A 55,848-nucleotide genomic window follows, 5' to 3' on the forward strand; every position below is an offset into this window, starting at 1 on the left:
TGGCTCCTCGCCCGGCGATCTCCTCAAGAGACTTGATGATCAGCCCGTTCATTTTCATGACTCCATGAAGGGTCTGTTCAAGGTCCTTGGGGCTGGGCGAACAGCTCATGGGGACATCCTCGGCGCGGAAGACAGTCCCTGTCTTGAACTGTTTGTTCATCTCTTCGACAGTCAATTCACCCATCAGATCACCCGGTTGATCATCTCGCAGACGCGAATGTCGATATAATTCCTCTTCGACGGGTAGACGCCCCGGTGCTCGAGTGCCTGCGCCGGGCAGATCTCATGACACGAGAGGCAGCCCATGCAGTTCTCCGGGCGGACCGGAACGCTGACCCCGTCCTTCATTTCATATACCCGCATCGGGCAGTCTTTGACACACAGACCACACCCATTGCAGGCAACAGGGTCTACAGAAATCTCTATCACTGAACATCACCAGACAGAATACAGGATATACAATTTCTCCTATTTCACGATATTAAAATGTATTGAAAATCGTTAGAGTTAAAAACAACCTGAAAAATAGGAATTGTGGATGAATATGCTTCCGCTCTGGATTGGAACGACGGCAGTCGCAATTACACTGCTCTATGCCTCATGGCTCGATCATCGGGACCGCCGGGTGCCGTTCAGGACATGGTACCCGATGCTTGCTGTTGCGGTGCCCTCGGTCTGCCTGTACTATGCAGGCATGCTGATGGAGGGAGAGACCCGGCTTGTATTCTCCTATATTGCGCTCTCACTCATATTTTCAGGCATATTCTATCTCTTCGGCAGCCTCCACCTCTTCGGCGGGGCGGATGCATGGGCCCTCATCTTTCTCTCGGTCTGCATACCGGCATTCCCGATCACACCACTCTGGGGTGTGCCGACCTTCGGGTTCTTCCCGTTTTCGGTACTGGTCAATGCCCTTGTCCTGAACCTTGCGGCACCGCCTGCCCTGTTCATATACAATCTCCTTCACGGCAACCGCGCCCCCTTCCCCTATATGTTCCTGGGCTATCCAGTAAAGGGGGCGGAGATCCAGCGCCACTACGGTTTTGTCATGGAGGAGATCGAGGAGGAGGCAGATGGAAGCCTCTCCCGACACTTCCTCAGGATGAGGGACTCGTTGCGGCGGACGGTGAGAGGCGGTGAACGGCGCATGTACACAAAGGATCTCAGGGAGCACCCGGAACGCTATACACAGGAACTGGCGCTCTACCGACGTTCAAAAACCGTCTGGATCTCATATGCGGTTCCATTCATCATCCCGATCACAGGCGGCCTCATTTCAGCACTGTTTATTGGCGATATATTCTATATGATCCTGCGGACAATCGCAGGAGTCTGAACAGAGTGGACCTGAACTATACTCACGGACTGATCCCGGTCATCGTGCAGGAGGCGGAGACGGACGAGGTTCTGATGCTGGCATGGGCAAACGATGAGGCGTTACGGCTGACCCGGGAGAGCGGATTCGCCCATTACTGGTCGAGAAGCCGGCAGAAGATCTGGAAAAAGGGAGAGGAAAGCGGCAATCTTCAGCGGGTGATCGAGATCAGGGTGGACTGCGATGCCGACACCCTCCTCTACCGGGTCGAGCAGAGGGGGGCGGCATGCCACACCGGCCATCACTCGTGTTTTTACCGGGACATCGAGGGGCGCGAGCTCACGGCCCGCCTCTTTGATCCGTCAGAAGTATATGCTAATAAGGGATAAAGACACGTAAAATATGGTGAATTTTTTATGAAAATAGTACCGGATACAAGTGTCGTCATTGACGGACGCATCACCTCAATGATCAAGGACGGCGAATACACAGGATCAACAATAATTATACCGGAAGCAGTCGTGGCCGAACTGGAATCCCAGGCGAACCAGGGTAGAGAGATCGGCTTTTCGGGACTGAATGAACTCCAGAACCTCTCCAAAATGGCGACCGAGGGAACCATCGAACTTAAATATGTCGGGGAGCGCCCGAGCCTTGATCAGGTCAAACTTGCAAGCGGCGGGGAAATTGATGCCCTTATCAGACGGGTGGCCATCGAGCATGACGCCACGTTTATCACAAGCGATGTTGTCCAGTCCGAGGTTGCAAAGGCAAAGGGGATCAGCGTCATCTACCTCAAACCGCAGATCGGAGAGTCCACCCCCCTCATCATAGACGGTTTCTTTGACGAACATACCATAGCAGTCCATCTGAAAGAGAGGGTCCCCCCAATGGCAAAAAGGGGAACAATGAGACAGAACTCGATTGAGCAACTCAGAGACACCCCGATGACCGAATACGAACTGCGGATGATCGCGCAGGAGGTGCTCGAGCGTGCAAAACGGGATCCCGATGGCTTCATCGAGATCGAAAGACAGGGGATTGCCGTTGTACAGATCGGATCGATCCGGATCTCTATCGCACGCAGGCCCTTCTCAGACGGCATGGAGATCACCGCCGTCAGGCCGATCACCGATGTTGAGCTTGAGGACTATGCGATGGCCGATCTGATCCGCGACCGACTCACCACGACGCGCCGCGGCATGCTGATCGCCGGACCTCCGGGTTCTGGAAAAAGCACCCTCGCACAGAGCATTGCCACATTCCTGTCTGATAAAGGGTGCATCGTGAAAACAATGGAGGCCCCGCGCGATCTCCAGGTACCCGACAACATCACCCAGTACACCGCCCTTGAGGGAAGCATGGAGAAGACCGCCGAGGTTCTCCTGCTTGTTCGTCCTGACTTCGTCATATTTGACGAACTCCGGAAAAATGAGGATTTCAGGGTGTTTGCAGATATGCGCCTCGCAGGTGTCGGCATGGTGGGCGTCATTCATGCGATGCAGGTCCAGGACGCCGTGCAGCGGTTCTTCGGGAGGATTGAAGCAGGCGTCTTCCCACAGATCATCAGCACAATCATCTATGTCGAGGACGGCGAGATTACCCGTGTCTTCGATCTCGACTTCTCGATAAAGGTGCCCGAGGGCATGCATTCAGAACTGCATATCCGCCCGGTGACGACAGTGCGCGATGCGCTGTCCGGCAGGATTGCCTTTGAGGTCTTTAAATACGATGGTGAGACGATCGTCATGCCGGCGATTGGACCCGCAATAGAGGAGAAAACACCCATAAATATACCAGAACCTATCCCCGAGGCAGCAACTCCTGCCCCAGAGCACATCCTGGCTGAAGAAGGAGCAGAGGAGGAATCATCGTGGGAGACGACAAAATACGAGATTCAGCGCGAACTCTCCCGCTTTACCGACGGCCCGGTCGAGGTGTTCATGAAAAGCGACACGAAAGCGGTGGCATACATTGAGGACAAGGATGTTCCGGCCTCAATCGGACGCGGTGGCAAAAATATCGCCAGCATCGTGAACAAACTCAGGATTGGAATCGACATACGCCCCAGATCTGAGCTTCCTCCCCTTGAAGAAGAAATACCTGAGGCGGAGATGGGGGAAGAGATGCCTGAGACAGAGGAGTTGAAGATCAGGATTGAGAAGAAGCACCTCACCCTTGTTGCCCTCAGATACCGCGAAGCCATTGTGGACGTCTTTGCCGGGAAAGAATACCTTTTTACGGCGACAGTAAACGAAAAGGGCGAGATTGACCTTGCCCGAAGCAGCAGCATCGCACAGGAACTGATCCGCAGATACAATGAAAAAGAGACCATCAGACTGAGACCCGTATAATTCTGATAACAACCATAGGAGTGACAGAGAGTGGCTGAATGGGATGCACAGAGGCTGGAGGAGTCGTACCGCGATCTCTGGCCGGCACATTTTGAGGCAAATCCGGACGATATCGAGAAGTTTTACCTGAATGTCGCTTTCCCCTACCCGAGCGGGGCGATGCACGTCGGACACGGGCGGACCTATATCGTCCCCGACGTTATCGCCAGATTCTGGAGGATGCAGGGAAAAAATGTCCTGTTCCCGATGGGATTCCATGTGACCGGCACACCGGTGATCGGTATTTCTAAGCGGATCGCAAAGGGCGATGAGGCGACCATCCGCCTCTACCGCGATCTCTACCGCGTTCCTCCAGACGTCCTTGATCGTTTCGACGATCCGATGACGATTGTCAGTTATTTTGCGGGAGATTACGAACGCCTGATGCGGCGGGCCGGCCTGTCGATCGACTGGCGGCGGCGTTTTATCACCGTCGACCCACAGTTCAGTAAATTTGTCGAATGGCAGTACCTACACCTGCATGAAGGCGAACATGTTGTGAAGGGCGTACACCCGGTGAAGTACTGCCCCTCCTGCGACAGTCCGGTCGGAGACCATGACCTGCTGGAGGGCGACAAGGCGGAGATCATGCGGTTCACCCTTGTCGTCTTTGAGTGGGACGGCGCAAAGATACCCTGTGCAACACTCCGCCCGGAGACGATCTATGGCGTCACCAACCTCTGGGCGAACCCGGGCGTCACCTATGTGCGGGCGAACGTGGACGGAGAGGACTGGGTGCTCTCCAGGGAGGCGGCATACAAACTCGAGATGCAGGACCACACGGTTGCGATCACCGGCGAGATCGACGGCAGTGCGATCGTCGGCACCACCGCCACCCACTCCCTCTGTGGAGAGGTGCCGGTGCTGCCTGCAGATTTCGTCGATCCAGATATGGGTTCAGGTCTCGTGATGTCGGTGCCGGCACATGCACCGTTCGATTTCATCGCCCTGCGTGACCTGCAGGAAGAGGGGCGCTACACTGACATCGCTCCGGTAGCGATCATTAAAACCGATGGTTACGGCGAATTCCCGGCACAGGACGCAATCGAACGGGGCGGCATCAGGAACCAGAACGATCCGCGGATGGAGGAGGTCACGCGCGAGGTGTATGCGGCAGAACTCCTGCGGGGCACCCTCCTGCCGGGTTGTGGGGACCAGGCAGGAAAACCCGTGAAGGAGGCACGAGACGCCGTTGCTGCCCTCATGCTCGCCGACTACGGATCAAAGGAGATGTTCGACTTCGACACCCGCACGGTGATCTGCCGGTGCGGTGGACGGGTGTATGTGAAGATCCTCCATGACCAGTGGTTCCTGAACTACTCAGATGCGGCATGGAAGGAGGAGGTGCATGCCCAGATTGAGAGGATGGCGATCGTGCCGCACGAAACGCGGGCTGAATTCAATCGGACGGTGGACTGGCTGAAGGACTGGGCCTGCACGCGCCGCCTGGGCCTGGGAACAAAACTCCCCTGGGACCCCGCCTGGATCGTGGAGCCTCTCTCCGACTCCACCCTCTATATGGCATATTACACCATCGCCAACCATATCAGGACGATCGAGCCCGAACGTCTCACGCCCGAGGTCTTTGACTACATCATCTATGGCACCGGCGACCCGACGACAGTAGCGCGGGAGACGCTTGATATGATCAGGGCCGAGTTCCTGTACTGGTACCCCTACGAGTTCCGGTTCTCTGCAAAGGATCTCATCTCAAACCACCTCACCTTCCAGCTCTTCCACCATCAGGCCGTCATGCCCGCGGACCGTCAGCCGCAGGGTATGGTCATCTTCGGGATGGGCCTCCTGAATGGGGCGAAGATGTCCTCCTCAAAGGGGAATGTGGTGCTGCTTGAGGATGCACTGAACGAGTTCGGGGCCGACACCGTCAGGATGTTTTTGATCGGGTCCGCAGAGCCCTGGCAGGATTTTGACTGGAGAAACGAGCTCGTTACCGGATCCAGAAAACAGATAGAACGGTTCTGGAATGAGATCACAGAGGGGATCGCCGTTGAGGAGAATGAGGGCAGACCGATCGACAGGTGGTTGACGTCACGGCTGCAGCACCGCATCAAAAATGCAACCGCGGCAATGGCATCCTTCCAGACCAGGCAGGCCCTTCAGGAGGCATTCTTCGGGATTGAGGCTGATCTGAAATGGTACCGGCGCCGTTTGCCGACGATTGCACCGGGATCGGCAGCGATCCGCGACCTCTGTTCAGTGTGGGTGCGGCTGCTCGCCCCGATCATTCCCTACACCGCCGAGGAACTCTGGCAGATGATGGGCAATGAAGGACCGGTGGCATTCGCCCCATGGCCCGAGGCCGACGAGGGGCAGATCGACACGGCAACAGAACTCGCCGAGGAGATCCTTTCACGGACCGTGGAGGACATCGAGTCGATCATCAGGCTGATCCAGATGGAGCCTACAGCGATCAATCTCTATGTGGCACCTGAATGGAAGCGCCGGATCTTTGGTCTGATCGCCGGCGCTGAGGACCGCACCGATGCCGTCCGGTTCGTCATGGCGGAAGAGGGCCTGAAACGGCATGGAAAGGCGGCGGTGAACGCCACACGGCAGATCACCAAATTTATCCACCGCCTCCCGCCTCACCTCGTCACCGACCTGAACGCTGGCCTCATCGAAGAAAAAGCGGTATTTGAGGCGGCACAGGAGTTTCTGGAACGCGAGTTCGGCGTGCAGGTGCAGATCCTCGATGCCGATGGGAGCGGTGAACCGAAGGCCGATGCCGCCCTTCCCTTCAAACCGGCAATTGTTATCGAATAATCTTTTTTTTTATTTTCGACAGGCAGAACACCTGCATTTGACATCTACAACGTCATTCCCGGTTATCAGAGTGTTCCAGATTGGTGCATGCTGCGAAACCAGTATCTGTCCTCATCTCGGCCATCATCCTCCCTGCCGCTCCTTTTGCATCGCCTCAGCCCTCAGGTCCTTCGGCATCAGCTCGATGGCATAGCGCAGCGCCGTCCGTGGCATCACCCTCCTGTGATGCATTACATACGCGAAGACCTCGTCGGTGTGCTTCCTGCTCGCCTCCTTAAGGAGCCAGCCGTAGCCCTTCTGCACCAGATCGTCTGTATCGAGGAGGAGGAGATCAGCGATCACAAAGACGTCATCAAGGAAACGTCCATGTTTTGCCGGGATGATCAGGGAGACAGCGGCGGCCCTCCGCATCCACCGGTTCTCCGACTGCGTCCAGCGTTTGAGCTCTTCGACACAGTCGGGGTAGCGGTCGAGGAGTGAACCCACAGCGTGATTGCAGAGGCCATCGCATTCCGCCCAGTTGGAGACATAGGTATCGATCCAGTGCCTGTAGACGATGATATCCCCGGGTTCGATGCGGTCTTCGAGGAGGCGGGCCCACGTGGCGGCGATGAATGCCTCCTCCATGTAGCCTGAGCGGCAGAGCTCCTCGCAGAGGGCGTGGATCTCGGTTTTGTCCCGATTTTTTATCTCCTTCCATCGCTTTCTGGCGATGGCGGTGACGGCTGCAGTCTTCAGTCCGTAACAGGAGATCTCTCCTTTAAAGAATCGTTGTGCCGTCTTTCGGACTTCAGAATCTCCCCGTTCCTGCAGCTCTTTGCGGATGGATGCAATGACCGGGTCCATGGTGACAGAATGGTGGCGAGACCAATAAGGGTTGTGAAGGCACGTTCATACTATTTCTGGTTTTTTTGGCGCTAAAAATGGTAAAAATATATAGCAGGCACCTTTTTGGATAAAAGGGGGAAATAATCCCCACTCAATCCTCTTTCTGCATCTTTTTTGCGCGTTCTTTGGAATTATATCCGGTGACGGCGTCGAGGTACTTTCTGAAGCGACGGTTCGTGTCCAGGATCGTCTCGTCTTCGGCGGAGAGGTCGGATTCGGTGTCGATGAGAACGGTGTTCCCCTTCGGTCCGAGCCAGACCTCAAGGCGCTTGAGGGCCCCGAACGAGATCACATGGTGACCGTCCCGCTCTTCAGGCTCCACCCCGAAAAATTCGGTAAAGGATGCGATCATCCGCTCTTCCAGTCCGGTCTTATAACCCCGTTTAATTTTGTACTCCTGCATGGTACCTCTTCATTGGAGCCCGGGGCATAAATGTGTGCATCCCGGCGATGGGAGGATGGGGGAGAGAGTGCCGGCCAGCATATAAAGGTCCGGGTGTCACCCGTTCCATGCCGCACGTGAACAATCTTTTATATGACCTTTGTCTATTGTTACCTGATGACGGCCGAATCGGACATAAAAGTCACATCCTCGCCGCTTTCAGGAGAAAACCCGATAGTAATGATGGGTTTTCCGGGGAGCGGTCTTGTGGGAAGCATCGCTCTCCAGTATCTTGTTGAACAGATGGAGTTTACCCAGATCGGGAATATAACAAGTAAATATTTTCCTCCGGTCGCCATGATGGCAAAAGGGGTGATCAATGTCCCGGTCAGAATATATGAAAAACAGAATACGGTTGCCATTGTTGCAGACATACCCATCCATCCGATGATCTGTTATGAAGTGGCAAACGGCATCATGGACTGGCTTTCCGCCTTTCCAGTCAGAGAGGTGATATCCATCGCCGGCATTGTCACCAATGAACCAGAAAAACGGGTGTTCGGAGTGGCAACCGAGGAGGCGATGCTGGAGCGGATCAGTGATCACACCGTGATCCTCCCGATGGGCAGCATCTCCGGAATTGCAGGAAGCCTGCTTACCGAATGCAAGATCAGAGACATTCCCGGTTACGGTTTCCTCGGAGAAACGGTCAATACCCCGGATCCGAGATCCTCTGCAGCCGCACTGACGGTCCTGAAGGCCCTCTATGACCTTGATCTGGACATAGAACCCCTGCTTGAACAGGCAGAGGAGATCGAGGCGGCCATGCATAAACTGGCAGAAGAAGTCCAGAGCAACGAACCGGTCCCGAAAAAAGAGAACCTACCGATGTACGGGTGACTCACCATGAAAATTACTGCATTAACAGGGATTGCTGGAGCGGTCATCAACGAGATCAAGATGGGGAAACCCAGAACCATCGAACTCCAGAGCGCCAACAATGTCATATCGGTTGCTTCGCTTGAACCCGGCCCTGACACCCATCTCTTCCTGACCAGCGTCGATCTCGAGGACATCTCCCCGGGGGATGTCGGCATCATCGTCCGGGTACTCTCGGTCAACATCAACATGAAGCGGGTGATCGACTACATCCATCCGGTCTATTATGAAGAGCGTGAACGTCTTTCGGCCAGAATTCAGGTGCGCTACTGCGGCACATCCATGGTGAAGGGCGTGGAAATCGGTTCGATCTGTCATCCTGTCGAGGTCGATGTGGTCAAGGCGTCCCATTACCGTGCTGTGTGATCCCCACACTCACAACTTTCATTACCCCTGAGCACCAATTTTATTGGTCCATGGGCCTGTGGCTTAGCCAGGACATAGCGCCGGGCTTCTAACCCGGACGCCGGGGGTTCGAATCCCTCCAGGCCCGTCCGTTTTTCATGCATAATGCAAGGCATATATGCACCTTCGACAGAATCATCTTCCGGGACCCTCCGTGAAACCATTACCCGATCATCCAGATCATGAACGAGGGTGGTTCTCATAGAATCATCGTGGCGTTTTATCCTGCTCGTGGCATTCATCAGTGCCATCGTCCTGATGGTCTTCCCGCTCCTGACGGTGTTTGAAGGGCCGACGGCGTGTACAGGGTCGCCATGGAAGGTCGATACCGTCAATATAGATGGGACACAGGTGATCAGAGTTGCATACACCTGCGATGAGGGGGGCGGGTGCCCCACGCTCAGGGCGGTCCTGATCGATCCTGAGGGGCACCCCCATGAGGTGGGAGAGGGGGTGGTGCAGGAGTGCGCCGGCAGGCAGAACACGACATGGTATATTTTCCAATATACTCGTCCAGAGGCCGGAACACCCCGGTTCTGGATCACAAACGAACCTGCAATGATCTTCTCTGATGACTACATCCCTGCCATAGAGGGTTTTGAACCGCCGGGCCTCTGGGTCGTCGACCTTTCATGGGAAGGTGAGGAGAGCGGACAGATGAGTTACGCGGTGAAGATCGGGGTATGATTTAGCATGCCGGAACAGGCATGATCTGAGCAGATCAGGCACCGGAATGAAACACGGCGGTTTTCGATCCATCTGTAGATGTTCTCCCGGTCGCAGAGAAGGCAGGTTCCTGGCACGCATCGGCCAGATAGAAAAAAAGGGGTTACCTGATACGGGTGCCGGGTGCGACGTCCCTGAGCGGCACGAGCAGGGAGGCCTCGTCACCGGCTGCAAGTATCATGCCCCGACTCTCGATCCCGAAGATCTTTGCCGGTTTGAGGTTTGCAATCATCACGACGCTCGTTCCGACGAGGTCTTCGGGGGCATAAAACAGGGAGATGCCCGAGACGACCTGCCGTTGTTCATCGCCAAGGTCCACCTGCAGTTTGAGCAGTTTCTTCGATCCCTTGACCGCCTCGGCAGAGAGCACACGCCCGACCCTGAGTTCCATCGCCGCAAAATCGTCGATCGAAATCTCCGGGACGCTCTCTTCGACCTTCTGCTCCCGTTTTCTGGCCTCAGCGACGCGGCCCTTGAGGGTCTGCTCCAGCGTCTTCAGACGGTCGTCCTCGATCCGCTCAAACAAGGGGGACGGGCGGGGGAGTGGGCCCGCCGGCAGGGGAACGAGAGCGTCACCAAACCGGCAGCTGGACATACCGTCGTCAAAGCCGAGCATCTCCCATGCTCGCACCGCCGATTCCGGCATCACCGGTTCGATAAGGAGTATCAGGGCCTTTGCAATCTGGAGGCAGTCGGCGATCACCTGCTGCGCCGCCGGTTCGTCGGTCTTGACCAGCTTCCAGGGAGCGGTGTTCTGGATGTAGGTGTTGCCATAGGCAGCAAGCGTCATTACGGCATCGACGGCATTCTTGAACTCATATTCCCTGACGGCCTTCTCGACAGTCCCCAGGGTACGCTCGATCTCGTTGCGGACGTCCTCCCCCGCCGTCGCATCCGGTACACCTCCGAAGAACTTATGGGCGAAGTGCAGGGTGCGATAGAGGAAGTTGCCCAGCGTATTGACGATCTCGGCATTGACACGCTCCTGGAAGACCTGCCAGGAGAAGTTCAACTCCTTTGTATGGCTCGTATAGCAGAGGAGATAGTAGCGGAGGTAGTCGGCGGGGAGGCCCTGATCGAGATAATCCTCATTTGTCCAGACGACATAGCCCCGGGATTTCGAAAACTTCTGGTCATCGATCTTCACCATGCCAGATGCGACCACAGCATATGGACTGCCATAGCCCGCACCATGCAGCAGGGCAGGCCAGAAGATGCAGTGGTGATAAATGATGTCGCTCCCGATGAAATGGGTGATCTCGCCGTCTCCACTCCAGTAACGGCGCCAGTCGTTCCCGGTCTTTTCAGCCCATTCCTCTGTGAAGGAGATGTAGCCGATGGGGGCGTCGACCCAGACATACACCACAAGGTCGTCCCTCCCTGGAAACTGCACCCCCCAGTCGAGCGTGCGGGTGATACACCAGTCATGGAGCTCGTCCCTCACCCAGCCGATGGCATAGTTGCGGGCATTCGATGTGCCCTGAAGGGTATCAAGATAGTCAAGCAGGTACTGGCGGAACTCGCTGAGCCTGAAGAAAAAGTGCTCCTGCTCCCGCATCTCGGCAGGTGAACCGCAGGTCTTGCAGACCGGGTTTTTAATCTCGCCGGGTTCAAGATGGCGGCCGCAGCCCCGGTCGCACTCGTCACCGCGCGCCTCGGCACCGCAATAGGGGCATATCCCTTCCACATAGCGGTCAGGCAGGAAACGGTTGCAATGGTTGCAGAAACTCTGCTGGATCCGTTCCGAGTAGACATATCCGTTCTCGATGAGGGCTCCCACCAGCGACTGTGTCCTGGCATGGTTTGTCTCGCCGTCGGTCATCCCGAAGTGATCAAAGACGACACCCATCCGCCGGAAGGTCGCATCGAAGTGGTCATGGTAGCGTTCTGCCAGTTCCCGCGGTGTCACGCCCTCGGCCTCGGCACTGATCACGATCGGCGTGCCATGGTTGTCTGAACCGCAGACAAACACCACATCTTCTCCACAGCGGCGGAGGTACCTGACATAAAAATCGGCAGGAACATAGGTCCGCAGATGCCCGATGTGACATGAGCCATTTGTATAGGGAAGCCCGCATGTCACCAGCAAGGGTTTGCCACTCATTCTTTACCTCTTGGTCGTGGTGATATACAAAGATTCTTTGGACACCCTCAACCGAGTTCAAACGTCGTCACGCCAAACACCCGCTCCAGCGGCACACCAGGGACACCGCCCCGGTACATCCGCCCGGTCTCGAATACCGTCTCCATATGCCGTTCCCGTGCAAGTGCAACGGCGGCGGGGTTGGGTTCGGGGACATCGAAGAAATATTCCTCCCCGGGAACCGTTGCAGCAAGACCATCGAGGAGGGCGGAGGCAACTGCCGGCGAATCCGCAAACACCGGACCGATCTTATGCCCCTCAAAACACTTCCTGATCACTCCGTAACCCGCGATGCCGCCCTTTCCGGGAGCGACAAGACCGACCGAATCCTCCTGTTCGGTCCATGCCCTCAAAAACCGCGGTCGCGGCACAGAGAACACCGATGCATCATAGGCACAGATATCGTCGAAGGGCACCTCGTGCACCGGGATCAGGCCCTCGGGGGCATCGCCACCGCCGCTGCCGCGGTACCGGATATTGCGGTACCGGATCTCAAACCCGAGGCGGTCGCGGTATTTTGACTGCATGGCCAGGACGCCGTCGCCGCCGATGATCCGGTCGCCCGCGTGCGCGAATGCGGCCTTCGTGATCGCGAGTCCAAAACCCCTTCCCCTGTACTCCGGTCTGACGATGAGAAGCCCCCAGAAGGCGAGTCTCTCACCGTACCGCACCATGGAGGAGCAGGCGACCGGTTCGCCGTCCGCCTCGGCAATAAAAAAACCATCTGGATCCTGTGCAAAGAAGGTGTCGGCGTCATGGATACCGGGGTTCCAGCCCTCATCCCGGGCACATTGAATCGCAAAATCAACGTCGGCACGCTCCATCCGACGGGTCAGGAGATGATCACTCATGCTGATGGGTGGTACGGGGATTTTCATCTCTTTTTCTATTCAGCATTTTGATATCTCCGGAGGGCGAAACGGTGGTGATGAAGAGGATACCTGTCAGGACGCGTTCTTTCGGCGCCGAGATCGCTCCACCGGAGCGGGAGGCGCTCGCACCCTGGGTGCGAGAGCGGCGGGGACTGGGCGGGGACCTGATCCTCTACCAGATCATGCACTCTCTTGCCCTTCAGGAGGGGATCGATTCGCCCTGCGCCGGGGGGATGTTCTATGGGGACCGCGTGGCCGCATGTCTCGCCGGTGTGACGGACAGGACGGTGACCGGAGAGATTGATCTGGAGGAAGAGGCGGCGATTGCGGATGTGATCGAATGTACCGGGGTCAGGAAGGGCGCCTGGTTCGCCCTGCCCGCCCCCTCCCTCCTGGGGCTTTCCGATGCCTATTTTCATGACCGGGAGGAGATGACCGACGAGGTTGTCCGGGCATACCGTCTTTTGATGCGGGAGATGCGGGATGCGGGGGCAGGCGGTCATGTGCTTATCGCCGACACCGCAGAGGAGATCGAACTCGAGGGGATCGGTGGAAAAAGGATCTGCTTTTTCCCGCGGCAGCAGGATGAAGGGCTACTCGCCGCCTTTCTCGAACACCAGGCACTGCTGATCGTCGGTCCGGATCAGATCAGATCTGCGGCCCGCCTGGCAGAGGAGTATGAGGTGAGGGAGGTCTCGGTGCTCCACCCCACCCATGACGACCTGACGGCTATCGCCGCATATTTCGACAGCGACGCCATCAGCGCCGGGGGTTATACCGGGGAGGGAGAGGAGGGACGATGGAAATCCCTCCGAGAAGAGGCCTATCTGATCAGATAGTCTCGGCGACCTGAACAAGGCTGTCGAAGTGGCGGTTTCGTTTGATGAGCCAGAACAGGAAACGGTCGATGAGGTTGAAGGTGAAGGTGCCGCCGGCGGCATTGGGATGACCGCCGCCGCCGAACTCGCGTGCGATCAGGTGACTGACCGGGGGGACGGACCGGATCGAGAACCGACCGTTCTTTGAGACGATCACCTCGATGTCCGTCCCGAGTGCGTCACGGATGGCATGCGCCGTCTCCGACGGATAACCATGGAGGGGGGCGAAGGCGATTTTGTATTTTTTCCCGTAGATCTGCACCTGACGGATGCTTTCTCCGATATCGGCATCCATTTCCGCCTTGATGCCGGCATAGATCTCCTCAACCCTCCGATCAGTGATACGGCCCTGGACAAGCATATTTCTCACATAGGTCAGGTTCTGACGTCGCTGAGTGACCTGACCGAGGACGTCTGAACGGGGGTCCTGTTTCTTCCAGAGATCGTAGTCGCAGACGACACGGGCGACCTCCGCGGCCGTACGGTCGCCAGGCATGAGATCGGCGGCGGCAATGGCGGTGGCGCAGACCGAGGTATCGAGATGGAGGAGCGTGCAGTGGGGGCGGAGGCGATCGATCTCCCCGTCCTTCCAGCGGTGATGATCGCGCCACTCGATCCGCCATCCATTGTGCACCGCCCTCTGCGCCGTCTCCTCAACACCGTTCTGGTAACCGAGATCCGAGATCGAAAGGATGTCGCCGTTGCCGGGCAGGTCGGCAATCAGCCCGAATATGGAGGGGAACCGACCGACAGAGGAAAATATTGTCGAAATCTTCCCGAACTTCATCCGGTGGACAGCGTCGGCACCGGCGGCATCGAGGTCATTATGGGTGAGATGGAGGATCCCCACCTTCCGCCCGGTCACGGCGGTGGAGAGGTCCTCGTCGGTGGTCTTCCTTCCGTCGATGACACTTGCCATTGCCAGTAATCTGGGGGCGGAGGAGATAAAAAGGGCGGCGGTGGAGACCGCACGGTTTATTAACCTGAAATACCAACATGTATAGGTCGCCCCTGTAGCTCAGACTGGGAGAGCGCCAGACTGAAGATCTGGTTGTCCCCGGTTCAAATCCGGGCGGGGGCACTTCAGACAATTATTATTCTTTTTTTGAGATAGCATCTCTGGTCTTTTACTGAATATCTGGAGGTATCGGCATCGCCGCTCCCGATACATACGGTAAAGAGTTCGGTGCCATGTGCCTGTGTTTGCCGTTCCGGGGTCGAAGCGGGTTTGAACAGATAGGATGGAATTCCCATTTCTCCGGTCGTCATCCAGGCAGGTACTCAAAACCACATGAAGCGAGTTATTTTCAAAACACGCACTTTAAGCCAACCCATTAGATAATATTGGAAATAATATCGCCAACAATAATAGCAAAGTATATATTATATTGCATCAATCCCAAGCACATGCCCGACACTCCCCCGATCCATCCACTGAACGCTGTTCTCTGTGTCGATGACGATCCAGCGTTTACCGATCTCACCCGCCGATTCCTGGAGCAACTGGGGGACTGCAGGGTCGATACCGCCGCTTCAGCCGAAGAGGCACTGGATAAACTCCAGAACGGATCGTTTGCGGCAATCGTCTCAGATTATCAGATGCCGGGCATGAACGGGATTGACCTCCTCAGGACAGTGCGGGGAAGCGGCAGTCAGATCCCTTTCATCCTGTTCACCGGCATGGATGGGACAGAGATTATCGCTGAGGCAATGTATTGCGGGGCTGATTCCTTTCTCCAGAAAAATGGCGGTTCTTTAAAGGAGAAAATATCCAGTCTTTCAGACTCGATCAGGGAGGCGATCGAGAGGCGGGACAATGGGGAGGACAGCGAAGACCTCTACTGGCAGATCTTCAATAACAGCAGCGACTCGATTTTTGTCCACCGTTTCAGCCCAGAGGGCACGCACGGGGCACTGGTCGAGGTGAACAATACCGCATGCCAGCGCCTCGGGTATAGCAGGAATGAACTCAGGAGCATGGGCATCTCCCAGATCCTTCAGAGCCTCGACCATCTCCCTGCAGTCAGGAAAGACCTGCAGGAGAGTGGGTATTCGACATATGAATCCGTCCACATCACAAAAGATGGGCATGCCTTTCCTAACGATATCAATGCTCACCTCTGCACCCTGAACAACGAAACAGTGGTGATATCAACCGCACGTGATATCACAGAACAGAAAGAGGTAGAAGAGCGGTTGAAACGATACGAACAGAACCTGCAGACGATCATCGATTCCGCCAATTTCGGGATTGTGATCATTGGGAGCGATGGCTTCATCAAACGGATCAACCGGTCGGCATTGCGGATGGCGGGATATGAACGACCCGAAGAGGTAGTCGGGAGCATCTGCCATAAGACCCTCTGGCCTGACGAACTGGGACGGCACCCGCCCCTTGATCCCGGGCAGGTCGTGGACCATTCAGAACACATATTATTCACGAAAAATGGAGAAGAGATCCCCATCACCCAGAGTGTCAGTCCAATTACCCTGAACGATGAAACTGTATATCTGGTACAATTCATCGACAGATCTGATATGGTAGCTGCAGAAATGGCACTGCGCGAGATCGAACAGGCATATCGCAATGCCCTGGAGAACGCCACTGACCTTATCCAGAGTGTCTCACCTGACGGGCGGTTCCTGTTCGTGAACCGTTCGTGGCTGGACACCCTCGGATATACAGAGGATGAGGTGGCAGATCTCACCCTCTCTGATATCATCGCGCCGGAAAGTCTCGACCATTGCATGAAGACATTCCAGAATATCATGCAGGGAGGGCCTATCAGCACTGTCGAAGCGGCGTTCTGTGCAAAGGATGGAAGGAAGATCCTCGTCGAAGGCAGCGTAAACTGCATACTGGAAAATGGTCATCCCGTTATCACAAGAGGATTCTTCCGTGACGTCACCGAACGAAAGCGCGCGGAGCAGAAGATCAGGCACCTCAACCATGTGTTGCATGCAATCCGGGACGTCACGGCCATAACTGCCCGCGAGAAAGATCCCTACAACCTGATCAGGGAAAGCTGCGAGACACTCGTCCAGAGGCGGGGCTATACCATGGCTGGAATCGCCCTGCTTGAGGGTGTGATCTCAGATGGTCCAACCATCGTCACATCAGGGTGCAGTGGCGAATCAATTCACATGCTGGGGGGATTTTTAGAGGGCGAAATGACTCCCTGCATCAAAACAGCCATGGAAGAGGGAGGGGTTATTGTGATCGATGAGGGGGCTGAACCATGTGCGGGGTGCCCTCATCTGGGCCAGAGTCTGCCTTACGGCTCCCTTATTACCAAACTCACACACGAAGGCAACCTGTTCGGCATCATGATCGCCTCGATGCCCCCTGAGTTCGTCTCAGAACCTGAAGAGCAGGAACTCTTCTCAGAGGTGGCCAGAGATCTCGCCTTCGCCCTCTACAGCCTTGACCTCGAGGGACGCACGCAATATCACGACGCCCTGCTGGAAGCAAATAAAAAACTCAACATCCTCTCCGGCATCACCCGTCACGACATCCTCAATCAGGTCACCGCACTCTCCGGATACCTCGAAATCCTCACCTTCAGACTCCCCGGTGACCCGGAGGTCCTGAAACTGATAGACCGACTCAAAGTGCTCACATCTACCATACAGAGGCAGATATCCTTTACAAAGGACTACCAGGACATGGGCGTGAATGATCCTCTGTGGCAGGACGTCCGTTCCGTCGTGGAGAGGGCAGCATCAGGAACCCACCGACTGAACGGCATTGACATTGATGTTGATATAGGACCACTGGAAATCCTGGCCGACGCGATGCTCGAGAAAGTATTCTTCAATCTGATCGACAATGCGATCCGTCACGGAGGCGAGGTCACAGAGATAAGGGTCCGTTTCCATGAAAAAGGGGAGAGGGGCGTGCTGGTGATCGAGGACAACGGATCTGGCATCCATCCCGAGATGAAGGCACGACTGTTCCTGAGAGGCAGCGGGAAAAACACCGGTTACGGCCTCTTCCTCAGCCGCGAGATCCTCGGGATCACCGGGATGATCATCGAGGAAACCGGCGAAGAGGGGAATGGGGCCCGGTTTGAAATCGAAATTCCGCCAGGGGTGTACAGGAGACCATCAATCATCCCACCCCAGAATCATCAGACGTCCTGTTCCAGGGAATCGATGCGTTCCGGTTCCCTCCACAGATCAGAGGGCTGATGCACAGGCATCGAGGGCGTTCGAGCAGGGAGAGGCGGGGGGCACCATGAACAATCGCCGTCAAACGGGTTTACATTTATGGATTAAATGCCTGTTTTCAGCATAATCCTTCAAAAAAACGTTCCAGAACCGCCTCCAGTTCCATGGGTGAGACCGGTTTCACCAGTACGCCGGCAAGACGACCCACATACGGTGCATACCGTTCATCAATCAGGGGACGCGCCGTGAAGAGCATCACTGGAACGGCGGAGATGTCCGGGTCCTCTGTCAGCGCCTCAAGATACTCCCACCCGTCCAGCGGTGCCATCTGAAGGTCAAGCAGCACCAGGTCTGGCAGGGTGGTGCGAGTGAGGTGCAGACCATAAGAAACGGAATCAGCGAGCAGCGTTTCATACCCGATCCTCCGCAGGAGGAGGTCCATCACGTCGAGGGTGGCCCGATCGTCGTCCACGACAAGGATCTTATGCGGCGTCGTCCCGCCCCCTGTGCAGAACGACCGTGAAGGTGCTGCCCATTCCGGGTGTGCTCTCCACCTGGATCTTCCCATTGTTCAGGCGAGCATACCGTTCGGCAATCGGCAGTCCAAGCCCCATGCGGTTGTAGCTCCGGCTCAGTTTCTCTTCATCACCGAGATAAAAAGGCTCAAAAATCGCCCCGATTTTCACAGGATCGATGCCAATACCGTTGTCTGTCACCGAGACATACTGGCAGGCGGCATCCTCCCGGTACCCGACAGTGATCAGTCGGGGATCGTCATTGTACTGGACGGCATTGAGGATCAGGCTTTCCATGATCAGGTAAAACTGGTCCCGGTTCACTCGCAGGCAGACATCTTCCCCGACATCCATGGTGATCCGGGCAGAAGAGGCGAGATCATGGGCGGCGATCACCTCCCGCACAATATCACCGAGTCCAATCTCTGCAGACGTGCAGATCACCCTGCCGGCGTCCAAAAGCGAGAGTTCGAGCATCCGGTTCACAATTGAACGTTCCCTCTGGATATTGTCCAGACAGACCTTCAGCATCCGTCCGGTCTCTTCGGAGATGCCGTAGCGTTCCCTGTCCTCGGTGAGGAGATAGAGATACCCCAGTACCGGTTGCAGGGGGGTCCGGAGTTCGTGCGCCGCCGTCTTAAAAAAGTCCATCCGACGCATTTCCTCCTCTGAAAGCCGCTTTTTCACCTCGTCCGCAGAATTCTGGGCCTGGACGAACGTCTCGAGGGACCCGAGATCGAGGGCAGAACACTGGAACTCAAGCATGCCGGGTTTGCCAGAGAGAAGAACGGGTACGCTCTTCCCGTCTCTCCCATAGAGGCATGCCTCATAGTTCGAGACCTCGACGCCGCGGCCGAGCATGCCGCAAAATGCCGTTCGACCCGGTTCATCCAACCATATCGAGGAGAGGGGGAGACCGGCGACCTCATCACGCCGCCTCCCGAGGAGGTCGCAGAACTGCGTGTCGGCATGAGTGATCAGGAGAGAACCCGGATCAAGACCGAAGAGACCGGCCAGATCAGGTCTTTTCCCGCCGGATACTGCATCTGGAGGCGTGAACAGGGTAACCCCGGCCATTCCCCAGAGGTAGAGGAGCGTGAAGAGGAACACCAGCACGGGGTCAAAGATATACCCGCCGATGGCAAGAAAGAGGGTGACGGCAGCATATCCAAGAGAGAGCGCGGCAGCCGTCCAGATGGATCGGTTGGAAAATATGGTGGCAACGACAACGAGAGGAATATAATACAGGTAGGAGAAGGCCACCCCGGCAGCAGAAAGAAGCGAATAGGCCAGTATCAGACCGAGGATAGTTGCCAGCAGCCCATATACCCCGATTTTTCTCATCCGGTACGGGTTGACAGAAAACATCCCGTATTCTCCAGCACTTCCCCATAACGCCATGAGAATGACGAGATATTTGGCAGAAGGCTATAAAAACACTTTCATTTCAACCGGACGGAAGAGCGGCGCAGAGATATAGGATCGGGCGACAACATGAGGGATATGCGTCCATATGTCTTTGTCAACTGTGCCATGAGCGCCGACGGAAAGATCTCAACAATTGAACGCAGACAGGTCAAAATTTCCGGAAAAGATGATTTTGACCGGGTTGACAGGATTAAGGCCGGAACTGATGGGATTATGGTCGGTATCGGAACGGTTCTTGCCGACAACCCCTCGCTCACCGTAAAATCTGCGGATCGGAAGGCGGAAAGGAGCGCATCCGGCAGGGATGAGAACCCGGTCAGGATCGTCGTCGACTCCATGGCCAGAACACCGGCGGACGCCGACATTCTGGTGAAGGGATCAGGGCGGCGGATCATCGCTGTATCGGCCGCAGCCCCGGCAGACAGGGTGAACACCCTCCGAAATCGTGCCGAGGTGATCGTTCTGGGTGAGAGATCGGTGGACCTCACCGCACTGATGGATGCACTCGGCGAGCGGGGGATCGGGCGCCTGATGGTGGAAGGGGGAGGTACCCTCATCTGGGGTCTCTTTGCCGCCGGTCTCGTTGATGAATTCAGGACCTATATCGGATCGGTGGTGATCGGCGGATCGGCCGCCCCCACCCCCGTAGACGGCGAAGGGTTCTTCCGGGAGTCTGATTTTCCCCGCCTCAGCCTGAAGGGAATAGAGCGTATCGACGACGGTGTGCTGCTCACATGGAGCGTGGAAAAATAGAGGTGTTGGTTTACTTTGGCGGCAGAAGCACGTCATAAACCTTGAATACGCGCTCGCCGTCCGGGCTCGGTCCGGTCGGACTGAGCGCACGGTCCATCGTGACCCATACTTCCACACGGTCCTGGGTGGCGGTGCCGGCAAACTCAAGGGTGTCTCCGGTACGGATGGTGCTGCCAGAGGGTTTCGTGATCGTCTTTTCCTCGGTCGTGCCGTCCGAACGGGTAACCTTCGCCGTCATCTGCAGCACATTCTCCTGTCCCTTGCCACCGTTGAAGGTGACGGTGATCTTCCTGTTGATGGGATCCTTCTGTGCAGTCACCGAAACTCGATAATCATCCGGCATGGCATCAGTCGGCACCGGCACCAGGGATATGGGTTCGGTAGTCTCGGCCGGAGCGGTGGTTTCTCCAGGAGGGGTCGTTGGCGCAGGCGTGGCCTCAGGGGATGAACCGGTACAGCCTGCCGAGAGAATAAGTGCGGCAATCAGCAGTGCCGCAGGGAGTGCTGCTGTCAGTTTCATGGTGCGAGTGTGAGCGGTTTCGGTATTTGAGGTTTGCGGCGAGTTGCGGGGAAAGGTATATCGATCAACGGACGTATTGTGCAGCGAGGAGGGGAAATGCAGGACTATTCTGTGCTTATCGGCGGCAGGGCAGGCGAAGGCATCAATATCGCCGGAAACGTGATCGCCCGGTTATTGTCGGCATGCGGTCTTTGCGTCCACATGTACTACGATTACCCCTCCCTGATCAAGGGGGGGCACAACTTCGCCATCATCAGGGGGGCGGACACACAACCATACTGCGTCAGGGAGGGCGTGGATCTGCTCCTCGCCCTGAACAGGGAAACACTGGAGCGCCACCGGCATCGTACAGATGACCGCACAACCGTCATCTTCGATGCCGGCAGGGTACGCGGGGCGGCGGGGAACGGCATTCCGGTCGACGAGATCGTCAGGGAGGAGGAGGCACCGCCGATCACCCGGAACTCAGCGATGATCGGTGCGTTCTGCAGGGCGTGCGCCATCCCGTGGGAGACCGTCGAGACCGTTTTTCGCCGGGCAATGCCCGCTCAGATCGATTCGAACCTCAGAGTGGCACGGCGGGGCTATGACACTCTTCCCGAAGGCAAGGGGATCCGGATGAACGGTGCCGCACCCCTGCCCGTGATCTCCGGCAATGAGGCGATCGCATTCGGTCTCGCTGCTGCAGGGCTGGAGGGTTATATCGCCTATCCGATGACGCCCTCATCCAGCATCCTCCACACCCTTGCCGCCCACGCGGAGGGGTTCGGGATCCCGGTCGTCCATCCGGAGAACGAGATCGCCGTGGCGATGATGGCGCTCGGGGCGGCATACGCCGGGCGCCGGATGGCCGTCGGCACGTCGGGCGGGGGATTCTGCCTCATGACCGAGGCCTTCTCCCTGGCGGGCATGGCTGAAATACCCCTTTTGGTCGTCCTCGCACAGCGCCCGGGCCCGAGCACCGGTGTTCCGACCTATTCGGCACAGGGGGACCTCCTCTTCGCCCTCTCTGCCGGTCAGGGCGAATTTCCCCGCCCTGTCGCCGCCCCCGGAACACCGGAGGAGGCGTGGGACTGGGCAGGATGCCTGCTGGATGCCGCATGGCGTTTTCAGACCCCTGCAATCCTGCTGACCGATAAAAACCTCGCTGAGGGACTCTACTCCTTCACACCTCCTGAAACCAATACCGGACTCGAGATCATAGAATGGGAGGGCAAGGGAGAATATGCACGATATGCGCCAGGAACCGACGGCATCTCGCCCCTCGCTTTCCCCGGCAGACAGGGGATATCGGTCAAGGCGAACAGTTATACCCATGATGAGCGCGGGATCACCACCGAAGATCCGGCATCGATCACCCGGATGGCAGAAAAACTGCAAAAAAAGCGGTACGCCATCCAGGAGAGCCTTGAATCCCGTCCTTGCGTGAAGGTGGGGGGGAGACGGGATGCCTCAGATGCGATCCTCTGCTGGGGCTCCACTGCCGGCGTCTGCGCCGAAGTGGCCAACGATCTCGGCCTCCGTCTCGTTCGCCCCGTCCTGATCTCCCCTTTTCCGGTCTCTGGATTTGCCCGCTGCCTCGAGGGAGTGGAGCACATCATCGCCGTGGAGGAGAACATCACTGGACAGCTTGCGCACCTCATCGGCTGCCATGGTTTCTCCGCCGACACCGTGATCGGGAAATATGACGGACGACCGTTTGCACCTGAAGATCTGGAGCGGCGGATCGGGGAGGTGATCGGATGAGGTCATGGATCACCGATGCACAGAACACCTGGTGTCCTGGATGCGGCAACTTCTCCATCCAGCATGCACTGAAGGCGGTCCTCGACGATCTGGCAGACGAAGGGCACCCGCCGGAAACCTTTGTGCTGGTCTCAGGGATCGGTTGCCATGCCAAGATTGCCGACTACATGAACATGAATACCTTCTACTCGATCCACGGCAGGGGGACTGCCGCAGCCGCCGGCATTAAACTCGCCCGTCCCGACCTGACCGTGATATCCTGCGCCGGCGACGGCGATGCCTATGCCGAGGGGCTTGATCACCTCATCTTCGGGGCAAAACGAAACACCGACATCACGGTGATCGTCCATGACAATCGGGTCTACGGCCTCACAACCGGACAGTATACCCCCACCTCAAAAATGGGTTTTCCCGGCAGATCGACCCCTGCAGGTGTTCGTGAGAGTCCAATCAACCCGCTGGAGGTGATGCTCGCCTCGGGCGCCACCTTTGTCGCCCGGGGGTACACCCGGCAGATGGATCACCTGAAATCGATTCTGAAGGCGGCGATCCTGCACCGGGGCTTCTCGTTCGTGGATGTCCTCCAGATATGCGCAACCTACAACAATCTCACCGACTACTACAACGAACGCATCTATCTTCTCGACGGCAATGATACCGGGGATTTCGATGCTGCATTCCGGACTGCACGGGAGTGGGACTACTCATCCGACGCCCCGATTGCCCTCGGCATCTTCTACCGGCAGGAAGCACCCTCCGATATCTGGGGTCCTCCGGGCACCGTCTCTGCAGAACAGCGCCGGGAGGAGATCGGACGCATCCTGCAGGAAAAAATCTGAAAAGACCTTTTTTCCCACTTTTTCCGGCAGCGCAGAGAGGCAGGAAAATGTTTTATAGCGAATGTTCTATAGGGGCAGTGTGATACCATGATCCGCCAGACAATGCTTGAGGCCCTGAATCGCCAGATAAACCGGGAGCTCTATTCGTCCTATCTCTACCTCTCGATGTCAGCCTGGTTTTCGACACGGAACCTTCCGGGTTTTGCGAACTGGATGCGGGTGCAGGTGCAGGAGGAGCAGTTCCATGCGATGAAGTTCTATGACTACTGCATCGCACGGGGCGGCCGCGTGACGATGCTCCCCATCGAAGCACCACCAACCGAATGGGAATCGCCGCTGGCAATTTTCGAGGCGACTTATGCCCACGAGCAGAAGGTGACGGCGATGATCAACAACCTTGTCGACCTTGCACAGAAGGAGAAGGACCACGCCACATCAAATCTTCTCCAGTGGTTTGTTGATGAACAGGTCGAGGAAGAGGCGAACGACACCGAGATTATCGAAAAATTGAAACTCATCGGAAACGAATCAAACGCCCTGTTCATGCTCGACAAGGAACTTGCAACCCGTGTCTTCACCCCTCCCGCCACCGGCGGGGGGGCGTGAACACCCCGAACATCCCTCTTTTGCACACGTCCCTTTCAGTAAATTCTGGTGGTTGAACTGACGCTCGGACGTGCGTATCAGGCAGTTCAGAAACCTTTATCCGGGGCAATACCATATGGGCGGTATACGGGGAGGGATATCATCGGGCGGTTGCATGAAATGCAAACGTCAGCGGTGCGGTCTTGCATAGGAGGGCAAAAGAAACCGGGTATACCCATCATCGGAACACATGATGGTGATCGAATTTCCGCTCCACTATCCCACACCCGGAAACAGTCGCAGCCCATGCTCAGGGCTGGAAGAGAAAAACCATCAGGTTCCTGCAGAGGGGGGAGAGGAAATGAACCAATTGTACACCAAGATTGTTGATGAGGCGATGGCGGCACAGCACGCCGACGTGGAGACAGTGAAGAAGAACCGGGGGAAAAAATATGCCGTGAAGGACGGTCAGGCCTATGTCGACGCCGTCAAGGGGATGAAGGTCGCCGAGGGGCAGAGCAAGGCGGTCATCGACCTCCATGTGGAGTCGGTGAAGGCCCATTTCAAGCATATATCTGCACTCACCGATTACGTCAGGCCAGAGGACGATCCCTTCGTCGAGCACTACCAGACACCGGTGGTGCTGGAGGTGCTCTATGGCGAGGACCCGGCGTTCAGGAAGAGCATGGATGTCTTCATCGGCGCAATAGGGAAGGCGGAAGCGCTCATCGGGCTCGAATCGGCACGCCGTTACGCCGGATTTTATGGACCGACCTGTGTCGTCGACTTCGCCCTGATACCGGGAAGCACCAGCAACGTCGTCAACCGCATCCTTCAGACGGTGGACATCCCGGTCGACCATAAACAGGCGATTCTGGCAGCAAAATCGTGGGGTATGAACACATCCTACGGCATAGGCGAGACCTTCGCACAGGCGGTGGAGGCGGGAGACACCCTGGCGGACGCCACAAAGAAGGAGGTCCAGCAGTTCCAGGCGATCTACGATCACCCGGTGAAGGCGCAGGTCGACCTGATGGAGCATGCCGGCATGACCTCCTTTGACCCGATGAAGTACATGGAGGGCTATGGAGCGGACATGACGCCCTTCGTCAAGAAGGCAATCGAGGAGGGCGTCCACTACGGCAACATCGTCACAGTGCCGGCATATTGTGTCGGCGACGTCTCGCACCACATCGCCCAGTCCACCTACAATATGTGCAAGGACGATGTCGTGATGGGGGTGATCGAGGCAGTCACCGCCGTGATGGAGCGTTCACTACGCGCCTCGCTGGATAAAGTGCGGAGCGAGTACCAGATCCTCTCACTGGCGACGGGGTCCACCGCCGCGGCAACCGAATACATCCTTGAACTCGACGGCTTCAACGCTCCCATGCTTGTGGACCTGCTCACAAAACGCTTCCACAACTTCGTGCAGCTCAAGCCGACCCGCGGTGCGGCCGCCGAACTGCACAACTGCGATTTCATGGACATGATCTGGCGCGGCTGGCGGATGCTCGACGCGGCCCGGCGGAAGCGGAATGGCTCCGGAGATCCACTTGTCCCGAGCGTTGCCGGCTTCCCGGTCGACCTCGAACCGGTCCATGAGAGCGAGGTGATCATGAACCCGCAGCGCTATGCCTATCCGGCATCGGCGATCACCGTCCGCTGTTCGGCCCTGATGAGGCTTGCCGATTACCCCTGCCTGCTGACCAGCGAACCGGTGACGGCAACGATGATGACCAATATCATCGCCCTCCACCCGAAGGAGATCGCTGCACCCGCACGGGTCTGCAAGGATTGCGCCTCGGCCTCGATGGTCGACTTCAGGCATGAGTACTGCCAGTGGAGAGAGGCGGTCTAGGAGAAGGGACCAGAATCGGGGTGAACGGAATGAAATGCTATGTCTGCGCAATTAATGGGCAGAATACCGAAGCGGCGGGCATCTGTATCGTCTGCGGCATGGGGCTCTGCACCGAGCATATGAAGCGCGAGGACGTCGATCTCTGGGAAGGGGGATATCCCTTCCCGTCACGAAAACTGAAGAAATCACTGCCGAGGATCCTCTGTCCCGAATGCTATACGGCCCTGCACGGGTGAAAAAGCCATGGCGTCACTTGGACAGAGAAGCATCGCCGAACTGATCGGGACCTTCATCCTGGTCTTCTTCGGGCCGGGTGCGGCGGCGATCACCCTGATGATCGCCAGCGGTGCAGAACCACCCAACGAGTTCAACATCGGGATCGGCGCACTCGGCGGTCTTGGCGACTGGCTTGCGATCGGGCTTGCCTTCGGAATCGCCATCGCAGCGGTGATCTATGCCCTCGGGCGGATATCAGGCGCCCATATCAATCCCGCCGTCACGATCGCCCTCTGGTCGATCGGAAAGTTTCCGGCTCGCGAGGTGGTGCCCTACATCGTGGCGCAGCTCGCCGGAGCGGCGATCGCAAGCCTCGCCTTTGCCTACTGCGCCGGGATGGATGCTGTGCTGGTTGGCGGTCTCGGCGCCACCGCTCCGTTTCCAGGGATCACCTTCGGGCAGGCGGTTCTGGCCGAGGCGATCGGCACCTTCCTGCTGATGCTCACGATCATGGGGATTGCCGTGGACCGACAGGCGCCCCCCGGCTTCGCCGGTCTGATCATCGGGCTGACGGTGGCGGGGATCATCGTCACGACCGGAAACATCGCCGGGTCCTCGCTCAACCCGGCCCGCACCTTCGGGCCGTACCTGGGGGACATGCTGCTTGGCGGGGCAAACCTCTGGGCGCATTTCCCGATCTATATCATCGGCCCGATCGCCGGTGCGGTGGCGGCGGCGTTCCTGTACCGGTGGGTTGCAGGAGAGGAGGGTGACTGAACAGGGTCGGATCCAGCGGACCTCCACCCTCTCATTTTCAGGATACCGCCGGCGGGCATGGACCGACGGAGAGTGCCAGAAGGGCCCGTTCACCACCAGGTTTTTCTGCGGTCCTGCATGAGAGAGATCAGATCCATGACAGCCAGAGTATACTTTGTGCGGGCCGCCATCGGGAGCGGGCGAAAAAATATGCTCCAGAAGATCGGCGATCTCTTCGACGCTGCAGACCTATCGGAATGTATCGGGGACGGCGACCTGACTGCAATTAAAATTCACTTCGGAGAATGGGGCAACGACACCTATATCAGTCCGGTCTGGGTTCGTGAAGTGACAGAACAGGTGCGTGCCGCCGGGGGCAGACCCTTCCTCACCGATACCAACACCCTCTACTCCGGTATGCGGCACAACGGCGTGGACCACCTCACCGTCGCCGCACGCCACGGATTCGTCCCCGAGGTTGCGGGCGCCCCGGTGGTGATTGCAGACGGGATCACATCGCAGAACTGGCGCACGGTCGGCATCGGGAAGAAGCACTTTGGAGAAGTGAAGATCGCCGGCGACATTCTGGACGCCGGGAGCATGATCGTGCTCTCCCATGTAAAGGGGCACGGCATGGCAGGATTCGGGGGTGCGATCAAGAACCTGGCGATGGGGTGCGCCCCGGCGGCAGGCAAAAAGGACCAGCACCAGGGGCTTCTCCCGGCGATCGACGGCGACATCTGCATCGGCTGCGCCGCATGCACGCGCGCCTGCCCGAACGGCGCCCTGGTCGAGGAGGAAGGCGAGGTCCACCTCACGCCATCCCGGTGCATCGGATGCGGGGAGTGCATGACTGTCTGCCCCACCGGTGCGATCGACTTTGACTGGGAGGGAGGGGTCGTCCCCTTCATGGAGATGATGACCGAATACGCCCTGGGTGCCGTCAGGGGCAAGGAGGGACGGATCGGTTATATCAACGTGCTGATGAATATCACCCCGGACTGCGACTGCTGCCCCTGGAGCGACAGCGCAATCGTCCCCGACATCGGCATTCTCGCATCCACCGATCCGGTGGCGATCGATGCCGCAAGTGTTGATCTCGTCAATGCACAGAGGGGGATCCGGGGCAGCCGCCTCCTCTGCGGGCATGAACCCGGAGAGGACAAGTTCAGGGGTGTCGCCCCCTGCACCGACGGCATGGTTCAGATCCGGTATGGCGAGGAGATCGGACTCGGGGAGGCCGCATACGAGTTGATCGAAATCGGTGAGTGATGGACGCAGATGAACTGAGACGACAGGACGAGGCCATCATAAAACGGGCAGAAGGGATCTCCACTCCGATGAAGGTCGGACGACCGGGTGATTTCGTTATCCGGGTGGACGGGAGAGTGCGCGAACCCGTGGTCCGGGAACTCTGTCTTCTCACCGGCTACCGGCAGTCGGCATCCGATGGACCATCCGTGCTCTGCCGGGACGATTACCCCTCCATCCGCATCACCACCGGTGAGCGCCGGAAGACGGCACTTGAAGCCATCGCCTTCAGGGTCGATGATATCGATGATGCCGTCCGCCACTGCAGGGACTCACCAGTCCCGGCAATAATCACCCCGGACGGCACTGCCATCCTGACAGGACCATCCGACCTCACCGGTATCGCCGTCCACTTCACAGCGGCGGATGCTGGATCCTCAGCAGACGGACAGCGCCCCTCTCTCAGTCGCCCCTTCCACGCCCGCATCGGCCCGCCCGATCACATCACCATCAGGGTGCGGGCAGAGCAGCGCCCTGATGCGGTTCTCGAACTGATCCGGCTGACAGGAGCCGTTTTTACGGGATCCGAATATGTTGTGCCCTTCAGGTCGGTCAACAGCGTCCTCATGCTCCCGGGAACCGGATTCGCTATCAACGTCGTCTCTGGAACCAGACCTTTCATACCGGAAAAAGGGATAACTGAACCGTTTCTGTCACGTTTTGGAGCAGGGGTGCACCACATCGGGTTTCTGGCCGATGGCATCCGCGAACTGGTGGCGGAGATGGAGGAGGACGGCATCCCCTTCTCCCTCCCCCTCACCGGTTCGGAGGGGGAGGGGATCCTGCAGGCCATGACCACACGCTCAGAATATACCGGTCTGATCATCGAATATCTCCAGCGCTATGGCTCGTTCAGCGGATTTTTTGCCCCCTCAATGACTGTCAGGCCGTCGGGACCGTCGTCTCCCCCTCCATCCCCCGAACCGCAAGACCCCTGATGAACAGGATCCTGGTGTGCTCCGGGCAGATGGCAAGCGCCTCATCGCAGATCTCGACCGCCTCCCGGTAGCGCCCCATGGTGTAGAGCGTGTAGGCAAGACTTTTGCGGGCGTCGAGATCCTCCGGATCGAGATCGATCGTCCGCCGGAAGGCGGCGACCGCCTCCTCATGGCGTTCGAGGATATCATAGACCACGCCGAGCATATAGCAGACGGCAGGATTCTCCGGGTCCAGCACGATTGCACGTTCGTAGGCCTCCCGGGCATCCTCATAACGCTCCTCCGATTTCAGTGCACGCCCGAGCAGGTACCATGCCTGGGTATAGGCAGGGTCTAGCCTGATGGCCCGGCGGGCACTCTCCGCCGCCTCAGGATAACGCCTGTCGGTGAAGAAGGCGACAGCGCGCTGGAACCAGACCTCAGGATAGTCGGGTTCCTCTCCCAGAATGCTGTCAAAGCACAGGACCGCCTCCTCATATCGGCCAGTTCCAGAAAGGATCAGTCCTTTCCGGTAGAGCGCATCCAGGGAACCGGGATCCAGCTCCAGCGCGTCATTGTATTTTTTCAGGGCACCACCGATGTTGCCCTCCCGCTGCAGGGCGTCCCCCTCGGCGATCAGTCGGGCACCAGCCCCCTCCTCTGGCATAGACCGGAATCACCATGTTCCCAGATAAAAGATATGGTTGCCGACGGTCCGTTTCATCAGGATGCATATCCAACTATACAGGACACATGGACATCCCTACCCTGATCGTGATCTCGATCGCTCTCGCAATGGACGCCACGGCCGTCTCGGTCGCCGCCGGGGTGACGGTCAGGGAAGGACGCCGACGGACCGCCGCCACCCTTGCCGTCCTTTTCGGTCTTTTCCAGAGCGGCATGACAATCGCCGGCGGGTATGCAGGATCAGCCCTCTACGCCTATATATCCGCTGTTGACCACTGGATCGCCTTTCTGCTCCTCGCCTTTATCGGCGGGAGAATGTTCATCAACGGTCTGGCAGGCGAGGACGGTGAGGAGATCCGGTTCGGGAGTGCAACGGTGCTGCTGACCCTCGCCATTGCCACCTCCATCGATGCCTTTGCCGTCGGACTCTCCTTTGCGGTGCTGGGATCGTCGATCCTCCTCCCGTCAATGGTCATCGGCATCGTCACCGCCATCTTTTCCCTGGGCGGATTCAGGTTCGGAACCGCCTTTGGCAGGAGATATGGCGAGCATGCCGAGGTAATCGGCGGCATCATACTCGTCCTGATCGGGCTCAGGGTGCTCACCGAACACCTCCTCACCTGATCATGCGGCCATATACCCACTGTTTTTCAAAATACCGTTGATGGTACTCTTCAGCCCGATAGAAAATCCCGGCAGGGACGATTTCGGTCACAATCTGGCGCCGCCATCGTCCTGAACGACCCGCCTCCTGTATCGACGCCCGTGCCGCCGCCTCCTGCTCAGGCGTCGTATAAAAAATGACCGAACGGTACTGGCTGCCGATGTCAGGGCCCTGCCTGTCCGCTGTCGTGGGGTCATGGATCTCCCAGAAGAGATCAAGGAGAACACGGTAGGAGACCACGACCGGATCATAGATCACTTCCACCGTCTCCGCATGCCCGGTCCTGCCGGTGCACACCTCACCGTAGGTCGGATTCTCCGTCGTGCCTCCCATATAGCCGACTGCCGTATCCACAACACCCTTCACCTTTCTGAACACCGCCTCCACGCCCCAGAAACATCCGGCGGCAAAATAGGCGCGTTCATACCCCTCCCGCTCTGCCATACCCCCGCTTATCTGGATGAAGGGATAGAGATTTCCCCATCAATCCCGGAAGGAGATGCATGGAAGGGGCAGAGATCCTGCAGAACGCCGTCCGTCTGCAGCATGATATTGCCCGGCATGTCGTCACCAGAGGCAACCCGGACCCCTCCGTTCTTGCCGGACTCGACGCCGCCTACTCCCTGGATGGATCTCAGGTCTTCGGTGCCGCCGTCCTCCTTGCTGTTCCGTCATTGCGGGTCATCGGGGCGGCAACCGTCGGCCGAAAGGCCTCATTCCCATACATTCCCGGCTATTTCGCCTTCAGGGAAGCACCGGCACTGCTGGCCGCACTCGGGAGACTGGAACGGGCCCCTGACCTCCTGATGATCGATGGCCACGGCATCGCCCATCCCCGGCGATGCGGGATCGCCTCCCATGTCGGTGTCATCACCGGCATTCCGTCCATCGGCGTGGCCAGACACCTGCTCACCGGCAGATGTGATCCCCCCGGCATGGGATGGGGGGAGACGACCCCGGTGACCGCAGACGGATCGGTGATCGGGTGTGCCCTGCGGACGGTCGCCGGCGTCCGTCCGGTGTACGTCTCTATCGGCCATCGCATCTCCCTCCAGAACGCCGTCAGCATCACCCTTCACACATCTACCGGCTTCAGGATCCCCGAGCCCCTCCGGGTTGCGCACCGCCTCGCCTCCCATGTTCGCGACAGAGATGTGCGAGCGTTCATATGGTTGGACGCCGATGCCCTCCCATGAACGGCGAGGGTAATGGAGGGAAGGCCAGAAAGGAGACGCTCAAGATCTCGGGGATGCACTGTGCCACCTGCGCCGTGTCGATCGAAAAGGCGCTGAAAAATGTTGAAGGCGTTCATGAAGCGAATGTCAACCTCGGCGCCGAACAGGCGAGCGTGGAATATGATCCCTCGGTGGTCTCTGCTGCAGAGATCGAGCGTGTTGTCGCCGGTGCGGGTTACGGGGTGATCACCGCACGCGCCTCCCTGAAGGTGGGGGGGATGATGTGCGCCACCTGCGTGGCCACCGTCGAGGCGGCACTGAAGGCCCTCCCCGGTGTTGTCGCCGCCACCGTCAATCTCGGCGCCGAACGCGCCTATGTCACCTACAATCCCGAAAGCGTCACCATTGCCGAGATGGCGGCGGCGATCGAGGGGGCCGGCTATCGCTACCTCGGCATGGAGGGCGAGGATACCGGCGACCTCGAACGGCAGGTGAGGGAGGCAGATCTCCGGGACAAGATGCGGCGCATCATCATCGGCGCCGTCACATCGGCGGTGCTGATGGGACTGATGTGGACGGCCCCGCCGCTCCCGATTGACATGGCATATCTGATGCTCATCATCGCCGCCCCCGTCTTTGCCTACCTCTCATGGCCGATCTTCCGTGCGGCCGTCATGGCCCTCAGAAACCGGACCCTGAACATGGACGTGATGTACTCGATGGGCATCGGCGTCGCCTTCGGGGCCTCGCTCCTCGGCACCTTCGGGGTTCTGCTCACTCGAGATTTTCTCTTCTACGAGACAGCGGTGATGCTGGCCACGTTCCTCACCCTCGGCCGATATCTGGAAGCACGGGCAAAAGGACGGACCGGAGAGGCGATCACGGCCCTCATCCGTCTCCGCCCCAAGACCGCAACCGTGATCGTCAACGGAACGGAGGAAGAGCGCTCTGTCGACGACGTCCTGCCCGGCGACATCGTCCGTATCCGGGCGGGTGAGCAGGTGCCGGTCGACGGAACGGTGCGCAGGGGCGAGAGTTATGTCGATGAGTCGATGATCACCGGCGAACCCGTGCCGGTCGGAAAGGAGCCCGGCGATGCTGTCGTCGGCGGGACGATTCTCGGCGATGGGGCACTGGAAGTGGAGGCGACGCGGGTCGGAAAGGATACGGTGCTCGCCCGGATCATCCGCCTCGTTGAGGATGCGCAGGCGACAAAACCGCCCGTCCAGCGGATCGCCGATACAGCAGTGACCTATTTCATACCTGCCGTGCTCACCATCGCTGCCGCCGCCTTTCTCTTCTGGTACGGCATTGCCGGTGCACCGCTCCTCTTCGCCCTCTCCACCCTGATCTCGGTGCTGGTCGTCGCCTGCCCCTGCGCACTCGGCCTCGCCACCCCGACGGCGATTACTGTCGGCGTCGGGCGCGGAGCAGAACTCGGGATCCTGATTAAAAGCGGAGAGGCACTCGAGGCCGCTGAAAAAATCGATACCGTCGCATTCGACAAGACCGGCACCCTGACGGCGGGTGAACCCGCCGTCACCGATATCGTCGGCATCACCCTCGACGACACCAGTGTGCTCGCTCTTGCTGCAGCGGCAGAACAGAACTCCTCCCATCCGGTCGCCCGCGCCATCGTGGCCCGGGCAGAGGAGAAAGGCGTGGAAATCCCGGAGACGACGGCGTTCGAGACGGTGCGGGGTAAAGGGGTGCTGGCAACGATCAGGGGCGACCTGATCGCTCTTGGCAACCGCGCCCTCCTGGCAGACAGTGGCATCGAACTCCCCACCAATGCCGAAACAGCGGTCACCCGGCTTGAAGGTGAGGGCAGGACTGTGGCAATTCTCTCTGTCGGCGGCACGGTCGGCGGCATCGTCGCCGTCGCCGACACCGTGAAACCCACGGCGATGGCGGCGGTGTCCGCCCTCAGGGAGATGGGGCTTTCGGTGATGATGGTCACCGGCGACAACGCCACCACCGCCGGGGCGATCGCCGGAATGATCGGGATCGAAACGGTGCACGCCGGCGTACTGCCGGACGCCAAGGCCGCAGAGGTGGCGGGTCTGCAGAACCGCGGTCAGAAAGTCGCTTTCGTCGGTGACGGCATCAACGATGCACCGGCGCTTGCACAGGCAGATCTCGGGATCGCCATCGGCGGCGGTACCGATGTCGCCATCGAGAGCGGAGGCGTTGTGCTGGTCAGAGACGACCTCACCGATGTCCCGGCGGCGATCCAGCTTGCCAGGAAGACCATTGGGCGGGTGAAACTCAATCTGTTCTGGGCATTTGCATACAACACCGCCCTCATACCGGTGGCGGCAGGAGTGCTCTATCCGGCATTCGGGATCACCTTCAGGCCGGAGCTTGCCGGTCTTGCCATGGCCGCGTCCTCGGTCACGGTGGTCTCCCTCTCCCTGCTCCTGAAGGGCTATATACCTGAAGCAAAAAAAGGGAGGGCGGAGGAGAGGAAGGAAATGGAGATCGATCCGGTCTGCAAAATGAAAGTGGATCCAGAAAAAGCACGTCACACCACCGAGTATAAGGGAAAAACCTATTATTTCTGTGCCCCCGGGTGCAAGGCCGCCTTTGAAAAGGAGCCTGAAAAATATCTGGAGTGAAGGTGTAGAGCGGGGATAGACAGTATTCACACAATACCCGGCACGGCAGGGGGTCATGCAGGGGGTTCACCCCCTCCATTCCTGACGTGACGGCCCACATGCCACTGACCGCAGATGACACGCTCCACCCCCTATCGACCGGTTCCCTGCCTCATTGCAACAGGGTATCTCTCTTCCCAGAGAAACACCATAAAAAAGCCACAATATTGCCTGTTTTTTTGAAATACCCCCGTATATCTGCAAGGATATATACTTTTAAGTAGGGGGGACACAAATAAAACAGCAATTCATTTCAAAGGTGAGAGAGGGGTTGACCAGAGTATTTGTTCCAAAAAAGGTGTTTTTTACCTGCGGCGTCGGTCGGGATTCTGAATACCTCGGGTCCTTTGAAATGGCACTCCGGGCGGCAAAGATCGAGTGTTACAACCTGGTAACGGTCAGTTCAATCCTCCCCCCAAAGTGCCGGATCATCCAGAGGGACGAAGGAATCGCCGACCTCGATCCGGGCAGCATCGTGTTCACCGTAATGTCCCGAATATCATCAAACGAACCGCACAGGAGGATATCCGCTTCGATAGGGGTGGCAATCCCCGAAAATATGGAGAAAGAATGGGGATATTTCGCCGAACATCACGCCTTCGGTGATGGAAAAGAGAAGGCGGGCAGGTACGCAGAAGAACTCGCCTACCGGATGTATCAGAGCATCACCGATAAAACACCCAGAAAAACCCTTAATATCACTGACAGTGCCATCGTCGACGAAGATGGGCGCTGGACCACCGTCATCGCCGCATCCATCTTTATCATGGAGTAACTATGACATCACGCACACGTGCGCATCACACCACCTGCCCCTACTGCAATGAAGAAGTCTACTATGAGGAGCTGATCGGAGGGCGCTGTCCGCTCTGCGGAAGCACACTCGAAGAGCCCGAAGAAGGCTGTATGGAGGTCGATGACGGCATCGAACGCACCGACCTCGCATGGTTGATCTGCCACTATTTCCTATTCAAAAAACTCGACGAACTCGGGGCGAACCCGCTCCAGATCATGGATGTGATCTCACGATTCGATGACGGAGACGGCGGGGCGCAGAAGACCGCCTTTGAGATCGAAGTTCCGTTCGGGCGCCTTGAGCGCATACTGCCCAAGCAGTGCGGCTGCTGCAGGAAGGTGTTCTTCAGGGGCGGCAAAAAAGTATTTTCCGGGGATGCGGGCGGGACGGGTTACACCGTCTCATTCCGCTGTCCGGCCTGTTCTCAGTAGGTCCGGGCGATCACCGTCAGGGTGCTGCCTGGGCGACCGCAGACGATGCAGTTCCCCTCGCCTCCCCCGATGTGGGTGCTCCGCACCCCTGTCCCGAGCACACTTCCATTCGTCTCTTTTTCAAGTGCTTCTGCACACTGTTCATCACCGCACCAGTGGACGACAGCGACGCCGGTTTCAATCGCCGCCGATGCCGCGGCGAGATCAGATGCCGGGACAATACGTTCAGCAAGCCTCGTCTCTGCCCGCTCTCTCAGTCGAACGCCAAACGCATCCAGGATCGCCGGCACCTCATCTGAAACACGGGTGCGATCCAGGCTCATCTTCTCTCCGTCACGGGTGGCCGCAACCACCGTACCCGCCGTAAGGTCGCGTGGCCCCACCTCGATGCGGAGCGGCACACCCCGCATCTCCCAGTGGTAGTATTTTGCACCCGGACGGAGGTCACGGTCGTCGATCCGTGTGCGGAGACCGAGACCTTCGAGTTCCTGTTTCAGCGATTCAGCGGCCGCTCGCACCTCTTCAGCCATCTTTTTCATGATGATCGGGATGATGACGACCTGCACCGGGGCGACCTTCGGCGGCAGCACAAGACCGCGGTCATCACCATGGATCCCGATCACGGCGGCGATGCACCGTTCCGAGATGCCATAGCAGGTCTGGTAGGCGAGCTGCCGCTCCCCTGCGGCGTCCTCGTAGGCGATGTCGAAGGTCAGCGAGAAATGGTCACCGAGGTGATGGACCGTCCCGACCTGGAGGGTCCGACCATCAGGCATCAGGGCGTCAACGGCCATTGTATAATCGGCGCCAGGGAACTTGTCCCAGTCCGGTCGGCGGGATATGAGCACCGGAATGCAGAGATCGTCATAGAACTGCGTATAGAGACCGATCGCCTCTTCCACCTGCGCCGCCGCCTCGTCCCAGGTAGCGTGGACGGTATGGGCCTCCTTGAAGGAGGTGATCTCCCGGAGACGGATGAGCGGTCGGGTGTGTTTGGTCTCATAACGGAAGGTATTGACGATCTGATAGACCCTGAGCGGGAGGTCGGCATGGGAGCGGACCCAGAGGGCGAACATCGGGTACATGGCGGTCTCGCTCGTGGGGCGGAGGGCAAGCGGAACATCGAGTTCAGAGAGACCTCCGTGGGTGACCCAGTAGACCTCCTCTTCAAAGCCCTTGATGTGTTCCGCCTCCTTCATAAACTCGGTCTTCGGGATGAGCAGGGGAAAAAGCGTCTCTTCATGCCCCGAAACGTCGAGCAAATTGCGGAGAATGGCATAAGTATGCCGTCTCAATCCGAAACCAAAGGGATACCAGACATAAAGCCCTTTGACCGGATATCTGACGTCCATTATCTCAGCGCGCCAGAGCACGTCGTTGTACCAGGCCGAAAAATCAGATATAGGGGGAAGTGAACCGCTCTCGTCTTCCATAGGCTACCTCTAAACTACTATCTGTAGGAGTGCGGGCGTAATAAAAGCCTCTATAACAGCCGCCAGCGCCAGAAGAGGGACGACAATACGGAGAAAGAGCCCTCCCATACGGGCGGCATCGGCGGCGGCATCCCCCATCCCTGATAGTTCTGCAAGCAGGGAACGAGCAAGGGAGAGGCCCAGAGCGGCAGATATGAAAAGGGCAGGGAGTTCAAATATCCCATGCGGAATCAGCCCGAGTGCAAGACCGGACAGACCCACCCGATCGAGAATCTCGCCGGCAAACACCCCGATGACCACCCCGTTTGATATGAGAATGAAGAGGGTCAGAATACCAAAGGTCGCCCCTCCGAGAAAGAGAACCAGGCAGGCCTGGAGGTTGTTCAGAAAGATCTTCAGGGCGATCATTGCCGGCGTATCGTCGAGGATACCGGCAAACACCCCCTCCTTCACCATCTCGATCAGTTGCTCGGCCGCAGGGTCGCCCGAGGCCATCACCGCATACCCCGCACCGATTCCGAGAAGAAATACAACAACAGCGACGGCGAGATAGATTGCGAACTCCTGCCTAGACATAGATCACCATCCGCATCATGTCCCGCACGCCCGGGGCCATCCCGACAACAATCATTGCGAGCACCACCAGATGCCAGAAGGCGGTGTTCCCTTCCCTCCGATAGATCTCAAGGATATATATCGCCGGGATGATCACCGCCAGTTTCAGGGGGAACATCGCAAACGCCGTCCCTGTCCATTCTATCAGCGCCGAACCGACGACATGCTGCTCCACGTACTGCAGGGGGTGGAGGTCAATGCCAAATGAGGTTGCCGAGGCATCGAGCATATGACCGGCAATCAGGAGGATATAGAGGGGGTCGGCCACATACTCCCAGCGGAGGACGTACCTGAGAAAGGCCCAGACCGCCCCGGTGGTGATGGCGCCCATTGCCGGGATGGCGACGAGCACCACGGGATCGATACGGGTATTCGCCGCACCCCACACCATCAGAACGATGAATGCGGCGATCGAGAGGAGAATGCCAATCCCACCATAGGGGCGTGCATAATCATCGACGAACCCCCCCATCTGGAGGAGGCGAGAGATAAAGAGGGCCGCAATAGTGATGAAAAACACCGCAAAGAAGATCAGGGGGGTGATAAGGAGGATGCGGAGGTCCGAGGTGATCATGCCGGTATCCTCGACCACACGGAGAAGGCCCCCGAGGACCACAAAGGGGATCGTCGAGAGGACAAAACGGCGGTCCACGGTGATACCGAACCGAACCAGACCGCGATAGACGAGCCAGACCGAAAGGATCAGGATCAGGGCATAGGTGAGGGTGTCAACGATCGTGTACGGCTGACCATACAGGATCGGATCAATGTAATATTTGTAGAGGAAATCCCTAATCATCTCTGATCTCAATGGGCGGAGAGGGTATTAAAGTACTCAGAGAGAAGGTTTTCGACAAGTCGCGGTGGATGCAGTTCCCCCGGGATGTTCTTATCGGGCATGAGGTGATCGATGAGATCCCCTCGGTCTGCCGGGACCTCCACCTCGGCACCCGGGCCTTTCTGATCACCGGTGAGCACACCATGTCCATAGCCGGAGAACGTATCGCCGAACTCCTGAATGAGACCTGTGATGTCAGGTGCCATATCGCCACCGCAATCTCCCCGGATGAGATTGCACGCACCGAAAACGCTGCGGAAGACGCGGATTTCATCCTCGGCATCGGAGGGGGGCGCGTGATCGATATCGCAAAGATCGTCTCATACAACCTGGACCGGCAGTTCATCTCGGTGCCGACAGCCGCAGCACATGACGGCGTTGCCTCGGCGAGGGCGACGGTGCCGACAGCGGGGGGGAGCACCTCCATGGAGGCCCACCCTCCCATCGCCGTCGTCGCCGATACCGGCATCATCGCCGCCGCACCCCGTCGCCTGCTCGCATCGGGCTGCGCCGACATCATCTCGAACTACACCGCCATCCTTGACTGGGAGCTTGCCCACCGCATGCGGGGCGAACCGATCTCGGAATATGCGATCGCCCTCTCCCGGATGACCGCAGAGATCATTGTCAAGAATGCAGGGGACATCAGTGCACACACCGAGGAGAGCGCATGGATGGTGATGAAGGCGCTGGTGTCGTCCGGTGTGGCAATGAGCATCGCAGGATCGTCAAGACCGGCAAGCGGAGGCGAACACAAGTTCTCCCATGCCCTTGACCGGATCGCGCCAGGCCGCTCCCTCCACGGAGAGCAGTGCGGAGTCGGTTCGATTGTCACGATGTATCTGCATGGCGGCGACTGGCGAGGTCTCAGGGACTCGTTGCGAAGGATTGGCGCCCCGACGACCCCGGCAGGTCTTGGCATTGAGGACGAGCAGGCGGTGGAGGCGCTCCTCTCTGCACGCACCATCCGCCCGGAACGGTTTACGATTCTGGACATGGGGCTCTCGCGGCAGAGTGCCGAAAAGATCATCAGGATGCTCTACGAGGAGTGATACATGGCAGATGCAAAACCGAGAGTGACCCTCATCGGCAGGTGCCTCGCAGAGAAGGGGCTTGAGTTTGTATACGAAGGAGAGGTGGCGGCGTGCAGGAACTGCAAGCTCCTGAAGGTCTGCCACAACCTTCAGCCCGGCAGGAAATACAAGGTTGTCGGCATCAGAAAGAACACCGAACAGGAGTGCGCAGTCCACCGGGACGGCATCTGCGCCATCGAGGTGATCGAGGCATCGGTCGTCACCCTGATTCCGGCCGATCGGGCGATACTGAACTCACGGATCCACTACGAGTCCCCCTGCACCCGTACCGACTGCCGGAGTTATGCCCTCTGCCACCCGGACGGCATCATTGACGGCGACAAATATTCGGTCGCCAAGATCCTGGGGAACGCGCCGGACATCTGTGAAAAGGGGAGAAACCTCAAACTCGTCGAACTCCGACCGGTCTGATCAGGCGTGCTCTGCCACCGCCCAGAGACGCCGGGAGATCGAGAGGATCTCTCCGGTATGCCTGAAGTCAACCAGCCAGCGGTGGGGGATCGATGGAAAACCGTAGAGTGCCCCGGCAAGCGCTCCGGCGATCGCACCCACCGTGTCGGCATCCCCCCCCAGGTTTACTGCCCTCACAAGCGTCTTTTCAAGACTGTCTGAACCCATAAAGACGGCAAGAGCACAATGGGTGGAGAGAACGGCATCCAGCGAGGGTTCAAGAGGCCAGATATGGAAATTTCCGAGACGTTCGGCGACCTCGGCGTTCTGACAGCGGTCGAGTGCATCGCAGAAGGCCCCCATCTTTGAGGCGCCCCGGCAGAGTTCAGAGATCATCTGGTTGACAAAGGCCGAGCACTCACCGGCCACCGGATCGTGGTGGGTGAGGGCCGAACAGGCGAGACTCACCTCCCGCACCGTCGCTGGCGAATAGAACACTCCCACCGGAGGGGCACGCATCACGCTGCCATTCGTTCGGCTTCCCCTGTTCTGGATATGAGCGATTTTTGCGGCATCTTCCGGCCGTATTCCCTCCCTGACAAGAGAAAACACCGTCCTGGAGGTGGGGCCATAGTAGCGGGGCTCCTGTTCATAGCTGGAAATCAGGCGTGAAATGAAGTCTTCCGGCGAAAAGCCCCTGCATACAATGAGAGAACGTGCAAGCCCCAGTGCCTGCAGGGTGTCGTCGGTATATTCCCCCCTTCTGGTGGCGTGAATTCCTCCGCTCTGCATTCTGGTTACGGTTTTGTCAGGAGAGGGAAGGCCTTCGAGGGGCGCACCAAGCGCGTCTCCAACAGCAAGTCCAAGGAGAACGCCGGCAACGCGCGTGAAGTGCAATATAAAGATCACCAATAAGGTATATTTACCCAAGAAAAAATGTATTTTTTGAAGTTAGGTGATTGCGTGCAGAAGGAAGAATTGCTCCACTTGCATATGCTTCTTATGCATATTAAGAAGTATTATGAAACGTCGACAGGAGACGAAATTTTTACCCCCGATTATGATGGTCTTGGTGTTTCCCCCGCCCACATCCACAAAAACAAAATCTCACACAAAAAAGCGATTCTTGCGCTCGGCGAAGATCTGATCCACCAGATACGGACGGCGCCCCACGCCCGGCAGGTGGAATTTACGCACAAAGCCACCCATAATGAGGGTATAGTGCAAGAACATTAACACGGTATGGACGAAACTGATCTCTACAGGGAGATCATCTCCCGCATCTCTTCTCAATCGTGCAGCCCTGCGGATCTCCAGCGTATCAAGATCGACGTCTGCCGGAAATACGGGGCCTCCACCCTCCCGAAAAATTCGGCGATTCTTGCAGCGGCCACACCCGAAGAGGCGGAGGCACTCAGATCGGTTTTGCTCGTGAAACCGACACGCACTCTCTCCGGGGTGGCCCCGATTGCGGTCATGACCTCACCGGCACCATGCCCGCACGGTATCTGTCTCCCCTGTCCCGGCGGCCCGGAACACCCGTTCGGGTCTCCGCAGAGTTACACCGGACAGGAACCCGCCGCACTGCGAGGCACCCAGAACGAGTATGATCCCTGCCGCATGGTGCAGGCCCGCCTCACCCAGCTGGAGGCCCTCGGTCATCATGTGGACAAGGCGGAGCTGATCGTGATGGGCGGGACGATCACCGCACGCACCCGGGAGTACAGGGAGTGGTTCGTCACCTCCTGCATCCATGCGATGAACGAATACGGAACAGGTGGATGCAGCCCTCTTCCAGAGAAAGACGAGGTGTTTCACCGGAACGAAACGGCGGCGGTCCGTTGCATCGCCACCACATTCGAGACGCGCCCGGACTGGTGCCGGCGTGAGCATGTCATGGACATGCTTGATCTCGGGGTGACAAAGGTCGAACTCGGCGTCCAGCATACGGACGACGGCATTCTTGCATTTAACCGACGCGGCTGCACGGTGGAGGATGCCGTCGAGGCCAACCGGATCCTGCGGGACACCGGGATCAAGGTGGGCTTCCATGTCATGCCGAACCTTCCCTCGAGCACCCTCGAGGCAGATCAGGAGATGTTTTCGACTATCTTTGCCGACGAGCGCTTCAGGCCGGACTTTTTGAAGATCTATCCAACGCTTGTCACTCCGGGTTCGGCGATCGAGGATCTCTGGCGGCGCGGTGACTATGCACCCTATAACGAGGACGACCTGATCGGGTTGATCGCATATGCAAAGTCCCTCCTGCCTGAATATGTCCGCCTTCAGCGGGTGCAGCGCGACATTCCGGCCCGCCTCATCGTGGCCGGTTCCCGTCATTCGAATTTCCGCCAGCTGGCACAGGAACGCCTGCAGGCAGGGGGCGGGATGTGCCGGTGCATCAGGTGCCGGGAGGCGGGACGGCGCACCGCCGGTGCCGCACCTGCACTGCAGGATCTGGTCTATCGGGCATGCAATGGTGAGGAGCACTTCATCCAGGCGGCCGCCGGCGATGCACTCATCGGTTTTGCACGCCTCCGTTTCCCTTCAGAGGTGATCAGGCCCGAACTGGAGGATGCTGCACTCCTCAGGGAACTCCATGTCTATGGGATGATGGTGCGTCTCGGGAAACAGGGAAGCGGCGGCGAATATCAGCACCGGCGTTATGGATCCCTTCTTCTCACCCGTGCCGAGGAGACGGCGGCCGCGGCGGGCTATACCCGGATGGCGGTCAATAGCGGTATCGGGGTCCGCCCCTATTACCGGGGGCAGGGCTATTGCCGTGAAGGCCCATACATGGTGAAGAGGATATCATGAAACCCGCAACCCTCGAATTCGTCAGGCAGCGCTTCGGTTCCTATTATCATCAGGGACATCTTGCCGTCCCGCCGGCGCTGCAGCAGCGCGAATGGGGGTTCATCTTCTTTGATGCACATCCGGCGGTCAGGATGCGCAGGCACCTCGGGTTCACCGACAGGGAGGAATGCCTGAGTTATGTCAGATCGATGGTGCCGGCGCATGCCTACTATTCCACGGCGCATTACACCAATCCAGGTGCCGCCACGATGGGCGAGAAGGGATGGAGCGGTGCCGATCTGATCTTTGATATCGACGCCGACCATCTCTTCACCGACCTGAAGGGGATCACCTACGACCTGATGCTGGCGCGGGCAAAGGATGAAACGGAGAAGCTCCTCTCGATGCTGACTGAGGAACTCGGTTTTTCGCGGCGGACGATCACGCTGGTCTTCTCCGGGGGGCGGGGCTACCACGTCCATGTGAGGGACAACCGGGTGCTGGCATGGGGGAGCGGTGAACGGCGAGAGGTCGTTGACTATGTCTGCGGAACCGGGATCGAACCCCAGTATCTGCTCTCGGCCGGACATGGTGGCGGATGGCAGAAACGGTTTGTTTCGGCGATGGAGGAGTACGCCGCATCCCTCATGGAGGGGGGCGAGGCAGCGGCGCGGAAAAAACTCTGCTCCCTGGAGGGTGTTGGAAAAACCTATGCCGACAGGTTCCTCTCCGCACTCATGGCTGCTGACACAGACTTCAGGAGGGGAGAGGTGCCACAGGCAGTCCTGGCCTCGCCGGCCATGCGTGCCCTTCTCTCCCATGACGGGGGGGAGGTTTTCACCCTCCTGAAGGCGAAGGGGGCGGCGGTTGACGAACCGGTATCCACCGACATAAAACGGTTGATCCGGATGCCAACCTCCCTCCACGGCGGCAGCGGCCTTCGGGTCGTTGAAATACCCCTGAAGGAATTTTCAGCCTTTGATCCCCTCATCGATGCGGTGGTCTTCGGCGACCGAACCATAAAGGTCGATGCCGCCTTCAATCTGACGGTGCCGATGCTCGGGAATACTTATGACCTGAAAAAAGGGGCGAACACCGTCCCCGAGGCGCTCGCGGTCTACCTCTGCTGCCGCGGGATCGGGGAGATCGGGGGTGGTGCCTGAATGGACCTTGACGATCTCCGGATCATTGTCTGGAACGAACGGGAGAGCGGGAAACTCTCCGACATTCCACCGGACCTCTTCTCCAGCGCACGGAGAGCCCTCGAAGAGATCGAAGGTGAGATCCAGGGGATCGCCGATCCCTTCTCCGAGGAGGGCGCCGTCCTGCAGGACCGCTACCACAGCATCAGGGAGACGCTGGCCACCATCGTCAAACTCCGCCTGAAGAAGATCCTCCGTCTCGCCGAGGCGCAGATCGAAGGCGGATACATCGACCGGGAAGAGTTGAAACAGATGAACGCCCAGGAGCACGGGATGTTCGAGGCCGTCTGCCGGGAGATCGGGGACTGCCGACAGGCGCTCGTCGACGGTGTCCTCCTGGAACGGGCGGTCCCCCCCCCGGCAGCGCACCCTGTTCCGGTCTGCGAAGAGGAACCATGCGAACCGGCGGAGGAGGACGGCGGAGAGGACGAGATTGCAGCACTCATCGACGAAGCATTCTCAAAAAGCATTCCTGACAGCGAGATCCCCTCCCGGGCGCCCCCTGCCGAAGGAGGCGCCATATCGATCGTTCTTGTGAACGAGGCGCTGCCAGCGTTCATGGGTCTGGACGGGCGCACCTATGCTCTGGAGGCCGGCGACCTCGTCACCCTCCCAAAGGAGAACGCCGGCGTGCTCTGTGAGCGCAACATAGCCTTAAATATAAGGCTTATCAAATAATACAGGTATTCGGGAGATAGGTGCCGGAGGGCTGGGCCGGGAAAAATACGGCAAATATGGCCGGATATTCCCGGTCCATGGATGATGATTCCTCTTCCGGCACTGCCGCTCAGGCCCGCACCGGGCATAAAATTCATCGTGAGGGGCTTATTTCATGAAGATGCCAGCAAAATTCAGGGCCTACTGCCCGTACTGCAGAACGCACGAAACGCACGAGGTTGAGAAGGTGAAAAAGGGGCGGGTCAACCACCTCCACTGGATCGACCGGCAGAAGGCACGGAGAGGCAAAGTGGGCAACATGGGCAAGTTCTCCAAGGTGCCCGGCGGTGACAAGCCGACCAAGCGGGTCAACATCAGGTACCGCTGCACCAAGTGCGGCAAGGCACACCTGCGCGCGGGCTGGAGAGCAGGCAAGTTTGAAATTGTGGAGTGAGAGAAGATGGTACGTCAGCACCGTGAGAATAGGAGCAGTTTTTACAGGGTGAAGTGCCCGGACTGCGAGAACGAACAGGTGATCTTTGAGAAGGCGTGTACGGTCGTTGACTGTGCAGTCTGTGGACATGTGCTTGCCGAACCGACGGGTGGAAAGGCCCAGATCAAGGCCGAGATCAAGGCAGAACTCCAGTGAGATAGTCAGATGCACGAAATAAATGAATGGCCGGAGGAAGGCGAACTCGTCGTCTGTACGGTGGAGGACGTCAAAGACTTCGTGGCATTTGTGCGTCTGGACGAATACGAGAACAAGAAAGGGCTCATCCACATCTCCGAGATCGCCACCGGCTGGATCAAATACATCCGAGATTTTGTCCGAGAAGGGCAGAAGATCGTCTGCAAGGTGCTCTCTGTCGATGAGAACCGCGGGCATATCGATCTCTCGCTGAAGGACGTCAACGACCACCAGCGCCGTGAAAAGATCCATGAGTGGAAGAGTGAACAGAAGGCCGAGAAGTGGATCGGATTTGTTGCCGAGGGCACGGGTGCCAGTTCACAAGAGATAAAAGAGGCCTTTTATTCCAATTTTGGGCTCCTTTATCCGGCATTTGAGGAGATCGTCACCAGCGGCGATGCAGCGCTGAAGCGGTTCAGTTTTTCAAAGAAGGTGAACGATGCCCTGAAGACCGTCGCATCCGAGAATGTCAAGATCCCGAAGGTGACGATCACCGGCAGCCTTATTCTCACCTCAACACAGCCCGATGGGGTGAACATCATCCGCCGCGCTCTGAGGAGTGCACAGCCAAAGATCGACGATGTCGAGATTGAATTGACCTACCTTGGCGCCCCGAATTACCGGATCAAGGTAACGGCACCGGACTATAAGCGCGCTGAACGGGCCATTGAGAAGGCGTCAAAGGCGGCGATCGGCGTTATGGAGCGGGCGGGCGATTCCGGCCGGTTTGTCCGGAAACAGAAGGCCAAAAACGCATGAGCGGCCGGATTCGCTACTGCAGCCGCGACAGACGCTACACCCTTTTTTCCCGCTGTCCGATCTGCGGTGCACCGACCCACAGTGCCCATCCGGCGCGGTTTTCCCCCGAGGATCGATATGGCAGGTACAGGAGAGAGGCGAAACGATGGATGACATAGAGATTGAATTTTTCACCGATGATGAGTTACATGCCGACATCCTGATCGAAGGTCTGCCTGGCATCGGTCAGGTCGGCAAACTTGTCGTCGAGCATATGATCCAGGAGCTGAAGGCAGAACAGGTGGTCGGGATCACCTCGATATTCTTCCCCCCACAGGTGCTCATCGAACCAGGAGGAGTTGTCCGCCTCCCGGACAACGGCATCTACCTCTGGAAGGGACCGGAACGCTCGATCGCCTTTCTGATCGGCGATTTCCAGAGCACCTCAAACGAAGGGCACTATCTCCTCTGCGACGCCTATCTCGATGTGGCCGAAGAGCTCGGTGTAAAACGGGTCTATACACTCGGGGGCTATGGTGTCGGCCAGATTATCGAGGAACCCCGCGTGCTCGGGGCGGCGAATACTGATAACCTGATCGATGAGATTCGGGAGGCAGGAGGGGTAATGACCGGCGACGAACCGGGCGGAATCGTCGGTGCCTCGGGACTGCTCCTCGGGCTTGCGGCACAGCGCGGAATTGACGGCATCTGCCTGATGGGAGAGACACCCGGTTATGTCGTCGATCCGAAGAGTGCGGGGGTGGTGCTTGACGTTCTCTGCCGCCTACTGAACATTGAGATCGACGCCACCCGCCTAGAGGAGCACGCTGCCGAGATGGAACGGATCCTGGCAAAGTACCAGGAGGCCGAGAAAGGGAAGGAAGAGGATTCCCTTACCTATATCGGCTGAAATGAACTTTTTTGCCGATCTCCATATCCATTCACCCTTTTCAATGGCGACCTCACCGTCGCTGGCCCCGGAAACAGTGTGCGATGCCGCAGAGATGAAGGGGCTCTCGGTCGTCGGCAGCGGGGACGCACTTCACCCCAAATGGCGGCATGCCTGGGAAAATTTTGAGAATCAGACATCGGTTGTCGTCCTCCCGACCGCCGAAGTAGAGGGGGCGGGACGGATCCACCACCTCATCCTGATGGAGGATTTCTCCTGCTTCGAAGAACTCGCCACCATCTTCAGCCCCCATTCCCGGGACCTGCTGAACGGAGGGAGACCGCATCTCCGTCTCGACGGGCAGGAGATCGCCGCTGCCGTCCATGATCTCGGCGGTCTGATCGGTCCGGCGCACGCCTTCACGCCGTGGACGTCCCTGTATGCGTCCCACGACTCAGTCGCATCATGCTATGGCGATGAGGCGATCGACTTCCTCGAACTCGGTCTTTCGGCCGATTCCTCATATGGATCGGGCATTGCCGAACTCCAGGACGTGGTCTTTCTCTCAAACTCGGATGCCCATTCGGCGCACCCGGCAAAGATCGGTCGGGAGTTCAATCAGATCAGGCTAAAGAACCTCTCCCCAGGCGCCGCCTTCGATGCGGTGCGGCGCGGCAACGTCAGCATGAACGCCGGTTTCTTCCCGGAGGAGGGAAAGTACAACCGGACGGCCTGCACGCGATGCTACCGGCACTATCATCTCGATGAGGCGGAGAGAGCAGGGTGGAGGTGCCCGGAGGACGGCGGACAGATCAAGAAGGGTGTCGCCGATCGTGCGGCAGAACTTGGCGGCATGGGCGATCCCGCGGAGCGACCCCCCTACTACCATATTATCCCGCTCTGTGAGATCATCAGGGTGGTGACTGGTGCGTCATCAACCCTGACCAGAAAGGTCGATCAGCGTTATCGACGGATACTAGAGTTTCTCGGCCCCGAGATCCCGGTCCTGGTCGAGACCGCCATCGACGAGATTGCCACCGTCGATCCGGAAGTCGCTGCGGCGGTCGGCGCCTTCAGGGCAGGGACGGTTCACCTCGTTCCCGGCGGCGGGGGACGCTACGGCACGTTCACCCTTCCGTAATGCGCTCATATCCACCCCCGACACCAGGCTGAAACGTGAACGGTTATGATAACCCATCTTTTTTTAGCCATTTAATGAAATACGCCCGGAAATGCGATCTGCACCCGGGGAGTATCGCTCTCTCCCGTTCATAGAAATTCGGGAAGAGAATCAGAGGTTAATGACATAATCTAAACGACTGCGGCCCGGAGGAGAAGATAAGATTAATGGACGGGCGGTATAATAGTGAGTATAATGCTCAATATTCACCGGGAGATATGTGGCTACTGCGGCGCCTGTGTATCGGTCTGCCCGGAGGGGGCCCTCGAACTGATCGATGCATGGCTGAGTGTCGATGAAAGCCTCTGCATCGCCTGTGGAATCTGCACAAAGGCCTGCCCCCTCGGAGCCCTGGAGGTGACGGATGAAGAGTGACTACGACATTCTGGTCATCGGCGGGGGCCCAGGCGGCGCCCTTGCCGCATGGACCGCCGCACGATCCGGATGCACCGTCTGTCTCATCGAAAAACGGCCCGCAATCGGCGTTCCGGTGCGCTGTGCCGAGGGTGTCGGAAAAGAGCTCCTCAGGGAGTATATGGATCCCGATCCACGCTGGATCTCCGCGGACATCAGGCGGGCCCGGATCGTCGCCCCGGACGGTACGGCTGTCGAACTCGATGAGAGAAAGGCCGGTGCCGAAGTGGGATATGTGCTTGACCGGAAGATCTTTGACCGCGAACTGGTCTGGAAGGCCTCCGAGGCGGGTGCCGACGTTTTTGTGAAAACCCGTGCAGTCGCACCGATCATCGAAGAAGGAGTTGTGAAGGGTGCAACCGTCGAGTTTTGCGGTGAGAGAAAGGATATCCGGGCGAAGGTAACGATCGCCGCCGACGGTGTTGAGTCGAAGTTTGCCCGCTGGTGCGGCATCGACACCACCGTACCGCTCAGGGAGATGATGAGCTGCATCCAGTACCTCGTGACCGACATCGACATCGACCCGCACTCCAACGACTTCTATCTCGGTTCCGATGTCGCCCCAGAGGGCTACCTCTGGGTGTTTGCCAAGGGTGAACGGAGCGCCAACATCGGCATCGGGATCCCTGCGTCAAAGAACCGTCCCGAAATGCGGGCTAAGCACTACCTCAACCGGTTTATGAAGGAACACTATCCGGACGGCAAGATCATCGAGTGTATATTTGGCGGGGATCCGGTCTGCAGGCCCCTCCCCTGCACGGTCTCCGACGGACTGATGATCATCGGCGATGCGGCCAGGGTCGTCGATCCCATCACCGGCGGCGGCATTGGCAATGCGATGTACACCGGCAGACTCGCAGCAGAGATTGCGGCACGTGCGATCTCAGCGGGCGACACCTCAAAAGAGGCATTGATGCCGTATGATACGGAATGGCGCACATCAAAGATGGGCAAAACACTCGAACGCAATTATAAGGTCAAGGAGTTTTTCATCACCCTCAACGACGAGAAACTGAATGATCTCGCACGCTCCATTGAGGGGATCAACTTCAGCGACATCACGGTCATGGGTCTGCTCACCGAGATCATCAAGAGAAACCCGAAGATGCTCATTGAACTGAAGGGACTGACGAACGCCCTCAAGTGAACAGAGCAGGTTCGGATGAATCGCACAGGAATGTGAGATTCAGGTAAATAGGATAAACCCGGAAGTATAGACCCCTTCAATTCTTCATTTCTTTTTCATGCTCTCCGGTGGGTGGGGGTTACCCTGTTCACGATTCTATGACGTCCGGATGCTCATCTCATCATCGAACAATCCTCCTCCAGCAATAGTATGTCAGGACACCCGTCCCGAAATTCGTTGCATTGACTTCACTTAGGCCAATAGATTGGAATTTAGAGGCATTATCCGAAATAAAAAGGGTAAGAGGGACGCTGAGGGGTGAAAATCAGGAGGGGGCTAATATTAATATTCAGTACGCACCCACGTGCTGATCTGACATGAGCAGGGGGGTACTACGTGATCCGTAAACTATCGACATTGGTGATCCTTCTCCTCCTTCTATCGACGCTGAGCATACCGGCAACCGCCGTCGGCGGAAGCGGAGGTTCGGATGGGTCGGATGGAGCAGGTTCAGAAGGGCCAGGGACACCTGGAAATAGCGGCGATTCAGCCGGAGACGGGACTGCGCCATCTGATCCCGAAGGTCCCCAGGACCAGAAAACGCAGGAAGAGCAGGAGCGCAATCAGCAGGAAACCATCGAACAACCCGGCGTCCAGATCAACCAGCAGGACCGGGACCAGACGCAGGGAAGGACCAATGTCAGCACCGATGATGAAGCAATCATCCAGCAGAGAGACCGCGATCAATTCCTCGATCAGGTGAGCATGCGGGAGCAGAACCTTTCGGTTCAGAGAGAGGAAACATCGGTGGAAACCGCACTCTATGTGCTCTCCATCTCGGGCAATGTTACCGGGAGCAGCGGACCCGAACTGACCCGTCTTGGAACAGAACTGAACACCTCATTTGCCGCCGCATACGGGGCAGAACAGAAGATCAAGAGTCAGAACTCTCTGATGCGCATACTCTATGGCGGAGATCAGGAAGCCGCCGGACTGCTGATCCAGCATGCAGACCAGAACCAGCAGCAGATTCAGGTGATGGAGCAGCTGATAACAAACTGCTCGGACTGCGACCCGCAGGTGCGCCAGGTGCTCCAGGATCAGGTGCTGGTGCTCTCGCAGGAGCAGAACAGGCTTGCCGTTCTCGGGAGGGAGGAGCAGGCCAATAAAGGGCTGTTTGGCTGGCTGATCTGAGGCTCCGGCACCATCGGGCAGAGCGGGTCGGTTCAGGCGCCCTTGCCCGGTGATCAGGTAAAACCGTCGTGGAATAATTCCCCACGAAAGGGCCCGTATGCAAACGTCCGTATCGAATGCATACCGCCCACCCCCCCCAATCAGGCATTATCCCGAGGTTGTGCAGTGCAGTTCTCCAGCACCATACTTTTCGTATCATATCCCTCTCTAATCCAGGCCTGATTCTGCATCCAAACCACGATGGACCGTCGCCTTCACCATCCCTCCAGGAAGATCCGGTCGTCACTCTCTCAGGTGAGGGAGAAGCCCGTCCAGAGGGACGTGCAAGGGATGCCCCCATGGGGAAAGTACTTTATAGTGGCCACAAATATTCCGGGTGTTTACCGGTCCGTATCCGGACGACATCTGCGAGGTGTGAACAGATGGTGCGCATAAAAGATATTCCCGAGGGGACACGGTGGCTCATGGCCACCCACGTCCTGACCCGCCTGGTCGTTGCGCTCGGGCGGGCACCCGCCGAAGGGGGAACGATTCCTCCAGACATAGAGCGGCTATTCTCTGAGATGGGCGATGAGATCCGCATCATCGCCGACCGCTACGGGATGCCGCGCCAGCACGCCGCCGACCTGGTCCAGACGCTGGGCGCCGTCTCGGTCGTCCTCTTCGGACCGGCGTTCGAGACGCGTTTTATTGAGGGGTTTCCCGAAGAAGGTGTGATACGACTGACCGAGTGCGCCATGTTCAGGGACGAAACCGGCAGCGAGATCTCTCCTGCGGGCGTGCACGCCGTCTGCACCGCCTATGTCAGGCACGCCATTGAGGCCCTCAACCCGGCATATGAGATCACCACCACGCGGTCGAGGTGCGGCGGAGACCCCTTCTGTGAAATGGTCATCGAGCGGAAGAAAGGCTGACGCCATACGTCGTCCCGCAGTTCACATGCGATCCTGAGACCGGGGTGTGTCCGTCCACGACCGGGGCAACCCCCCCCTCATGCCAGAGATCCCCGTCCGGGCCAGTGACCCGCGGAGCAGTGGGTCACCTGCACCGGCATACCGGAGCCAGAACAGAGTAGAGGATCTTCAGGAGAGATTCCGGACAATCTCCGGCCCGGTTAATCCCCGGCACGCTTCAGCTGCCGGTTCAGGATATCTATGCACTCTTTTTCTGCCTCTTTTTTCGTGAAAACCGTGATGATGTCACCGGGGCGGATCTTCACATTCCCGCTCGGGATGATCAGTTCCCCGCCTGCCCTCCTGATCGCAATAAAGACGAAATTCTTCACCTCGAGTTCCTTGATCTCATGATCAATGAACGGCGCATTGTCCTCTGCCACGAATTCGAAGATTGTTCCGCCGGGAATCGAGGCCAGTTGCTGCATATTGGGATTTTCCGCCCAGTAATACAGGCGGGTGGCCACAAGTTCATCGGGATTTTCACTGATCTTCACCCCCACCTCCTTGAAGAAGGCGGAGTGACCCTTCTGGTTTACGATGGAGACGACATTCGCCACCTTATAGCGTTTCGCAAGCCAGCACGTCATCAGGTTGACCGCATCGTCGCTCGTCGTCGCCACCAGACTCTGGGCGCGATCGATTCCGGCGTCCTCCAGGATCGAGCTGTCGGTTGAGTTGCCGGTAATGGCGAGCACATCATATCGGTCCAGGATATCGTTGCACTTTGACTCGTCCTGATCGATAACAACAACACTATCGCCATGTTCCGCCGATATCGCCGCCAGGTTGCGCCCTATCCCGCCAAGACCAACGATGATGATGTACATCCACACCAGTTTGCCGCCCCACGCTTGAAATATCTTGTGCATCCACCATTGAGCATGATCTGCGGTGTCGATGAAGCCGGAAAGGGTGCGGTGCTCGGCCCGATGGTCGTGGCGGCGGTCGGATGCCGGGAGATGGACGACCTCCCCGCAGGTGTGCGCGACTCCAAGACTCTCACCCCCAAACGGCGGGAGAGCCTGTATGATGAGATCACCACCGCATTCCCCTTCACGGTTATTGAGGTGACGGCAGGAGAGATCGATACACTCCGCAAGGAGGCGAGCATGAACACGATCGTCGCCCGGATGCATGCACGGGCGATCGCCGCCCTCGCCCCTGAAACAGCCTATTGCGATGCGTGTGACGTTGATGAAGAACGCTATGGCAGGACCGTTGCAGCATTCAGCGGCATATCATGCAGGGTCATTGCCCGCCACCACGGAGACGCCCTCTATCCTGTGGTCAGTGCCGCCTCGATCGTCGCAAAGGTAACAAGAGACAGGGAAATTATAAAATTAGCCGAAGAATACGGACCAATAGGGAGTGGATATCCATCTGATTCCCGCACCATTGCCTTTATCGATGACCATATCGAGGCACGAGGGCATCCCCCCTCCATTGCCCGTCGGAGCTGGAAGACCGTGGAATCGTTGATGGAAGGGCGGCGTCAGCGAACATTCGGTGATTTTAGGTGACAATTAGGGCCGCAAATCGCTTGATCTCGATCACCGACAGGGTACACCCGGGCAACACCACCGTCAACAGAAAACCGGTCGGTGTCAGCACATACGCCGAAAAGATACTGAGCAGCGGAACCCCGTCAGGGTCAATACCAAAGTGGATAACAAGAACAGTCGCTGAAGCGGCGGCGAACACCACCAGAAGACAGATCATACAGGCCATTATCACTTTCCTTCTCATACCTATCGTCCCCGTGTTTCACACCCTCCCCTCGATGTATAAGGAGTCATGACAGCACACAATCCCCCCCTCACAGTGAAGGCGGCAGATGACCAATAAACACAATAACATAAAATAGTTTCTATAAAAATACAGCCATCAGAATCCATCGGGCACCTCATTTCAGGAGAACAGACCTCTATTCTACATTATGTCAGCAATTCATCCCATTATCCTGAGAGGGACAGAAGGGATCGGACCGGTCACCGGGAAGAATCATTATCATGACCGGGGAACCACCAGTATCATCAGATGGACTGGTTACTCATCCTCATCGCCCTCATCCTGATCTATATCCTTGCCGCCGCATACGTCAGGATGACAGGGCGCTTTTCGGACCATATCTCCTTTTATGGTCCGATCATGATGATTAAAACATCAAAGGTCGGTTTGTTCGATCGTTTCAGGCCCTATTCAACACTGCTCAGGGCCTATGGGACATTCGGCGTCGTGATGGTGGTGATCGCCGCCGTGCTGATGACTCTGATGCTCGTCCTCTCCTTCCGGTTGACCCTGATCGTCCAGCCCGAACCCACCGGGATCTACAAACCCCAGAACATCCTGCTTCTTCCCGGTATCAATGAGTATGTCCCCTCTACCTTCGCTGTCTGGTTCGCCTTCTTCCTGACGCTTGCCGTCCACGAATTCGGACACGGGGTGCTCTGCAGGATCGAGAATATCAGGGTGAAGAGCGCCGGTCTCCTCTATGCCGTCATACCCATCGGCGCCTTTGTCGAGCCCGACGAGGAGGACGCGGAACGGGTTCACGGCATGCCCAAGGCACGGATGCTCGGTGCCGGCATCACAAACAACATCGTGCTGGGCGTCATCTGTTTCATCTCCTTCATTGTGATCGTGGGAATGGCGACACCCCTGAACACCCCGGCGATCTACGGCGTGTATGAAGGAGGGCCCGCCAATAGTGCGGGGGTGCCGACGCAGAGTGTTATCACGGAGATCGACGGCATCGATGTCTCAACGCGTGATGATGTCTCCGCCCTGCTCAATCAGACGCTTCCGGGGGAGACCATCGACCTCACCGTCGACAAGGACGGTGTCACCACGGAGTATCCGGTGACACTCTCAGAATGGCCGCAGGAGATCACCGATCAGATCGGACCGCGGGAATCGGGCTATATGGGCATCTATTATTATGACGCAGGTGCAGTCCAGGGGATTGTCGGGCAGATGTTCTCACCGATCGGATTCCTGCGCTTTGTGACCATTCCCTTCGACATGTCGATCGGCGGGCAGCAGTTGAAGGTGCTCGCCTTCACCACGCCGGCAACGGCCTATTATGAGGTGCCGTTCCCGATGTTCTGGGAGGTCGTCCACCTCCTCTTCTGGTCGGCATGGATCAATATCAACGTCGGCATCTTCAATGCCATACCCATGGTCCCCCTCGACGGCGGATATATCCTCAAGGAGGGGGTGGACCGCCTGCTCCAGCCGCGAGGACTCGGCCGCTATGCCCAGACGATCGTGTTTGTGGTCTCATGGCTGCTGCTCTCGATGATGATCGGACTCATCGTCCTGCCCTATCTCCTCCATATCTGAGACGCCCATACCTTTTTTATAACGCCGCACCCATCCCCACTCCGCTGGAAAACGGCTGTATCCACCCCCTTCACTCCTTCACCGTTCCGGCCGTCGGGTCGACGCCGGCGATGTCCGTGTCTGGAAGGACCCTCGTCCCCCCGAGCGACGCAACCGGCCCTTCTGAAAGCCCGAAGGTGAGCACCCGATACCTCCTGTTCTTCGGAAAACTCCTGTTCGTATCAGAGACCATCGAGACCGCGAGCGGTGTCTCCCAGTCGGCAAAAGAAGAGCATGCAAAAGAGATAGACCCGATCTTTCATCCGTTCGCCGCAGATAAGAGTTCACAGGCCGGGATGAAGAATGTGCACGGCTGCTGGAACCGGAGTCCCGAAAAAAAAGATCACGGGTCTTTGTGCATCGGCCCGGTCTTCAACTCCTCTATCGTCTCACCACTCTCCACCTCCTGCTCGAGCTGCTTGAGGAGACGCTCTACCTCCTCGGGCTTCGGGATCTCGCCCAGGATCCCCTCATCCAGTCCGGCAGTAGCGGGAGCCTCTTCTTC

The 55,848-nt window shown here is 58.0% G+C and carries 62 protein-coding genes and 2 tRNA genes (2 of these 64 cut by a window edge); 44 read left to right on the forward strand and 20 right to left on the reverse strand.

What is annotated here, in order from left to right; all coding sequences use genetic code 11:
• Both CUJ86_RS06030 and CUJ86_RS06035 read right to left on the reverse strand, forming a co-directional pair.
• Positions 1–184, reverse strand: partial view of a hydrocarbon binding protein (contains V4R domain) gene (locus CUJ86_RS06030; RefSeq protein WP_165394799.1) — the 5' portion only. 380 nt of this gene lie to the left of the window's left edge; the window shows 184 of its 564 coding nt (coding positions 1–184); it begins with the start codon at positions 182–184; its stop codon lies off the left edge, out of view.
• Positions 184–429 (reverse strand): 4Fe-4S dicluster domain-containing protein, encoded by a 246-nt coding sequence (locus tag CUJ86_RS06035; protein ID WP_130646655.1) that lies wholly within the window; start codon positions 427–429, stop codon positions 184–186. The genes CUJ86_RS06030 and CUJ86_RS06035 overlap by 1 nt, the downstream gene beginning before the upstream one ends.
• A 115-nt stretch (positions 430–544) precedes the next feature.
• Between CUJ86_RS06035 and CUJ86_RS06040 the strand changes: the two genes are divergently transcribed.
• From CUJ86_RS06040 to leuS, 4 genes are read left to right on the forward strand one after another with little or no spacing between them, the layout of a single operon-like run.
• Entirely contained in the window at positions 545–1,336 is a 792-nt protein-coding gene (locus CUJ86_RS06040; protein WP_328590951.1) for an A24 family peptidase C-terminal domain-containing protein, read from the forward strand.
• 5 nt (positions 1,337–1,341) lie between these two features.
• Entirely contained in the window at positions 1,342–1,704 is a 363-nt protein-coding gene (gene hisI / locus CUJ86_RS06045; RefSeq protein WP_130646657.1) for a phosphoribosyl-AMP cyclohydrolase, read from the forward strand.
• A 27-nt stretch (positions 1,705–1,731) separates the two neighbouring features.
• The gene (locus CUJ86_RS06050) at positions 1,732–3,669 is read left to right on the forward strand and encodes a PINc/VapC family ATPase (RefSeq protein WP_130646658.1); all 1,938 of its coding nucleotides are present in this window, start codon (positions 1,732–1,734) and stop codon (positions 3,667–3,669) included.
• A gap of 30 nt (positions 3,670–3,699) precedes the next feature.
• Entirely contained in the window at positions 3,700–6,492 is a 2,793-nt protein-coding gene (leuS, locus tag CUJ86_RS06055) for a leucine--tRNA ligase (protein ID WP_130646659.1), read from the forward strand.
• A gap of 123 nt (positions 6,493–6,615) precedes the next feature.
• On the opposite strand, the gene CUJ86_RS06060 is transcribed toward leuS, so the two are convergent.
• Both CUJ86_RS06060 and CUJ86_RS06065 read right to left on the reverse strand, forming a co-directional pair.
• On the reverse strand, positions 6,616–7,338 hold the full coding sequence (locus tag CUJ86_RS06060; RefSeq protein ID WP_130646660.1) for a DNA alkylation repair protein: 723 nt from the start codon (positions 7,336–7,338) through the stop codon (positions 6,616–6,618).
• A gap of 133 nt (positions 7,339–7,471) precedes the next feature.
• Complete coding sequence (locus CUJ86_RS06065; protein WP_130646661.1) at positions 7,472–7,783, reverse strand: DUF5611 family protein; 312 nt, start codon at positions 7,781–7,783, stop codon at positions 7,472–7,474.
• A gap of 156 nt (positions 7,784–7,939) precedes the next feature.
• On the opposite strand from CUJ86_RS06065, the gene CUJ86_RS06070 reads away from it, so the two are divergent.
• The 4 genes from CUJ86_RS06070 to CUJ86_RS06085 all read left to right on the forward strand — a co-directional run bounded on the left by CUJ86_RS06070 (position 7,940) and on the right by CUJ86_RS06085 (position 9,793).
• Positions 7,940–8,662: a proteasome assembly chaperone family protein gene (locus tag CUJ86_RS06070; RefSeq protein ID WP_130646662.1), complete on the forward strand. Its 723-nt coding sequence runs from the start codon at positions 7,940–7,942 to the stop codon at positions 8,660–8,662.
• A 6-nt stretch (positions 8,663–8,668) separates the two neighbouring features.
• Positions 8,669–9,067 (forward strand): DUF473 domain-containing protein, encoded by a 399-nt coding sequence (locus tag CUJ86_RS06075; RefSeq protein WP_130646663.1) that lies wholly within the window; start codon positions 8,669–8,671, stop codon positions 9,065–9,067.
• A gap of 52 nt (positions 9,068–9,119) precedes the next feature.
• Positions 9,120–9,194 (forward strand) — tRNA-Arg (locus tag CUJ86_RS06080).
• Between the two features lie 104 nt (positions 9,195–9,298).
• Positions 9,299–9,793, forward strand: a complete 495-nt coding sequence (locus CUJ86_RS06085; RefSeq protein ID WP_130646664.1) for a hypothetical protein — start codon at positions 9,299–9,301, stop codon at positions 9,791–9,793.
• Positions 9,794–9,935: 142 nt separating this feature from the next.
• Here the strand turns inward: CUJ86_RS06085 and metG are convergent, their stop codons facing one another.
• The gene (gene metG, locus CUJ86_RS06090) at positions 9,936–11,936 is read right to left on the reverse strand and encodes a methionine--tRNA ligase (protein WP_130646665.1); all 2,001 of its coding nucleotides are present in this window, start codon (positions 11,934–11,936) and stop codon (positions 9,936–9,938) included.
• A 47-nt stretch (positions 11,937–11,983) separates the two neighbouring features.
• Positions 11,984–12,826, reverse strand: coding sequence for a GNAT family N-acetyltransferase (locus tag CUJ86_RS06095; RefSeq protein WP_130646666.1), 843 nt, complete (start codon positions 12,824–12,826; stop codon positions 11,984–11,986).
• Between the two features lie 77 nt (positions 12,827–12,903).
• On the opposite strand from CUJ86_RS06095, the gene CUJ86_RS06100 reads away from it, so the two are divergent.
• Positions 12,904–13,686, forward strand: a complete 783-nt coding sequence (locus CUJ86_RS06100; protein WP_130646667.1) for a hypothetical protein — start codon at positions 12,904–12,906, stop codon at positions 13,684–13,686.
• On the opposite strand, the gene CUJ86_RS06105 is transcribed toward CUJ86_RS06100, so the two are convergent.
• Positions 13,679–14,644, reverse strand: a complete 966-nt coding sequence (locus CUJ86_RS06105; protein WP_130646668.1) for a DHH family phosphoesterase — start codon at positions 14,642–14,644, stop codon at positions 13,679–13,681. The genes CUJ86_RS06100 and CUJ86_RS06105 overlap by 8 nt on opposite strands.
• An 88-nt stretch (positions 14,645–14,732) precedes the next feature.
• On the opposite strand from CUJ86_RS06105, the gene CUJ86_RS06110 reads away from it, so the two are divergent.
• A tRNA-Phe gene (locus tag CUJ86_RS06110) sits at positions 14,733–14,806 on the forward strand.
• Between the two features lie 326 nt (positions 14,807–15,132).
• Positions 15,133–17,916 (forward strand): PAS domain S-box protein, encoded by a 2,784-nt coding sequence (locus tag CUJ86_RS06115; RefSeq protein WP_130646669.1) that lies wholly within the window; start codon positions 15,133–15,135, stop codon positions 17,914–17,916.
• A 97-nt stretch (positions 17,917–18,013) separates the two neighbouring features.
• On the opposite strand, the gene CUJ86_RS06120 is transcribed toward CUJ86_RS06115, so the two are convergent.
• Positions 18,014–18,367 carry a response regulator gene (locus tag CUJ86_RS06120; protein WP_235855593.1) on the reverse strand — a complete coding sequence of 118 codons (354 nt, stop codon included), beginning with the start codon at positions 18,365–18,367 and terminating at the stop codon, positions 18,014–18,016.
• A gap of 10 nt (positions 18,368–18,377) precedes the next feature.
• Positions 18,378–19,778 (reverse strand): ATP-binding protein, encoded by a 1,401-nt coding sequence (locus tag CUJ86_RS06125; RefSeq protein WP_165394800.1) that lies wholly within the window; start codon positions 19,776–19,778, stop codon positions 18,378–18,380.
• Positions 19,779–19,913: 135 nt separating this feature from the next.
• On the opposite strand from CUJ86_RS06125, the gene CUJ86_RS06130 reads away from it, so the two are divergent.
• A complete protein-coding gene (locus CUJ86_RS06130; RefSeq protein ID WP_130646672.1) occupies positions 19,914–20,591 on the forward strand; it encodes a 2,5-diamino-6-(ribosylamino)-4(3H)-pyrimidinone 5'-phosphate reductase in 678 nt (225 codons plus the stop codon).
• A gap of 10 nt (positions 20,592–20,601) precedes the next feature.
• Here CUJ86_RS06130 and CUJ86_RS06135 read toward each other — a convergent pair whose 3' ends face one another.
• Positions 20,602–21,111, reverse strand: coding sequence for a hypothetical protein (locus tag CUJ86_RS06135; RefSeq protein ID WP_130646673.1), 510 nt, complete (start codon positions 21,109–21,111; stop codon positions 20,602–20,604).
• A 96-nt stretch (positions 21,112–21,207) separates the two neighbouring features.
• Here CUJ86_RS06135 and CUJ86_RS06140 point away from each other — a divergent pair, with 96 nt between their 5' ends.
• From CUJ86_RS06140 to CUJ86_RS06175, 9 genes are all read left to right on the forward strand, one after another.
• Positions 21,208–22,857, forward strand: coding sequence for a 2-oxoacid:acceptor oxidoreductase subunit alpha (locus CUJ86_RS06140; protein WP_130646674.1), 1,650 nt, complete (start codon positions 21,208–21,210; stop codon positions 22,855–22,857).
• Entirely contained in the window at positions 22,854–23,696 is an 843-nt protein-coding gene (locus CUJ86_RS06145; protein WP_130646675.1) for a thiamine pyrophosphate-dependent enzyme, read from the forward strand. Before CUJ86_RS06140 ends, CUJ86_RS06145 begins: the two co-directional genes overlap by 4 nt.
• 87 nt (positions 23,697–23,783) lie before the next feature.
• Entirely contained in the window at positions 23,784–24,302 is a 519-nt protein-coding gene (locus CUJ86_RS06150) for a ferritin (protein WP_130646676.1), read from the forward strand.
• 340 nt (positions 24,303–24,642) lie between these two features.
• Entirely contained in the window at positions 24,643–26,142 is a 1,500-nt protein-coding gene (locus CUJ86_RS06155) for a DUF2193 domain-containing protein (protein ID WP_130646677.1), read from the forward strand.
• A 29-nt stretch (positions 26,143–26,171) separates the two neighbouring features.
• Positions 26,172–26,378: a DUF2180 family protein gene (locus CUJ86_RS06160; RefSeq protein WP_130646678.1), complete on the forward strand. Its 207-nt coding sequence runs from the start codon at positions 26,172–26,174 to the stop codon at positions 26,376–26,378.
• 7 nt (positions 26,379–26,385) lie between these two features.
• Positions 26,386–27,135 carry an MIP/aquaporin family protein gene (locus tag CUJ86_RS06165; protein WP_130646679.1) on the forward strand — a complete coding sequence of 250 codons (750 nt, stop codon included), beginning with the start codon at positions 26,386–26,388 and terminating at the stop codon, positions 27,133–27,135.
• Entirely contained in the window at positions 27,128–27,256 is a 129-nt protein-coding gene (locus CUJ86_RS12260; protein ID WP_268878237.1) for a hypothetical protein, read from the forward strand. Before CUJ86_RS06165 ends, CUJ86_RS12260 begins: the two co-directional genes overlap by 8 nt.
• Positions 27,257–27,270: 14 nt before the next feature.
• The gene (locus tag CUJ86_RS06170) at positions 27,271–28,386 is read left to right on the forward strand and encodes a DUF362 domain-containing protein (RefSeq protein ID WP_130646680.1); all 1,116 of its coding nucleotides are present in this window, start codon (positions 27,271–27,273) and stop codon (positions 28,384–28,386) included.
• Complete coding sequence (locus tag CUJ86_RS06175; RefSeq protein WP_130646681.1) at positions 28,386–29,363, forward strand: hypothetical protein; 978 nt, start codon at positions 28,386–28,388, stop codon at positions 29,361–29,363. Before CUJ86_RS06170 ends, CUJ86_RS06175 begins: the two co-directional genes overlap by 1 nt.
• On the opposite strand, the gene CUJ86_RS06180 is transcribed toward CUJ86_RS06175, so the two are convergent.
• The gene (locus tag CUJ86_RS06180) at positions 29,308–30,009 is read right to left on the reverse strand and encodes a tetratricopeptide repeat protein (protein ID WP_130646682.1); all 702 of its coding nucleotides are present in this window, start codon (positions 30,007–30,009) and stop codon (positions 29,308–29,310) included. The genes CUJ86_RS06175 and CUJ86_RS06180 overlap by 56 nt on opposite strands.
• An 86-nt stretch (positions 30,010–30,095) precedes the next feature.
• Between CUJ86_RS06180 and CUJ86_RS06185 the strand changes: the two genes are divergently transcribed.
• Positions 30,096–30,653, forward strand: a complete 558-nt coding sequence (locus CUJ86_RS06185; RefSeq protein WP_130646683.1) for a manganese efflux pump MntP — start codon at positions 30,096–30,098, stop codon at positions 30,651–30,653.
• On the opposite strand, the gene msrA is transcribed toward CUJ86_RS06185, so the two are convergent.
• Positions 30,646–31,137 (reverse strand): peptide-methionine (S)-S-oxide reductase MsrA, encoded by a 492-nt coding sequence (gene msrA, locus CUJ86_RS06190; protein ID WP_130646684.1) that lies wholly within the window; start codon positions 31,135–31,137, stop codon positions 30,646–30,648. The two genes, CUJ86_RS06185 and msrA, sit on opposite strands and share 8 nt — an antisense overlap.
• Positions 31,138–31,196: 59 nt before the next feature.
• On the opposite strand from msrA, the gene CUJ86_RS06195 reads away from it, so the two are divergent.
• The 4 genes from CUJ86_RS06195 (at position 31,197) to CUJ86_RS06210 (ending at position 35,752) form a co-directional block, all read left to right on the forward strand.
• On the forward strand, positions 31,197–31,889 hold the full coding sequence (locus tag CUJ86_RS06195) for an endonuclease V (protein WP_130646685.1): 693 nt from the start codon (positions 31,197–31,199) through the stop codon (positions 31,887–31,889).
• Complete coding sequence (locus CUJ86_RS06200) at positions 31,886–34,486, forward strand: heavy metal translocating P-type ATPase (RefSeq protein WP_130646686.1); 2,601 nt, start codon at positions 31,886–31,888, stop codon at positions 34,484–34,486. Before CUJ86_RS06195 ends, CUJ86_RS06200 begins: the two co-directional genes overlap by 4 nt.
• Positions 34,487–34,796: 310 nt before the next feature.
• A complete protein-coding gene (locus CUJ86_RS06205; RefSeq protein WP_235855594.1) occupies positions 34,797–35,300 on the forward strand; it encodes a pyruvoyl-dependent arginine decarboxylase in 504 nt (167 codons plus the stop codon).
• 2 nt (positions 35,301–35,302) lie between these two features.
• Entirely contained in the window at positions 35,303–35,752 is a 450-nt protein-coding gene (locus tag CUJ86_RS06210; RefSeq protein WP_130646688.1) for a hypothetical protein, read from the forward strand.
• On the opposite strand, the gene proS is transcribed toward CUJ86_RS06210, so the two are convergent.
• From proS to CUJ86_RS06225, 3 genes are read right to left on the reverse strand one after another with little or no spacing between them, the layout of a single operon-like run.
• Positions 35,746–37,185, reverse strand: a complete 1,440-nt coding sequence (proS, locus tag CUJ86_RS06215) for a proline--tRNA ligase (RefSeq protein WP_130646689.1) — start codon at positions 37,183–37,185, stop codon at positions 35,746–35,748. The two genes, CUJ86_RS06210 and proS, sit on opposite strands and share 7 nt — an antisense overlap.
• A gap of 9 nt (positions 37,186–37,194) precedes the next feature.
• Entirely contained in the window at positions 37,195–37,761 is a 567-nt protein-coding gene (locus CUJ86_RS06220) for a stage II sporulation protein M (protein ID WP_130646690.1), read from the reverse strand.
• Positions 37,754–38,599, reverse strand: coding sequence for a DUF63 family protein (locus tag CUJ86_RS06225; RefSeq protein WP_130646691.1), 846 nt, complete (start codon positions 38,597–38,599; stop codon positions 37,754–37,756). The genes CUJ86_RS06220 and CUJ86_RS06225 overlap by 8 nt, the downstream gene beginning before the upstream one ends.
• A gap of 11 nt (positions 38,600–38,610) precedes the next feature.
• Here CUJ86_RS06225 and CUJ86_RS06230 point away from each other — a divergent pair, with 11 nt between their 5' ends.
• Both CUJ86_RS06230 and CUJ86_RS06235 read left to right on the forward strand, forming a co-directional pair.
• On the forward strand, positions 38,611–39,690 hold the full coding sequence (locus tag CUJ86_RS06230; RefSeq protein WP_130646692.1) for an NAD(P)-dependent glycerol-1-phosphate dehydrogenase: 1,080 nt from the start codon (positions 38,611–38,613) through the stop codon (positions 39,688–39,690).
• Positions 39,691–39,693: 3 nt separating this feature from the next.
• On the forward strand, positions 39,694–40,143 hold the full coding sequence (locus CUJ86_RS06235) for a UPF0179 family protein (RefSeq protein WP_130646693.1): 450 nt from the start codon (positions 39,694–39,696) through the stop codon (positions 40,141–40,143).
• On the opposite strand, the gene CUJ86_RS06240 is transcribed toward CUJ86_RS06235, so the two are convergent.
• Positions 40,144–41,019: an ADP-ribosylglycohydrolase family protein gene (locus tag CUJ86_RS06240; protein ID WP_235855595.1), complete on the reverse strand. Its 876-nt coding sequence runs from the start codon at positions 41,017–41,019 to the stop codon at positions 40,144–40,146.
• 66 nt (positions 41,020–41,085) lie between these two features.
• Between CUJ86_RS06240 and CUJ86_RS06245 the strand changes: the two genes are divergently transcribed.
• The 14 genes from CUJ86_RS06245 to CUJ86_RS06310 all read left to right on the forward strand — a co-directional run bounded on the left by CUJ86_RS06245 (position 41,086) and on the right by CUJ86_RS06310 (position 51,920).
• Positions 41,086–41,358, forward strand: coding sequence for a UPF0058 family protein (locus CUJ86_RS06245; RefSeq protein ID WP_328590952.1), 273 nt, complete (start codon positions 41,086–41,088; stop codon positions 41,356–41,358).
• A gap of 6 nt (positions 41,359–41,364) precedes the next feature.
• Entirely contained in the window at positions 41,365–42,939 is a 1,575-nt protein-coding gene (locus CUJ86_RS06250; RefSeq protein ID WP_130646696.1) for a tRNA uridine(34) 5-carboxymethylaminomethyl modification radical SAM/GNAT enzyme Elp3, read from the forward strand.
• Complete coding sequence (locus CUJ86_RS06255) at positions 42,936–44,081, forward strand: DNA primase small subunit domain-containing protein (RefSeq protein ID WP_130646697.1); 1,146 nt, start codon at positions 42,936–42,938, stop codon at positions 44,079–44,081. The genes CUJ86_RS06250 and CUJ86_RS06255 overlap by 4 nt, the downstream gene beginning before the upstream one ends.
• Positions 44,082–44,798: a DNA replication complex GINS family protein gene (locus CUJ86_RS06260; protein WP_130646698.1), complete on the forward strand. Its 717-nt coding sequence runs from the start codon at positions 44,082–44,084 to the stop codon at positions 44,796–44,798. It begins immediately after the preceding gene.
• A gap of 154 nt (positions 44,799–44,952) precedes the next feature.
• The gene (locus CUJ86_RS06265; RefSeq protein ID WP_130646699.1) at positions 44,953–45,231 is read left to right on the forward strand and encodes a 50S ribosomal protein L44e; all 279 of its coding nucleotides are present in this window, start codon (positions 44,953–44,955) and stop codon (positions 45,229–45,231) included.
• 6 nt (positions 45,232–45,237) lie between these two features.
• Positions 45,238–45,426: a 30S ribosomal protein S27e gene (locus tag CUJ86_RS06270; RefSeq protein WP_130646700.1), complete on the forward strand. Its 189-nt coding sequence runs from the start codon at positions 45,238–45,240 to the stop codon at positions 45,424–45,426.
• Between the two features lie 9 nt (positions 45,427–45,435).
• The gene (locus CUJ86_RS06275; RefSeq protein ID WP_130646701.1) at positions 45,436–46,224 is read left to right on the forward strand and encodes a translation initiation factor IF-2 subunit alpha; all 789 of its coding nucleotides are present in this window, start codon (positions 45,436–45,438) and stop codon (positions 46,222–46,224) included.
• Positions 46,221–46,382: an RNA-protein complex protein Nop10 gene (locus tag CUJ86_RS06280; protein WP_130646702.1), complete on the forward strand. Its 162-nt coding sequence runs from the start codon at positions 46,221–46,223 to the stop codon at positions 46,380–46,382. The genes CUJ86_RS06275 and CUJ86_RS06280 overlap by 4 nt, the downstream gene beginning before the upstream one ends.
• Positions 46,370–47,113: a proteasome assembly chaperone family protein gene (locus CUJ86_RS06285; RefSeq protein WP_130646703.1), complete on the forward strand. Its 744-nt coding sequence runs from the start codon at positions 46,370–46,372 to the stop codon at positions 47,111–47,113. Before CUJ86_RS06280 ends, CUJ86_RS06285 begins: the two co-directional genes overlap by 13 nt.
• Positions 47,114–47,156: 43 nt before the next feature.
• The gene (locus CUJ86_RS06290) at positions 47,157–48,233 is read left to right on the forward strand and encodes an endonuclease Q family protein (protein ID WP_328590953.1); all 1,077 of its coding nucleotides are present in this window, start codon (positions 47,157–47,159) and stop codon (positions 48,231–48,233) included.
• Positions 48,234–48,467: 234 nt separating this feature from the next.
• Positions 48,468–48,647, forward strand: a complete 180-nt coding sequence (locus CUJ86_RS06295; protein WP_130646705.1) for a 4Fe-4S binding protein — start codon at positions 48,468–48,470, stop codon at positions 48,645–48,647.
• Complete coding sequence (locus CUJ86_RS06300) at positions 48,637–49,833, forward strand: NAD(P)/FAD-dependent oxidoreductase (protein ID WP_130646706.1); 1,197 nt, start codon at positions 48,637–48,639, stop codon at positions 49,831–49,833. The genes CUJ86_RS06295 and CUJ86_RS06300 overlap by 11 nt, the downstream gene beginning before the upstream one ends.
• Before the next feature lie 375 nt (positions 49,834–50,208).
• Complete coding sequence (locus tag CUJ86_RS06305; protein WP_130646707.1) at positions 50,209–51,006, forward strand: hypothetical protein; 798 nt, start codon at positions 50,209–50,211, stop codon at positions 51,004–51,006.
• Positions 51,007–51,428: 422 nt separating this feature from the next.
• Positions 51,429–51,920, forward strand: a complete 492-nt coding sequence (locus CUJ86_RS06310) for a hypothetical protein (RefSeq protein ID WP_130646708.1) — start codon at positions 51,429–51,431, stop codon at positions 51,918–51,920.
• 200 nt (positions 51,921–52,120) lie between these two features.
• On the opposite strand, the gene CUJ86_RS06315 is transcribed toward CUJ86_RS06310, so the two are convergent.
• A complete protein-coding gene (locus CUJ86_RS06315; RefSeq protein ID WP_130646709.1) occupies positions 52,121–52,789 on the reverse strand; it encodes a potassium channel family protein in 669 nt (222 codons plus the stop codon).
• Between the two features lie 54 nt (positions 52,790–52,843).
• Between CUJ86_RS06315 and rnhB the strand changes: the two genes are divergently transcribed.
• Positions 52,844–53,482, forward strand: a complete 639-nt coding sequence (gene rnhB, locus CUJ86_RS06320; RefSeq protein ID WP_130646710.1) for a ribonuclease HII — start codon at positions 52,844–52,846, stop codon at positions 53,480–53,482.
• Here the strand turns inward: rnhB and CUJ86_RS06325 are convergent.
• Entirely contained in the window at positions 53,475–53,708 is a 234-nt protein-coding gene (locus tag CUJ86_RS06325; protein ID WP_130646711.1) for a hypothetical protein, read from the reverse strand. The genes rnhB and CUJ86_RS06325 overlap by 8 nt on opposite strands.
• A gap of 291 nt (positions 53,709–53,999) precedes the next feature.
• Here CUJ86_RS06325 and CUJ86_RS06330 point away from each other — a divergent pair, with 291 nt between their 5' ends.
• Complete coding sequence (locus CUJ86_RS06330) at positions 54,000–55,304, forward strand: site-2 protease family protein (RefSeq protein ID WP_130646712.1); 1,305 nt, start codon at positions 54,000–54,002, stop codon at positions 55,302–55,304.
• Positions 55,305–55,374: 70 nt separating this feature from the next.
• Here CUJ86_RS06330 and CUJ86_RS06335 read toward each other — a convergent pair whose 3' ends face one another.
• Positions 55,375–55,536, reverse strand: coding sequence for a type 1 glutamine amidotransferase family protein (locus tag CUJ86_RS06335; RefSeq protein ID WP_207231385.1), 162 nt, complete (start codon positions 55,534–55,536; stop codon positions 55,375–55,377).
• A 150-nt stretch (positions 55,537–55,686) separates the two neighbouring features.
• Positions 55,687–55,848 carry the 3' end of an SPFH domain-containing protein gene (locus CUJ86_RS06340; RefSeq protein WP_130646713.1) on the reverse strand. It continues 912 nt past the right edge of the window, so only the last 162 of its 1,074 coding nucleotides appear in the window; its start codon lies off the right edge, out of view; the stop codon is at positions 55,687–55,689.

Origin of the sequence: Methanofollis fontis (assembly GCF_004297185.1) — an archaeon.
Classification (GTDB): Archaea; Halobacteriota; Methanomicrobia; order Methanomicrobiales; family Methanofollaceae; genus Methanofollis; species Methanofollis fontis.

Coding starts and splice junctions, on each gene's coding strand:
- CUJ86_RS06040 (WP_328590951.1), top strand. CDS start 545: ATGCTTCCGCTCTGGATTGGAACGACGGCAGTCGCAATTACACTGCTC.
- CUJ86_RS06050 (WP_130646658.1), top strand. CDS start 1,732: ATGAAAATAGTACCGGATACAAGTGTCGTCATTGACGGACGCATCACC.
- CUJ86_RS06060 (WP_130646660.1), bottom strand. CDS start 7,338: ATGGACCCGGTCATTGCATCCATCCGCAAAGAGCTGCAGGAACGGGGA.
- CUJ86_RS06065 (WP_130646661.1), bottom strand. CDS start 7,783: ATGCAGGAGTACAAAATTAAACGGGGTTATAAGACCGGACTGGAAGAG.
- CUJ86_RS06070 (WP_130646662.1), top strand. CDS start 7,940: ATGACGGCCGAATCGGACATAAAAGTCACATCCTCGCCGCTTTCAGGA.
- CUJ86_RS06075 (WP_130646663.1), top strand. CDS start 8,669: ATGAAAATTACTGCATTAACAGGGATTGCTGGAGCGGTCATCAACGAG.
- metG (WP_130646665.1), bottom strand. CDS start 11,936: ATGAGTGGCAAACCCTTGCTGGTGACATGCGGGCTTCCCTATACAAAT.
- CUJ86_RS06095 (WP_130646666.1), bottom strand. CDS start 12,826: ATGAGTGATCATCTCCTGACCCGTCGGATGGAGCGTGCCGACGTTGAT.
- CUJ86_RS06100 (WP_130646667.1), top strand. CDS start 12,904: ATGAAGAGGATACCTGTCAGGACGCGTTCTTTCGGCGCCGAGATCGCT.
- CUJ86_RS06105 (WP_130646668.1), bottom strand. CDS start 14,644: ATGGCAAGTGTCATCGACGGAAGGAAGACCACCGACGAGGACCTCTCC.
- CUJ86_RS06115 (WP_130646669.1), top strand. CDS start 15,133: ATGCCCGACACTCCCCCGATCCATCCACTGAACGCTGTTCTCTGTGTC.
- CUJ86_RS06125 (WP_165394800.1), bottom strand. CDS start 19,778: ATGTTTTCTGTCAACCCGTACCGGATGAGAAAAATCGGGGTATATGGG.
- CUJ86_RS06130 (WP_130646672.1), top strand. CDS start 19,914: ATGCGTCCATATGTCTTTGTCAACTGTGCCATGAGCGCCGACGGAAAG.
- CUJ86_RS06135 (WP_130646673.1), bottom strand. CDS start 21,111: ATGAAACTGACAGCAGCACTCCCTGCGGCACTGCTGATTGCCGCACTT.
- CUJ86_RS06140 (WP_130646674.1), top strand. CDS start 21,208: ATGCAGGACTATTCTGTGCTTATCGGCGGCAGGGCAGGCGAAGGCATC.
- CUJ86_RS06145 (WP_130646675.1), top strand. CDS start 22,854: ATGAGGTCATGGATCACCGATGCACAGAACACCTGGTGTCCTGGATGC.
- CUJ86_RS06150 (WP_130646676.1), top strand. CDS start 23,784: ATGATCCGCCAGACAATGCTTGAGGCCCTGAATCGCCAGATAAACCGG.
- CUJ86_RS06155 (WP_130646677.1), top strand. CDS start 24,643: ATGAACCAATTGTACACCAAGATTGTTGATGAGGCGATGGCGGCACAG.
- CUJ86_RS06160 (WP_130646678.1), top strand. CDS start 26,172: ATGAAATGCTATGTCTGCGCAATTAATGGGCAGAATACCGAAGCGGCG.
- CUJ86_RS06165 (WP_130646679.1), top strand. CDS start 26,386: ATGGCGTCACTTGGACAGAGAAGCATCGCCGAACTGATCGGGACCTTC.
- CUJ86_RS06170 (WP_130646680.1), top strand. CDS start 27,271: ATGACAGCCAGAGTATACTTTGTGCGGGCCGCCATCGGGAGCGGGCGA.
- CUJ86_RS06175 (WP_130646681.1), top strand. CDS start 28,386: ATGGACGCAGATGAACTGAGACGACAGGACGAGGCCATCATAAAACGG.
- CUJ86_RS06180 (WP_130646682.1), bottom strand. CDS start 30,009: ATGCCAGAGGAGGGGGCTGGTGCCCGACTGATCGCCGAGGGGGACGCC.
- CUJ86_RS06185 (WP_130646683.1), top strand. CDS start 30,096: ATGGACATCCCTACCCTGATCGTGATCTCGATCGCTCTCGCAATGGAC.
- msrA (WP_130646684.1), bottom strand. CDS start 31,137: ATGGCAGAGCGGGAGGGGTATGAACGCGCCTATTTTGCCGCCGGATGT.
- CUJ86_RS06195 (WP_130646685.1), top strand. CDS start 31,197: ATGGAAGGGGCAGAGATCCTGCAGAACGCCGTCCGTCTGCAGCATGAT.
- CUJ86_RS06200 (WP_130646686.1), top strand. CDS start 31,886: ATGAACGGCGAGGGTAATGGAGGGAAGGCCAGAAAGGAGACGCTCAAG.
- CUJ86_RS06210 (WP_130646688.1), top strand. CDS start 35,303: ATGACATCACGCACACGTGCGCATCACACCACCTGCCCCTACTGCAAT.
- proS (WP_130646689.1), bottom strand. CDS start 37,185: ATGGAAGACGAGAGCGGTTCACTTCCCCCTATATCTGATTTTTCGGCC.
- CUJ86_RS06220 (WP_130646690.1), bottom strand. CDS start 37,761: ATGTCTAGGCAGGAGTTCGCAATCTATCTCGCCGTCGCTGTTGTTGTA.
- CUJ86_RS06225 (WP_130646691.1), bottom strand. CDS start 38,599: ATGATTAGGGATTTCCTCTACAAATATTACATTGATCCGATCCTGTAT.
- CUJ86_RS06230 (WP_130646692.1), top strand. CDS start 38,611: ATGGGCGGAGAGGGTATTAAAGTACTCAGAGAGAAGGTTTTCGACAAG.
- CUJ86_RS06235 (WP_130646693.1), top strand. CDS start 39,694: ATGGCAGATGCAAAACCGAGAGTGACCCTCATCGGCAGGTGCCTCGCA.
- CUJ86_RS06250 (WP_130646696.1), top strand. CDS start 41,365: ATGGACGAAACTGATCTCTACAGGGAGATCATCTCCCGCATCTCTTCT.
- CUJ86_RS06255 (WP_130646697.1), top strand. CDS start 42,936: ATGAAACCCGCAACCCTCGAATTCGTCAGGCAGCGCTTCGGTTCCTAT.
- CUJ86_RS06260 (WP_130646698.1), top strand. CDS start 44,082: ATGGACCTTGACGATCTCCGGATCATTGTCTGGAACGAACGGGAGAGC.
- CUJ86_RS06265 (WP_130646699.1), top strand. CDS start 44,953: ATGAAGATGCCAGCAAAATTCAGGGCCTACTGCCCGTACTGCAGAACG.
- CUJ86_RS06270 (WP_130646700.1), top strand. CDS start 45,238: ATGGTACGTCAGCACCGTGAGAATAGGAGCAGTTTTTACAGGGTGAAG.
- CUJ86_RS06275 (WP_130646701.1), top strand. CDS start 45,436: ATGCACGAAATAAATGAATGGCCGGAGGAAGGCGAACTCGTCGTCTGT.
- CUJ86_RS06280 (WP_130646702.1), top strand. CDS start 46,221: ATGAGCGGCCGGATTCGCTACTGCAGCCGCGACAGACGCTACACCCTT.
- CUJ86_RS06285 (WP_130646703.1), top strand. CDS start 46,370: ATGGATGACATAGAGATTGAATTTTTCACCGATGATGAGTTACATGCC.
- CUJ86_RS06290 (WP_328590953.1), top strand. CDS start 47,157: ATGGCGACCTCACCGTCGCTGGCCCCGGAAACAGTGTGCGATGCCGCA.
- CUJ86_RS06295 (WP_130646705.1), top strand. CDS start 48,468: ATGCTCAATATTCACCGGGAGATATGTGGCTACTGCGGCGCCTGTGTA.
- CUJ86_RS06300 (WP_130646706.1), top strand. CDS start 48,637: ATGAAGAGTGACTACGACATTCTGGTCATCGGCGGGGGCCCAGGCGGC.
- CUJ86_RS06310 (WP_130646708.1), top strand. CDS start 51,429: ATGGTGCGCATAAAAGATATTCCCGAGGGGACACGGTGGCTCATGGCC.
- CUJ86_RS06315 (WP_130646709.1), bottom strand. CDS start 52,789: ATGTACATCATCATCGTTGGTCTTGGCGGGATAGGGCGCAACCTGGCG.
- rnhB (WP_130646710.1), top strand. CDS start 52,844: ATGATCTGCGGTGTCGATGAAGCCGGAAAGGGTGCGGTGCTCGGCCCG.
- CUJ86_RS06325 (WP_130646711.1), bottom strand. CDS start 53,708: ATGAGAAGGAAAGTGATAATGGCCTGTATGATCTGTCTTCTGGTGGTG.
- CUJ86_RS06330 (WP_130646712.1), top strand. CDS start 54,000: ATGGACTGGTTACTCATCCTCATCGCCCTCATCCTGATCTATATCCTT.
- CUJ86_RS06335 (WP_207231385.1), bottom strand. CDS start 55,536: ATGGTCTCTGATACGAACAGGAGTTTTCCGAAGAACAGGAGGTATCGG.